Below are 55,931 nucleotides of genomic sequence, written 5' to 3' on the forward strand. Positions count from 1 at the left end.
GGGATTTGGTGGATTTTGTGCGGTAAACATCTTTGCACTGCGCGAGACCGATCCCAAAAAGATGCGCACGAACGATGCGCCCCAAGGGCCCGAAAATGATGATGCCGTTACCGCAGCCTGTCTTTGGGCCGACACCATCATCGCCGGATGGGGCGCCCATGGTGAGCACCTCGGCCAAGGACGCGCCACGCAAGATGTGTTGCTGGCGACAGAGCGTGACATTCACTGCCTTGGGCTGACCAAGGCCGGTCACCCACGACATCCGTTGTATATTGCCTACACTCAAGAACCCGCACTTTGGCTGCCAGGAAAAACTGGCACACGTTAACCTCTGGTTAACCAAATTCTGTAATGAGCGTTTACTGACGCCGTATGTTCGGCAAAAATCCCCAAGGGGTTTTGAGTAGGTTTTGGGCCGATGTTTCTTTTTGTAGGTCTTCTAGGGCTAATGGCTGCCGGTACGGCGGCAATGGTGACCTTTGACACAGGTATCGAAACCGAAACAGAAGATATCCCCAAAGACGAGATCGAAACGGATCCAGAGACAGACCCACCGGCAGACCTGATTGAGGGCCCCGACCCAACGAATCCAGGGGCTGATGGGGCGCCAGAGGATCAAATCATTTCCGGGTCCGAAGCATCGGAGACGCTGACTGGAAGTGCTGGAAACGATCAAATCAACGGATACGAGGGCGATGATACCCTTTTGGGGGATGCCGGGTCAGATCACCTTTATGGCAGCGATGGCGACGACAGTCTTTCTGGAGGGGAGGACAACGACCTTCTGCACGGAGAGGCGGGCGACGATAGCCTGTCTGGAGATGCCGGGTATGACACGTTGTTTGGGCATATGGGGACGGATGTTCTGGATGGTGGCGCTGGTAACGACTCTCTGGTTGGCGGTTTCGGCGAAGACTATCTCAGTGGTGGCGACGGTGACAACGCGCTGCATGGTGGAGCGGACAACGACATTCTGATCGCAGGCTTGGGCGCCGACACTCTCTTTGGTGGCGACGGAAATGATCTCATTTCCGGGGCCGAAGCCGATAGCGAAAACGGGTCTGACTTTCTCAACGGCGGTGATGGCAATGACACGATCTTTGCTGACCAAGGCGACTGGGTCTCGGGTGGCGAAGGGTCGGATCAAATTGTCCTAAATGATTGGCAGCTTGAAACCGGCGTCGTCACAATCACGGACTTTAGCGGCAGCGAGGACAGCCTTGTGCTCTTGTATGATGAGTCCGCGGGCAACGAGCCCGACATCGAACTTCGCGCTTCTTCCTTGGCGGGTGCGCCCACCGAAATTGTAGTGGATGGACAGGTCGTCGCGACCATTCAGGCGGGTAGCGGTGTGGAAATTGCTGATATTATCTTGTTGGCGCAAAGCAATGCTGCGACCAACGGCATAGCCCTACCCTGAAGCAGGAACAGCACGGGAAGCTATCCCCCCTTTTCATTGACCCAGAATTGCCCTATACGCGCCCATCCCTTCTGAATTAGAGGGGATTCTCTTTGTGGACCTTGCTGGACGACATCCCGGCTTGCGCCCCTAACCTTCAACGATAGGAGACCCCGATGTCGATTACTGCAGAAGAAAAAGCCCGCGTTATGTCGGAATTCGCAACCAAAGAAGGCGACACTGGTTCGCCCGAAGTTCAGGTTGCAATCCTGTCCTCGCGCATCGCGACACTGACCGAGCACTTCAAAACCCATAAAAAGGACAACCACGGTCGCCGTGGCCTTTTGAAAATGGTTGCCCTGCGCCGTAAGTTGCTGGACTACCTGAAGGGTGTTGACGAGGCGCGCTATGCGGACCTCATCAAACGTCTCGGCCTGCGCCGCTAAGATTTCGATCCTTCTGGATCACGAGAAACGCCCGCTCTTCGGAGAGGGCGTTTTTTTGTGAAATGTACGTCAAATTTCACTGCGCCTTAGCCTATGGACCGGCGCAACTCCCCCAACTTCCCCTGCTCGAGACTTTGCCTTTAGGAAAGTCGTTAACAGAGTTGCACCGACGCAATGCGCGCGTTCTTAATGAACGCGCAACAGGATGAGGCTCGATATGTCTGAAATGACAGCGGATGTTTTGGTGATCGGCGGAGGCACCGCTGGATTTGGCGCCGCTGTCGCCGCGGGACGGCAAGACCTGGATGTTGTGTTGCTCGAGGCAGGCAGCAAGGTCGGCGGCGTGATGGCCTTTTGCCCCGGCATGCCATGGGGCGCAGCCTATCCCGATGACACATCTATCGGTGGTCTCATGGAGGAATTGGCACTTCGCCTATACGACATGACTCCACTCATGGCCGAAAAACGCCCCAGCACTCTCGAGAATTTTGGCGCGGAAATCATCTATGACCATGACGTCGCCATCACCACAATGTTCGACATGCTGCAAGAGGCCGGTGTCAGGGTGCATCTTGGCGGCATCGCGCACGAGCCGATCATGATTGGCAACACGATTGGCAAGGTTCAATTCCACGACCGGCATGGCCCTCATGAGATCACAGCCAAGATCGTCATTGATTGTTCTGGCGACGGAGATATCTCGGCCAAGGCCGGCGTTCCCATTGAGCTTGGCGATGCCAAAGGCAGCATGATGGGCGTGACGCTGTCTTTCATGATGGAAAACGCAGATTGGGATCAGGTCTTTGCAGGCGATGACCCCTATTTCACCCAGTACGCTGCCAAAGGCATTGCCCAAAGGCGCCTGCACGAAGATCTGGCCAAACTCTATTTGATGAAGGGGTTTCACAAGGACACTGTGTTTTGCAACTCGGTGGTAATCCGCAACGTCGATGGCACGGATCCGCAAGCCGTGAGCAGAGCGACGCAAGAGGGCCGCCGGCGCGCCGTCCAGATGGCGACGTTCCTTCGCTCGGACATTCCCGGCTTTGCCAAGGCCCATATGACCCACCTTGGCCCCACTGTCGGCGTCCGCGAAACCCGCAAGCTACAAGTAGAAAAGATCACCCAGAAGACTGGCGTGAGGTTTACCTCGACATCGCCGCTAAAAGGAAAGCGGAAATTGTCGAGCAATTTTGGCAAGAAATTAAAAGTATCTACAATGAATTTGCCCTACAATTCAGAAGATTGCACCGAAGCGCGTGGCAGATATTGGTTGCGGACAGGCCTTTGTTGACTTGTTGATACATCGCGACACTAACGCTGACCTTCTTTAGATTGACATCGAGGAAAGCGACTCCATCCATTTTGGTTTCAAGGACAATGGTGCGGGTTACGCAAGCCTCGGCAAAGCGCGCGAATTTCTCGAAGTAAATGGTGTCAGTGCAGAAAAAATTATCACGCTGAACCCCAAGACCAAAGACCTGTCGGCGGCTGGAAAAGTGGATCTTGCGCTAAGCCTCATATCCTGCGGGTTTCATTACCCAGTTGAAACCTATGACCAATTTTTCGACACGCAGGTTCGCAAGGCTATCCTTCTGGATGTCCGAAATGGGCGCGGTGGTGAGGACGCACTTAGCCGATACGGCTCGATAACAGAGGTTTACAAAGGCAAACACCATGTGAGCCTTTTAGCAAGCAAATAGCGGTGGCATTTATCTACGGCTCAAATGACCCTAGTGCCAGCGCTACGGCTGCTCTTTGAAACAACCAATAGAATTCGGGTCGGAGTCCCGCCTCTAGTCGTGCTTGCGAATTGTCTGAGCCACCCGTTTGCCAATCTCGCGGCTGGCTTTCACCGACGGGTGGATCATGTCGATGCCGTGATAACTGCGGTCGCCGTGTGGGACGAGGTCGGCGATTGAGACAAAGAACAGACCTTTGTCGAGCTTCGACATGGCGTTGATACGGGCCTCGAATTCATCTCCGGCTTCGCGACAATCATCTATGGGTGAGCCCACACCCGGACTGCGCAGATAGCCGACATAGACGACACGTGCTCCAGTTTTGCGAAGCTTTCGGATCAGGTCAGGAACTGCGCCCTTGCGGCCGTCTTCTGAGACCATCCGCTCAATGCGTTTGTCACACGCGGTGCATCCGCATCCGAACCAAAGATCATTGCCGCCGCCATTGATGACAATCCAATCCCAATCGCCTTTGGCGTATTGATTGGCGATCTTCATACCCAAGGCCCCGCTGAGCGGCAGGGCATAAATAATCCGCGCGCCGCCAATGGATTTGTTCAAAACAGGCTCTTCCAGCTCATTCGAGATCGCGTGGCTGATAGAACGCCCCGATATACCATGCCACGCCATCATGCTGTCACCCATCGCCAGAATGCGCGGCTTGGCGGGTTCCGCCGACAACGCGGTCGCGAACATGCTGAAAACAACAAAGATCAGTATCGCTGGGTTCTTCATCAGGGTTAGGCCTAAGTTTGTCAGAGAGTCGTTTTGATAATAACGCGGTCTACAATTTCAGTAAGAGCAACAATCGGTTGGAACTATGGATTTTTCATGACCACCCTAAGCGGCGCCCCTCGCAATTTCCAGTTTCCAAATGGCTTGTTTTCCTATATGGCCGCTCCATCTGAGACGTGGTGCCCTGATCCCGGCACCCGAAACTAGGATGAAAAGGGATCGGCGGCAGGGGCCGCCATTGAAACGGAGGACCCGGGAACGCCCGGGAGCGCCTCCAACTAGGAAACGATATATGTTTGACGTAACGACGAAATCTATGCAGTGGGGTGAAGAAACCCTCACTCTGGAAACGGGCAAGGTTGCCCGTCAGGCCGACGGCTGTGTGATCGCCACTTTGGGCGAAACCTCGGTTATGGCCGCAGTGACCTTTGCGAAGGCACCAAAACCCGGTCAGGACTTTTTCCCGCTGACCGTTCACTACCAAGAAAAATACTATGCCGCCGGTAAAGTACCGGGTGGCTTCTTCAAGCGTGAGGCCCGCCCCACCGAGAAGGAAACTCTGACCGCGCGTCTGATCGACCGTCCGATCCGCCCGCTGTTTGTTCCAGGCTTCAAAAACGAAGTTCTGGTGATGTGCACCGTGCTGAGCCACGACCTTGTCAACGACCCCGATATGGTAGCGATGATCGCCGCCTCGGCTGCGCTGACACTTTCGGGTGCTCCGTTCATGGGCCCAATCGCGGCAGCCCGCGTTGGCTTTGAAGATGGTGACTATGTTCTGAACCCAACGGTTGATGACATGCACATGCTGCGCAACAACCCTGATCAACGCCTTGATCTGGTTGTCGCAGGCACCAAAGACGCCGTGATGATGGTGGAATCGGAAGCTTACGAACTGACCGAAGCAGAAATGCTGGGTGCAGTGAAGTTTGCTCACGACGCGATCCAACCTGTGATCGACCTGATCATCTCGCTGGCCGAAGATGCTGCCAAAGAGCCGTTTGACTTCCAAGCGCCAGACTATGCTGATCTGTTTGAGGCAGTCAAAGCGGCTGGCGAAGAGCAGATGCGCGCGGCGTTCGCAATCACCGACAAGCAAGAGCGTACCACGGCTGTTTCTGCGGCCCGTGATGCAATCAAGGCTGCCCTGACCGAAGAGCAACTGGACGATGCCAACCTTGGCTCGGCCATGAAAAAGCTCGAAGCCAGCATCCTGCGCGGCGACGTTGTGAAAACCGGCAAGCGTATTGACGGACGTAGCACCACAGAGATTCGTGACATCGTAAGCCAAACCGGCCTCTTGCCACGAACTCACGGGTCGGCCCTGTTCACACGCGGCGAAACCCAAGGCCTGGTTGTGACTACGCTGGGCACCGGCGACGACGAGCAAATGATCGACGCGCTGAACGGCACCTATCGTTCGAACTTCCTCTTGCACTATAACTTCCCCCCCTACTCGGTTGGTGAAGTTGGACGTGTGATGGGCCCAGGCCGTCGTGAAATTGGTCACGGCAAACTGGCATGGCGGGCACTTCAGGCTGTTCTGCCTGCGGCAACCGACTTCCCCTACACAATTCGTGTTGTGTCGGAAATCACTGAGTCCAACGGGTCGTCTTCGATGGCGTCGGTCTGTGGTGGCTCGCTGTCTATGATGGACGCAGGCGTTCCGCTGACATCGGCCGTCGCTGGCGTTGCCATGGGCCTGATCCTGGAAGAAGACGGATCTTACGCGATCCTGTCGGACATCCTGGGTGACGAAGACCACCTTGGCGACATGGACTTCAAAGTGGCAGGGACCGAAAACGGCATCACCTCGCTGCAGATGGACATCAAGGTTGCAGGCATCACACCTGAGATCATGGAAAAAGCCCTGGCCCAAGCCAAGGACGGTCGTTTGCACATCCTGGGCGAGATGGCGAAATCCATCACCGGTGCACAGGAATTCTCGGTTCACGCACCGCGCATCGAGACCATGCAGGTTCCAACCGACAAGATCCGTGAAGTGATCGGTTCGGGTGGTAAAGTGATCCGCGAGATCGTCGAAGTATCGGGCGCCAAGGTCGACATCAACGACGATGGCATCATCAAGATTGCTTCGCCGAACGGGGAAGCCATCCAAAAAGCCTATGACATGATCCACGCGATCGTGGCTGAGCCTGAAGTGGGCGAGATCTACAACGGTAAAGTTGTGAAGATCGTCGACTTTGGGGCCTTCGTGAACTTCTTTGGCAAGCGCGATGGTCTGGTACACGTGTCCCAGATCGAAAACCGCCGCCTGAACCATCCGTCGGATGTTCTGAAAGAAGGTCAGGACGTCAAAGTCAAACTTCTGGGCTTTGACGACCGTGGCAAGGTTCGCCTGTCGATGAAAATCGTCGATCAGGAAACCGGCGAAGAGATCGCACCTCAGCCGCGTGAAAAGAAAGACGACTGATCCAGCCGTCAAAGAAATTCGCTGCGGGCCATGATTTGGCCCGCAGCACATTCGATGCGACAGTTCTCATGGTGTTGGTATGACGCTAAGTGAGCAAGTGACGATTTGCATTACGATGGGTTTGCGTCCCAAAAACCTGCGCCGCACGCTGCAAAGTCTTGGCCCCGAGCTTCTCGATCTTCCGATAATCAGTATCAATGACTTTGGCGACGCGCCGACAAACGCCGTTTTCGACAGTCTATGCTCGGATGGGGTTCGGATCGATCTTGGCCAACAAGTGGGTCATCATCGCGCCGTTGACGCAATGTATCAACACGTGACCACACCTTATGTGCTACACTTGGAAGACGATTGGGTCTTCTCACGCTCTGATTTCCTGCCAGACGCGATCAAACTGCTTCGGGCAAACGCATCTATTGGGACAGTTTGTGTGCTTAAGCTTTCAGATTTTGATCTGACCAAAGAAAAACTTGCAAAAATCCCCTTCGACCAGAGCGACAGCATCCGCTTTGCGCGGCTCGATACGCCGGATGACAAATGTCATGAATTCACATTCAACCCGCACATTGCCCCCCTGACGCTATGGCAGGACCTGGGAGGATACGGGAACTTCAAACGAGAAAGTTATCTTTCTCGAAAGCTTCTATCCGAAGGACGGTTTGCTGCCTATCTGGATCCAGGCGCCTGCCACCATATTGGCCGTAGAAGCGTCTCATATCCGAAACAGGCAAAGGCCTTTCAAAGGGCCCTTGGTTGGTTTCGGCGCGGCCCAAAATAGGGCAGTGGTCGCCCGCGAGCGACCACCACAGACTTATCCAGGAAGTTTTGTCGTCCGCAAATACGGGAAATGCGTGGTGAAATCGCCGTACTTGGCCGTGGCGTCCTCATCGCTGACTGCGACCGGAATCACGACGTCTCCGCCAGGTGTCCAGTTGGCCGGAGTCGCCACGTTCTCGGCTGCAGTGGTTTGCAGGCCATCCAAGGCACGCAGGACCTCGGCAAAGTTGCGGCCCACGTTCATCGGGTAGGTCATCGACAGCTTCAATTGCTTGTCCGGGCCAACGATAAAGACAGACCGCACTGTCGCACTGTCCGCAGGCGTCCGCCCGTCAGGCATATAAGCATCGGCCGGCAACATGTCGAAAGCCTTGGACACAGCCAGCCCTTCGTCCGCGATGATTGGGAAACCAGCGGCAGTCCCTGCATAGCTTTCGATATGCTCTTTCCAGCCCTTGTGATCCTCGACCGTGTCGACCGATACACCGATCACCTTGCATCCCCGGGCAGCCCATTCATCTGCAAGTTGCGCAACCGCGCCAAACTCGGTCGTGCAGACCGGCGTGTAATCCTTGGGATGTGAAAACAGGATCGCCCAGCTGTCGCCGATCCAATCGTGAAACGTGATGGTTCCCTGATCTGTTTCAGCTGTGAAATTCGGCACCGTGTCGTTTATCCGCAAACCCATATTGATTCTCCCTGATAGGTTGAGACGAAGTAGATACGATGCACAGCAGCTTTGTATAGGGGCTTCTGGCAGCCATTTGCTTCAGGCAAGTGAGCGAATCCTTGCAAACTTCAAAAATTTGATCAAATTTTTCGTGACGCTACGGCAAATGCACTTGCGAGGGTTCATGGCCCCTGACAGAGTGCCTGCAAATTCTTGGAGGATTACCATGATTGAGAAACGTCAGTTCTACATCAACGGCGCTTGGGTTGACCCGGTGTCCCCCCGCGACATGGATGTCATCGACCCGGCCACCGAAGAAGTCTGCGCCGTGATTTCCATCGGCGACCGAGCGGATACAGACGCCGCTGTCGCCGCGGCCAAGGCGGCATTCCCAAGCTGGGCGGCCACGCCGCTAGAAGAGCGCATCGCGCTAATCCGCAAGCTGGGTGAAGTTTACAAGGCAGGCCGTGACGACATGGCCGAAGCCATGCGCGCCGAAATGGGTGCGCCGATCGATCTGGCTCGCACCAGCCAGTGGGGCACTGGCACGTGGCATATCGACGGGTTTCTCGACGCGCTGGAAGGGTTCGAGTTCGAAAGAGCCTATAAAGACGTCGACCGTATCCGGCTTGAGCCAATCGGCGTTTGCGGCATGATTACACCTTGGAACTGGCCAATGAACCAAGTGTTCCTCAAGGCCGTCCCGGCGATGGCCGTGGGCTGCACGATGGTCCTGAAGCCATCCGAGATCGCGCCCCTGTCTTCTATTCTGTTTGCCGAAATGGTCGACAAAGCCGGCTTCCCGGCAGGCGTGTTTAACATGGTGAATGGCGATGGTGTGGGCGTCGGTTCGCAACTGTCGGCGCATCCAGACGTTGACATGATCTCGTTCACCGGGTCGACCCGTGCGGGAACAGCAATCACCAAAGCTGCCGCAGATTCCCTGAAACGCGTCAGCCTAGAGCTGGGCGGCAAAGGCGCCAATGTGGTGTTTGCTGATGCGGACGAAAAGGCTGTCAAACGCGGCGTGATACACTGCATGAACAACACGGGCCAGTCATGTAACGCGCCAACCCGGATGCTGGTCGAACGCTCGCGTTACGACGAGGCCGTGGAACAAGCCAAAGCCGCGGCTGAGGCGACCACAGTCGGGCCAACCACGGAAAGTGGCCGTCATATCGGTCCCGTGGTCAGCGAGCTGCAATACAACAAAATCCAAGGGCTAATTGAAACTGGTATCAAAGAGGGCGCAACCCTCCTGGCAGGTGGCCTGGGCCGCCCCGAAGGCGTGAACAAAGGTTATTATGTGCGCCCAACGGTTTTTGCCGACGTAACCCCCGAAATGACCATCTATCGCGAAGAGATTTTTGGCCCGGTTCTGGCAATGACCCCGTTTGACAGCGAAGAGCAGGCGGTTGAGATGGCCAATGACACGGTTTACGGCCTGACGAACTACATCCAGACCGAAGATCCGGCAAAACGTCTGCGCATGGCGCGCGCCGTACGCTCAGGTATGGTGGAAACCAATGGCGTCGGCCGCCAGTTGGGCTCACCTTTTGGCGGCTACGGCCAATCGGGCAACGGCCGTGAGGGCGGTGTCTGGGGTATCGAAGAGTTCTGCGAAGTTAAAGCGATCTCGGGCTGCCCCTGGAAATAGGCTGACACGAGGAAACATCAAAGACGCCGGGGTAGTATCCCCGGCGTTTCTGTTTTTATCGATGCTTCGCATGGCCACAAATACACCGATTTGAATTGGCTCAGAACGGGGCTTTGGCGCGAAAACTCATGCCGCGACCGCCATCAGGGTGCTTCAGACGCAACTCTTCTGAATGCAACATGAGTCGATCATAGTCTTCACGTGCTGCGCCTTCGGCATAAAGCGGATCACCCAGAATGGGATGGCCCAACGCCAGCATATGCACACGCAACTGATGGCTGCGACCTGTCTTGGGCATCAGGCGCACGCGGGTTTCGGTATCCGTCTGTCTTAGCACGCGCCAATCTGTAGACGCTGCCTTGCCATTTTCATGATCCACCATCTGCCGGGGGCGATTAGGCCAATCCACGATCAACGGCAAGTCCGCGGTGCCGGTCTTGGGCTCCAGCTTTCCAGCCAGTCGTGCAACGTAGGTTTTCTTGGTATAGCGTTTTTCGAACTGCAGTCCCAAGTGCCGTTGGGCGTGCGGCGTCAGGCCAAACACCATGACACCCGACGTGTCCCGATCCAGGCGATGCACCAAAAGCGCGGTCGGAAAGACCAATTGCACACGGGACAACAGACAATCGGACAAATGCTCGCCCTTACCCGGTACTGACAACAAGCCCGCTGGTTTGTTCACCACTAGAATTTCGTGATCTTCATGCAGGACGTCCAGGGGGTCTTGCGGGGGGGTGTATTCAGATGAAACGGCCATGCGCCCGCTTTAGAGTGTGGCGCGACGCGGGGCAACCCAACGTCAGCCTTGATAGAGCGATGAATTTCGGCAGGCTTGGTTCAACCACGGAGGACGTTCCATGCACCCAACCATTCAACGCATGACCGATGTCATCGCCTCAGGCGACAACGCCAAGATCATCGAATTTCTTGCTGAGGATGTACAATTCCTCCCACCAACCTATTGGAAAACCTGGACAGGGCGCGAACCCTGTGCGGCGATCCTTGGTCATGTGGGGCAGATTTTTTCCGACTTTAGGTATCGCCGCTTCATGGGGGACGGCAATGACTGGGCCTTGGAGTTTCAATGCAAGATCGGCGATCTCGACGCAGTGGGGGTTGATCTCATTACGCTGAATGACGAGGGGCTGGTTTCAAAATTTGAAGTCGTAATGCGGCCTTACAAATCTGTGGGCGTTCTGCGGGACGAGATGATGGCCCGGGTAACGACAGACCCGCGGCTCCTGAAGTTTCAGGATGCTTTGAGCTAACTGTGATTGCGTCAGACCAAATCTTACGACTTCTGCTGGCATCTCTTTTGCTGGCGCAGGGGCTTTGGGTGCGGTGGCGCTCCCTTCAATTGCCAGAACCTCCAGGACCGCGCGCTGGTGGCACGGGCGAAGGGCTACGGCTCCTGATCCTTGGCGACAGTTCCGCTGCCGGGGTCGGGGCCACATCTCAGGCCACTGCCCTCAGTGGACAGCTAAGCGAGGCCCTAGGCACGAATGGCCCACTGACCTGGCATTTGGAAGCCGAAACCGGCGCAACCACCAAAACCTCTTTGTCGAAACTCGGGCAATTGCCTCAAATCCCTTTTGACATCGCTTTGCTGGTACACGGGGTGAATGACACCACCCGATTTCGGTCGAAAAAAAGGTTCCTAGCCCAACAAACCAAGCTGATTGAGCAGCTGAAGTCGACCCACGGGATCAGGCATTTCATTCTGTCCGGCCTGCCGCCCATGCATCACTTTCCGCTGTTGCCTCAGCCATTGCGCTGGGTGTTAGGGTGCCATGCCGCGCGGTTAGACAGGGTGTTGGTTGGATTGGCAGCTATGAGACCCGACTGCGATCACCTCGCACTGAACTTGCCTTATGAGCCGCGTTTCGTAGCCGAGGATGGCTATCACCCTTCGGAGGCGGCCTATGCCGAATGGGCTGCGATGTTGGTTCAGACAATGGACAAAAACAACCTGGACCCTCGCCTTGAAGTGGCTCGATTAGCGAGTTCGGAGTCATTCGCCGCCAATTGACCCAATCGGCAAAAAATCTATGTCCTCTCCTATCTGGAATTTGAGGAGTTTGGCTGATGAGATTTTTGTTGATCGTTGCGGGGCTGTTGTTAGGCTCACCCGCACTCGCAGATATGTCGCCGGCGGTTGATGGCTGTATCGACCAGCTACGCAAGGTTGGGGGGCCAGACGCCCGTAATGGCGGTGAAGTCTTGAGCCAGCAGTATTCCCAGGCAGGAACACTGGTGAAGTTGCGCGATGCCGGTGGAACGGTGTGGGAGTGCATTGGATACGAGGACGGTGCGGTCGGCGATCTACGCGTCGTTGAGGCGGCCGATGACGGACAGGGTGCAATGGCCGGATCAGCGGCGGGCATGAGCAACCAAACCGGAGACGTGCAGGTCAAATTTGCCAAGGGAACCAGCGGGGCAACGCTATCCAATGCACTGGGGTCATCGGACGCCGTACGTTATGTTCTGGGCGCCCGCTCTGAGCAGTTCCTGAACGTGGAGTTGCGTGGTAACAGCGACTTCTTGAACTACATTATCTATGTCCCAAGCGGCGACATCCTGTTTGAATCCAGCCAGGGCGGGTACAAGTATCGAGGCCAGCTTTATGAGAGCGGCGATCACGTGGTCGAAGTGTTCTACAACGGCGATCCCGGCACCGAAGGCGCGTTTGATATACTCTTTCAGATCGACTGACCCACAAAAAAACGCGGCTCCCATAGGCGCCGCGTTTTTTGGTTTCGTGATTAGGTCACTCAGACCTTTACGCGTTCCGATGTGGGATCATACATCGGCTTGAGCGACGCTTCGGCACGCACCTTGGTGCCCATAACGTCAATCTCATAGGTCGAGGCCAGAACGTCCGCTGCTTTTTCGCCAGCACATGGCACATAGCCCAGACCCATCGCGCCACCCAGATGGTGGCCATAGGACCCAGACGACAGGTAACCCACGTACTCACCGTCACGGATGATCGGCTCGTTGTGGTAGAGCAGCGGTTCCGGATCCGTCAGCTTGAACTGCAGCATTCGGTTCTGCGGGCCGGTTTCCTTGCGTTTCAACACGGCCTCGCGGCCGATAAAGTCCGGCTTGGTCGCCTTGACTGCAAAGCCAAGGCCGGCGTCAACAACGTGATCTTCGCTGGTGATGTCGTGACCGAAGTGACGGAAACCTTTTTCGATGCGGCAAGTGTCCATCATGTGCATGCCGCACAGCTTCAGACCCATGTCCTGACCCGCCTCGTAGAGGGTCTCAAACACATGGCCGGCCATGTCCGAGGAGATATAGACCTCCCATCCCAGCTCACCCACATAAGTCACACGGTGCACACGGGCCAGGCCCATGCCGATCTCAATTTCCTGTGCGGTGCCAAAGGGATTCACGTCATTGGTGAAAGTGTTCGGCGACACCGCTTCAAGCAGCGCGCGTGACCGTGGCCCCATGACCGCCAGCGTGGCCTCGGCCGCAGTGATGTCGGTGATCGAGACGTTGAAATCGCCCTTGTTCCGCTCCATCCAGACCTGATCGTGATAGCGCGTCGCGGCCGGGGTCACGACCAGATAGGTGTTGGTCGAAATCCGGGTGATGGTGACGTCTGCCTCGATACCGCCGGAGTGGTTGAGGAACTGCGAATAGACAATCTTGCCATGTGGCACGTCGTATTCGCCGCCCGCGATATAGTTCAGGTAGCGGGTGGCATCTGGTCCTTCGACGCGCAGTTTGCCAAAGGACGACATGTCATACATGCCGACGTTCTGGCGGATCGCCATGTGCTCTTCGCGCACGTTGTCGAAAAAGTTCTGACGCTTCCAAGTGTACTGGTATTCCGCCTCTTGATTGTCGCGGGCGAACCAGTTGGCACGTTCCCAACCGGCCAGTTCACCAAACACCGCGCCACGCTCTTTCAGGTGATAGTGGAATGGCGTGCGACGAATGCCTCGCGCGGTCTCTTTCTGACGGAAGGGATAGTGATCGGCATAAAGCAGACCCAGCGTTTCCTTGGAGCGTTCGTAAAGGTACTTCTTGTTGCCTTGGAAAGGTTGCATGCGGCTGATGTCCACATCACCCAGATCAAACGGCTTTTCGCCTGTGTCCATCCACTGCGCCAGCGCCATGCCTGCGCCACCAGCCGACTGAATGCCGACCGAGTTAAAGCCCGCGGCGACCCAGAAGTTGTTCAGTTCCGGCGCAAGGCCAAGGTGATAGGCGTCATCCGGCGTGAAGCTTTCGGGACCGTTAAAGAAGGTGTGAATACCGGCCTCGGCCAGCAGCGGCACGCGCTCGACTGCCATCTCGAGGATCGGCTCAAAGTGGTCGAAATCTTCGGGCAGCTGATCGAATTCAAAGTCCTTGGGGATGCCGTCATTGGCCCATGGCTTGGACTCGGGCTCAAACGCGCCCAAAAGGATCTTGCCTGCGTCTTCCTTGTAATAGGCATATTCATCGGGCACGCGCAGCACTGGTAGCTGCTTCATGCCGTCGATGTTTTCGGTCACGATGTAGAAGTGTTCGCAAGCCTGAAGCGGCACGCTGACGTCGGCCATCTTGCCGACCTCATGGCCCCACATACCACCACAGTTCACCACCATATCGCATTCGATGTGGCCCGAGGCTGTTCCGTCGTCGGATTCCCAATCGACGCCACGCACAAAGCGGCCTTCTTTGGCGATCCCAGTGACCTTGGTGCGTTCCTTGACGATGGCACCGCCAAGACGGGCACCTTTGGCCAGCGCCAACGCGATATTGGCCGGGTCGCCCTGACCGTCGAGCGGCAGATAGACAGCGCCTTTGACGCCATCAAGATTGATGTGCGGATAAAGCTCTTGCACACGCTCGTTGGAAATCTCTTCGACTTCGACGCCAAAGGCGCGGGCCATAGCGGCCTGGCGATAGATTTCTTCCTTGCGCTCTTCCGTCAGAGCCACCGTGATCGATCCACAGCGTTTAAATCCAGTGGCGACACCGGTTTCTGCTTCGAGGTTGCCGTAAAGCTCTTGCGAGTACTTGGCGAGTTTGGTCATGTTCGCTGTTGCCCGCAACTGAGCGATCAGGCCAGCGGCATGCCATGTGGTGCCAGAGGTCAGCTGCTTGCGCTCGAGCAGTACAACGTCCTTCCAGCCGAGTTTTGTCAGGTGGTACGCCACCGAGCAGCCAATAACACCGCCACCGATAATGACCACACGGGCCTTGTTAGGAAGATCAGCCATCAGGTTCTCCAACGATCTTGAGTCGGGCAAACAATGCCATTTTCACGCGACAGAAAATGTGCCGAATGCGTCACGGGATAATGGGGAAACACCGCGCTCATATACGCGCCTGTCTACGTTGCTTGCGCATGGCCAGCGGGGTGATTCCGAAAAAGGTTTTGTAGAGCCCGCTGAAACCGCTTCCAAAGCCGCAGGCCAGGCCAATTTCCCGCACGCTCATCGTTGTGTTCATCAACAGATTGTTGGCCTTGGCCAACCGCAATTCGCGGTAGTAGGTATTGGGCGTCGTGTCCAAATACATGCGGAATTTGCGCTCAAGAGAGCGATTTGAAATCTCAAGAACCCGCACGATTTCATTGATCGGAAGGGGCTCTTCGATGTTGGCGCTCATGAGTTCGATGCACTCGTCCAGCTCACTGTCGCCGGTCTGTGTCCCTCGCGTGCCGCTAAACGGTTGCTGGGTGGAAAAGTCCCGAATGCGCTCGTGCAGCAGGATGTCTGCCACTGTGTTGCGAATGGCTGCAGAGACGTGGCGACCGATCAAGGCCAATAGAATGTCCACAGTGGCTTCCATTCCGGCGCAGGTTGCAATCTGGCCGTCCTGCGCGGCCAGTGTGGCGCCTGATCTAAACGCGACATGCCGTTCGCGCTGCAACGTGGTGTTTTCCCAGTGCGTCGTCAGGGCTGCGTGTTTGTCACCATGTTCCGAGATATAACGGCTGGCGGCCTCGGACAGGAGGAACACCTGAGCGTCGCGGTGCGTGTATCTCGACAGTTTCGACCCCACGGCCAACGCCGGGTTGTCCGGGTTGGAATTGCCCAAAACAAATAGGTAATCCGCATCCGGACGGTCTGGCAAAGGCTTGGTCTCGACCAATGCACCGGTTCTGCTACGGACAAACCCACCAGTCAGCGAACGATAGGTCCACTCAAACAACGGACGAACGCTGACACGATTGGCGATCATCAGTACATCGACGACACCGGCCAGCTCTGTCAGCACAAAATCGTCAGCCACAAGAACGTCAAAATGCCAACGTTTCGTCGAGGCGAGGAATTGGCTTTGTCGGTTTTCAAAAGTCATAGTTTAAACCACCTCATGTCCGTACGCGCGCAAGCGCTTGGACAATTCCGAGATATGGTCGGGACCAACCTCGCAACAGCCGCCGACGATCGTGGCGCCCTGGTCGACCCAACCCATTACGAACTCGGCATAGGCGGCAGGATCCAAATCGCTGCGCTGCTCAAGCGCGTCTACAGTTGGCGCATCCTCAAGAAACCCTGCGGAGATTCGGGTGAACCCGTTCGCATAGGCACCAAAGGGCTTGCCAAAATCCTTGATGATCTCGAGCGCAGCCTGCACCGCCTCTGGGCGTGAACAGTTCACCAGAACGGCGGCGGGATTGTATTTGGCCACAAGTGGCCCAAGATCGCCCACGGGCTCACCTGACCGCAGGCGCGTGCCATCATCATCATCGACCGACACGGCGAGCCAGACAGGTTTGTCGGATTTCACCGCCGCCCGCAGCGCACCTTCGGATTGGTCAACTGAGGACATTGTCTCAATCAGCAAGATATCGACATGCGGTGACAAGAGACGCACAGGCTCTTCATACCTCTGCTCGGCTTCGGCGGGAGGAGGGCAAATATCAGGGCGATAGCTGGCCATCAGAGGCCCGAGCGACCCGGCGACACGGCCCGACCCGTGGGACTGTCGCGCGCTTTTGGCGGCGGTCGCGGCGGTGTCGGTCAGCTCTTCGATTTTGTCGGCAATGTCAGCGAGACGGCTCAGTCGGTCGCGCAACACTGCATAGGTATTGGTTGTTGCAACGGTTGCGCCCGCCTTGAAATAGGCGTCGTGGACCTCGCGCACCAGATCAGGGTGGTCGATCATCACGGAAGTTGACCACAACGGAGTCGCCCGGTCACCTGAGCGTTTGACCAGTTCCTGGCCGATGGAGCCATCCAAAAGCGTTATCTTGGTCATATCAGCATCTCCCGTGTACCACCGGGGCCGAATTGGCCCCGGTGAGGTTTTTTTTGAATCTCCCGCGATCAGGCGCGGATACGTTCGTTCTCCGGATCCCAGAGCGGCTGGTCAGGCTGCACGACGGCTTTGCAACGTGTGCCGTAGATTTCGACTTCGAGCTCAGTGCCAGGTGCGGCCAGATCGGCGCGGACCATGCCCAGAGCGACCGACTTGTTGATCCGGTAGCCAAAGTTCCCTGAAGTGGTTTCACCCACAACTTTGTCGTCATACCAGATGGTCGACATATAGGGGGCGTCGGCATTTCCAGCGTCAACGATCAGGGTGACAAAGCCCTTCTTCGCACCAGCCTGTTTTTCGGCCTGAAGTGCTGCTTTGCCGGGGAAGTCCTGTTCCTTGCCCAGACGCACGAAGCGTTCCAGACCACCTTCGAGCAGGGTGTAGTCGCTCGATAGATCGCCTTTCCAGGTCCGATAGCCTTTCTCGATCCGCATCGAGTCCAGCGCATACATGCCAAAGGGCGAGGCCCCGGCGGCACGCACGGCCTCATAGACCGCAGCGCTGTCTTCAAAGCTGGTGTGAACTTCCCAGCCCAGTTCGCCGCCAAAGAAGATGCGCATCAACTTGGCAGGCTTGCCAGCAAAGGTTGCGTCTTGATGGGTCAGCCAGCCTGTGGTGAGGTCGGCGTCGGTAAGGCCCGACAACAATTCACGCGATTTTGGCCCAGCAACCAGCATCGTGCTCCATTCGCGGGTCACGTCCACCAATTCGAGAGAACCATCGGCAGGCAGCGCCTTTTTGAGGAACTCAAAATCGTGCCATTGCGCCACGGCGGCGGTCATCAGCATGAATTCGTCTTCGTCAAAGCGTATGATCGTCACCTCGGTGATGATCCGGCCACGGCTGTCAGCAAAGTAGCCGAGGTTCATGCGGCCTGCTTTAGGAAGGGCGCCAGCAATCTGAGTGCGCAGCCATTCGGCAGCCCCCGCCCCTTTGAGCGTGTAGCGCGAGAAACCGGGCATATCGAGCACTGCCACGTTGTCACGGACGGCCTCAACCTCTTCCTTGACGCGGATGGCCCACGGACCTTCACGATCCCATGTGTGGGTGCCCTCTTCCGAGGTGTCATCGCCGTCCTTGGCAAACCAGTTGGCGCGTTCCCAACCGTTATAGGCACCCATCTGGCCACCATCGGCGATCAGGCGATCATGGTTGGCCGACAGTTTCTTGTCGCGACCGGCAGGCCATTCGTGATGCGGGAAGTGCATCGCATATTCGTGGCCATAGGTCTCAAGCGCCTTGGACAGGCAATAGTCATGATCCGCGTAATCAGTGTAACGACGTGGATCGACGGCCCACATGTCCAACTCGGTTTCGCCGTGCATGATCCACTCCGACAAAGTCTTACCTGCGCCGCCACCCTGAGCGATACCAAAGGTGAAGGAGTGCGCCTCGAACGCGTTCTTCACACCGGGCATCGGGCCGATCATTGGCAAGCCGTCGGGTGCATAGGGTATTGGGCCATTGATGTTGCGGCCAACACCAGCGGTGCCCAAGAGCGGCAGGCGCTCCATAGCGTCTTCAATGTACCATTCCAGACGTTCAAGATCGTCCGGGTAGAGCTGGAACGAGAAGTCATGCGGCATCGGATCTTCGGGTGTGACCCAGTGCGCCTTACAGTTCCGCTCGTAGGGCCCGAGGTTCAGACCGTTCTTGTCCTGACGCAGATAATAGGACGTGTCCACGTCGCGGATCATCGGCATCTTGTGGCCCTGTTCCTTGGTCCATGCGGCCAGCTCGGGGATTTCTTCGGTAAGGAAGTATTGGTGGCTCATGACGACCATTGGCACGGTCCGGCCGCCGAACGGCTTGAACATCTCACCGACGCGCTGCGCGTAATAGCCCGCACAGTTGGCGACATATTCACAACGGATATCACCTTTTTCAGTCTTCACGATCCATTCGTCGCCGTCACGCTCGATACCAGAGACCGGGCAGAAGCGTTCGATACGGCCACCGGCGTCACGGGCGCCCTTGGCCAGCGCCTGAGTGAGCTGCGCAGGGTCAATGTCGCCATCCAGCGGATCCCAGAGACCACCAGCCAGATCGTGTGTTTCGATAAAGGGGTTGTGCTCTTTCAGCTCATCCGGCGTGCAGATATCCATCTGCAGGCCCTGATAGCGACCCATGCCCGCCACCCGTTCGAACTCCTGCATCCGCTCTTTGGTATGCGCCAGACGGATCGCGCCGGTGACGTGGTAGTTCATCGGATAATCGACGTCTTCAGCCAGCGTGCGATACATGGCCGCCGAATAGCGCTGCATGTTCATCACGGCCCAGCTGCCTGCAAAGTTCGGCACGTTGCCTGCCGCGTGCCAGGTTGAACCCGCGGTCAGCTCGTTCTTTTCCAACAGCACACAATCAGTCCAGCCAGCCTTGGCCAGATGGTAAAGCGTTGAGGTGCCGACGACGCCGCCGCCAATAATGACCACACGTGCCTGGGTTGGGAAATCGGACATGGTTTCTCCTTATCAGTCCTTCTGCGGCACACCGTCCGCGATGTCGTAGTAATCACCCTTGTCAGAGACAAAGATGTGTTTCTCGAGTTTCATCCCCGTGGGGCCATCAATGGCACCAAGGGCAAAGCTGATCGTGTCTTCTGCGTGGGCCTTCCAGAACAAAAATGCCCCACACCGCGTGCACGAGCCGCGCTTGGCAACGTCGCTGGCTTCGAACCAGATCACATCGCCGGAAATCGTCAGATCGGTTTCGGGGACAAAGGCTGAAGACCATACGCCACCGGATTGCTTGCGGCACTGCCCACAATGGCAGAACGAGGGGCCTTGAGGGGCGCCCTGAACGGAAAATTTCACGTCGCCGCAAAGGCAGGATCCATTCAACATGCGCGCGCCCTCAGTAAACCGGTGGTGCGATCACCCAGATCGCAACAGCTGCTTCGTCGTAAGGGTTGGCCCAGCGATAGACCTCGCCCCGCAGGCGGAAACTGTCACCGGGTCCAACAGTGAAACTGCGGTCTCCGATGGTCAGGTCCAGACGACCCGAGATGATGTACCCCACCTCTTGCGTGGGTCGCTGAGCTGGGACCTGCATTTCTGAATGGGCCTGAAAGGTGGAATGCACCATTTCAAAATCATCCGTCAGGTCCGGCGACAAAAGCTCTTCGATCAGGCCTTCAGTATGCGAACCCATCGGGCGGCGCGAGCCCACACGCACGACGTAACCTTGTTCTTCAGCCGGAGCGTTGAAGTGGCCAAACAGCATCGACATAGGAACGCCCAGTACTTCGGCAATCTGGCGCAGGTCGGAGATCGAAGGCTCGGACTTGTCACGCTCAACCTGACTAACCCATCCGATAGAGCGGCCAAGCTGTTCGGCCATGTCAGACAGCGTCAGTCCGCGCGACTTGCGCAGCGCCCGCATGTCGGCGCCAAGCGTTCCCAGATCGTCCGGCATTTGATGCAACATAGCGCGATTCGCCCATGAAAAAAGTTCGTAGATTTTCACGATGCTTCATTTCCGTGAAATTTCCAAGACTTTTTTCATGACGCAGCGCAGCAATTCCCATTGCATTCGACGGGCCAATTGACCCGCCGTTCGTGCAAAATCATGAATCGAAGAAAGGCCTATTCAGGCGAGAGGAACAGTCCGAAACACCTTTGCGAGGATTTCCGACATGTTCTCAGCGTCTTCTTCGCGAAACGCATCAACCTGATTGCTGTCGATATCGAAGACGCCCAATAGCTGGCCGTCTCCGTTCATCACGGGCAGAACCAGTTCTGAACGCGTACTTGTGGAACAGGCAATATGGTCCGCAAAGGCCTCGACGTCGGGGACCAGCTGCACCTCTTGCGTTCGCGCTGCCGCTCCACAAACCCCGCGCGAAAAGGGAATAACCAGACAGCCGTGCCCTCCTTGATACGGCCCCACTTTGAGCAAATCCGGAGCGACGACACGGTAGAACCCGGTCCAATCAAACCGGTCATCGGCGTGATGAACTTCGCAGGCCACGGTTGCCATGAGGGACACAGCGTCTGTTTCGCCCTCGGTCAGAGCGTCCATGGTGCGGCGTAAGTCGTCATAATCTACGCGCATAGGTCAGACACGTTCGATCGCGATGGCCGTGCCTTCGCCACCGCCGATGCAGATGGCTGCAACGCCGCGTTTCAGGCCGCGTTTCTCAAGTGCGTTTAGCAGTGTGACCATGATCCTCGCGCCCGAGGCCCCGATCGGGTGGCCTAGCGCACAAGCGCCGCCATTCACGTTCACAATGTCGCGCGACAGACCCATTTCATGCATGAAGGCCATGGGCACAACGGCAAAGGCTTCGTTCACCTCCCAAAGGTCGACGTCATCTTTGGACCAGCCGATTTTCTTCAAGAGTTTCTGCGCCGCGGGAACCGGTGCCGTGGTGAACAAGCCCGGTGCCTGGGCGTGACTTGCATGACCGATAACGCGTGCGCGAATGTTTAGACCCTGTGCGGCAGCGACGTCTTCGGACGCCATCACCAAAGCCGCCGCCCCATCCGAAATCGACGACGAATTGGCCGCCGTGACGGTGCCTTCTTTACGAAAGGCCGGTTTCAGTTGTGGGATCTTTTCAGGCCGGGCATTACCGGGCTGTTCATCTTCACCAACAACTACATCGCCTTTGCGAGTGGCGAGAGTGACGGGAGCAATCTCACCCTCAAACGCGCCGGAACTCTGCGCTTCCAAGGCGTTGGACAACGATTTCAGGGCGTATTCGTCCTGTGCTTCGCGGGTGAATTGGAACGACTCAGCGCAATCCTCGGCAAAGGTGCCCATCAGGCGGCCCTTGTCATAGGCGTCTTCCAGCCCGTCGAGGAACATATGATCCTGAACCTGTTGGTGGCCGATCCGAGCCCCGCCGCGCATTTTGGGCAGGACATACGGCGCGTTGGTCATGCTCTCCATACCACCCGCAATCATCACGTCACGGTCGCCAAGCGCAATGGCGTCAAAGCCCATCATCGCGGCCTTCATGCCAGAACCACACATCTTGTTGAGCGTGGTGGCCGGCACGTCTTCGCCCAAGCCGCCAGCAAATCCGGCCTGCCGTGCGGGTGCCTGACCTTGACCCGCAGGCAGAACGCAGCCCATCAGCACCTCGTCCACGGTATCGGTCTTGGCATCTGCCAGCGCCGCTTTAATCGCAGCCCCACCCAGCGCAGCGGCCTCAACACCATCAAAGGCGCCTTGAAAGCCACCCATCGGAGTCCGGGCGGCCCCGGCAATCACAACAGTTTTCATTTCGGATCTCCTATAACGACCTGCGTCTTTGGCCCGTTCCTGAAGCCAAATCATTGCGAGGATGTTTCAGGCCATTTTGGCCACATCTGTGACCAAGGTCCATTCCGCAAAAATACGGGAGGCACACACCGATTGGTAAGATTTGGCCCCTAGGGTGAGCGCAACACTATTCAGGAAAGGGTTGGCAATGAACCTGTCGAGTAAGGCCGAAAACGGGGCGTTGGTGGTTACTGTGAATGAAACCCGCATTGATGCGGCCGTCGCCATCCAGTTCAAGGACAAGATGCGCGAAGAAACCGAAGATGCATCAAACCGGGTCGTGTTGAACCTTGCCCAGGTGGATTTCATCGATTCGAGCGGACTGGGAGCCATCGTAGCTGCCATGAAGCAACTGGGCAGTGACCGTCGGCTGGATCTGGCGGGATTAAATGAAAACGTGGAGAGGGTCTTTCGACTGACACGCATGGATACCGTTTTCAAAATCCATTCCTCGCTCGGGGAAGCACTTGCGGGGTAAACTGCTGCCAGCACGCTGTCGGCCCTCATCTCAACCGGGACCAGTGGTCATGCCTCAGGAAAAGAAATGCTTTTCAGTTCGCTTTCCTGGCTCTCCCAGAGGGGTGCGCAGGGCGCTCTTGATCATTCGCGCCGAAATCAAATCTGCCGAGGTGGACAATGACTTGTTGGGACGCGCGGAAACCGTTTTAGCCGAAGTGCTGAACAACGTGGTTGAACACGCCCTGGACGACAAACACCCCGGTCTGGTCGAAGCCAAAGGGGAAGCGGTCAAGACCGGTTGGCAGTTCAGTGTCATCGATAATGGATGCCCACTGCCCGACGGTAAGATACCCGGCAAAGCCCTGCCAAGGATCAACACCCCGCTTCAGGATCTTCCCGAAGGAGGATTCGGATGGGCAATGGTGCACATGCTGGCCCGCGACCTGACCTATCAGCGCAGATCAGGCCGCAATAGCCTGAGCTTTCTTATCCCATTTCACTGACTTGGGAATTGGCAATTTGAAACCCCGGCCCTACTGTCACTTTTACCACGCGAGGGGACAGTACATGCGAGACTTTCAATTACCGGGTCGGTCCGGAGTGTTTGCAGAAAACGGGATATGTGCCACATCCCATCCGTTGGCCGCGCAATCCGCTCTTGATATTCTAAAGCAGGGCGGAAATGCGATGGATGCCGCCATCGCGGGCGCAGTTTTGCTGGGTATCTGCGAACCTCAAAGCACGGGCATTGGCGGAGACTGCTTTGCCCTGGTGTCGCCGGCTGGCAATGAAGATGTTTTGGCCTTCAATGGCTCGGGGCGCGCACCTGCGGCAGCCTCGGCAGCGGATTTGCGTGCCAAAGGAATGAAAGCAATCCCGTTGTTCAGTGCTGAAGCTGTCTCATTGCCGGGCGCCATCGACGGATTCTGCCAGCTCAGCCAGACCTTTGGCAAGCTTGGCATTGATCGTATTCTGCAACCTGCCATCCACTACGCCGATGCAGGTGTTCCAATCTCGCCCCGGGTCGCATTTGATTATGAGCAAGGTGCCAGTATCCTCAAAGGCGCAGCCCGCGACCATTACCTGATCGACGGAGAAGCGCCCCGCATTGGCCAGATGTTCCGCTCGCCGGGTCAAGCCGAAGTCTTGCGCCGCATCGCCGCCAAAGGGCGTGACGCATTTTACGAGGGCGAAATTGCCGAGGACATGGTCGCGGCCCTGCGCGCGGCCGGTGGCGTCCACGACATGGCGGACTTTGCTGCTACTCGGGGCAATGCCACTGATCCCGTGAGTGGCCTTTACAAGGATATGGAGTTGATTGAGCACCCACCAAACGGACAAGGCGCGACGGCGATCCTCTTGCTCAACATCCTCAAGCATTTCGACATCGCCAGCATGGATCCGTTCGGAGCGGAGCGCGCCCATATCGAAGCCGAAGCTTCAAAGCTGGCATATGATGCACGAAACCGGTTCATCACAGACCCCGATCATACAACGCGGCTGGATCACATGTTGGCTGCCGAAACGGCGGCGAAACTGGCCGCATTGATCGATCCCAAACGCGCTATGAAAGCGGCTAAACCGCTGAGCGAGACGGTTCACAAAGACACTGTCTACATTACAGTCGTGGATCGCGACCGGATGGCCGTGTCACTGATCTATTCGATCTTTTATGGCTTCGGCTCGGGCATTGCGTCGGAGAAATTCGGCATTCTGATGCAGAACCGTGGTGCGGGCTTTACCCTTGAGGAAGGGCATCCAAATGAGTTGGCGGGCGGCAAGCGCCCCATGCACACCATCATTCCCGGAATGCTTCGCCAAGACGGACAGGTCGTGATGCCATTTGGCGTGATGGGCGGCGCGTACCAACCGAATGGCCACGCCCGGTTCCTGTCAAATATGGTTGATTTCGGCATGGACCCACAGGGCGCTATCGACGCGCCGCGATGCTTCTCGGAAAATGGCGAGATGAAAGTTGAACGCGGATACTCTGACCACGTGCGCCAAGAGCTTGCAGATATGGGACACAACGTGTCGATACCCCCGGGCCCTATTGGCGGTGCTCAGGCGATCCGACTTCACGAAAATGGCGTCTTGGAAGGCGCATCAGACCCCCGCAAAGACGGCTGTGCAATAGGATACTGAACAATGGCGATCACCCCTGTAAAATCACTCGTTGCCAAGGCAAAAGAAGAGATTGAAACCCTGTCGCAAGAAGATGCCCAAGCACTCGTGGCCGCAGGCAAGGCGCGGTTTGTCGACATCCGAGACATCCGCGAACTGAAGCGCGAAGGCCGTATCACGGATGCAATGCATGCGCCGCGCGGCATGCTTGAGTTTTGGATGGATCCGGCCAGCCCCTACCACAAGGTCGAGTTTGCAACGGACAAAAAGCTTATTCTGTTTTGTGCAAGCGCCTGGCGATCCGCGTTGGCTGTGAAGACCCTGCAAGACATGGGCGCCGAAAATGTGGCCGAGATGGAAGGCGGTTTCAGCGCGTGGAAATCACGCGGTGCCCCGATCGACACTGCGTAACGCTGCCCTGGAAATCTGGATTAGTTCAGCTGGAAGTGCAGCGGATAAGCGCCGTCTTCAAACGGGCCAAAAAGGTCACCGATATCCGGATGGCTGACAGGCTCGCCGGAATAGTCGGCGATCAGGTTCTGCTCGGACACATAGGCGACATAGTAGGTCTGATCATTTTCCGCCAAAAGGTGATAAAACGGCTGATCCTTGACCGGACGTACGTCCTCGGGGATCGCGTCATACCATTCATCGGTATTGGAAAACTCTGGGTCTACATCAAACACGACCCCCCGAAAGGGATACTTTCGGTGACGGACAATCTGCCCGAGATGATATCTTGCACGTGTCTTCAACATTACTTGCAGCCCCTACCCCTCAAAGGTAGACCTTTCAAGGGCCATTTGTCCAACGCTCGGAGCCTTTTTTAGGGAAACAGTCTGTGAACCTTGCCTTAACAGTCCTCGAGATCGTTTCGCCGGTATTCCTGTTGGCGGGCATTGGCTTTGCATGGGTCAAAGCCGGGTTTGAATATAGAATTCAGTTTGTTACGCGCTTGGCGATGACGCTAGCTGTGCCCGCTCTGATTTTTGTCGCCCTGATGAAAACCAAGGTGGATTTGGCCGCTTTGGGCCAGCTGACGCTTGCTTCGGTCGTGGCCTATGGGCTGGTTGGCGCCGCTGGGGGCCTGATTTTGGCGATTTTACGCCTAAATCAACGCACCTATCTGGCGCCCTTTATCTTTGGCAACACCGGAAATCTTGGGTTGCCGTTGGCATTGTTTGCATTTGGACAGCCAGGACTAGAGCGCGCGGTCGTTCTGCTCGCGGTCAGTGCCGTGCTGTCATTTACAATCGGGATCTGGCTTGTGGCAGGGCGCGGGTCGTTTCTGAAGATCCTGAAAGAGCCCATGATTGGCGCCACCTTGTTGGGGGCCGTGTTCCTGTGGCAGGGCTGGGAAACGCCTCGTTTCCTTACAAATACACTTGAACTGGTTGGCCAGATGGCCATTCCGATGATGCTGATCACATTGGGCGTCGCGGTGGCGAGGCTTACACCAGGCCGCGTTGGAATTGCGATTGGATTGTCCCTTGTCAAGCTGGTGCTTTGCGCTGCGATTGCCTGGGGTGTTGGGTTGGCCTTTCAGCTTGATGAAATTTCTTTTGGGGTGCTGGTGCTGCAACTGGCGACGCCTGTCGCGGTCACCGCATATCTTTTGGCCGAGAAGTATGGTGCGGACAGCGAGGCCGTGGCCGGTTTTGTCGTTGTCTCGACCCTAACGTCCGTTGCCGGTCTGCCTCTTTTGATCGCACTTCTGGTCTAAACGCGGCTTTGTGATTTCCCCATCCGCAGCAATCGGGTAGACTGCAAAAAAATACAAAAACATAGCGAGAGGCAGATGAGCAGATTCTTTCGCGCGCTGATGATCTTTGTGCTGGTCGCATCCTGTGGCGGAGGAGGGTATGATACTCCGCCGCGTAATCTGGATGATGCCTGTTCAATCCTGAAACAGCGCCCGCAATTCATCAAGGCGTTCAAGGCCACCCAGCGCAAGTGGGGGGTCCCGGTCAACGTGCAAATGGCCATCATCTATCAAGAGAGCAAGTTCGACGCTGATGCGCGAACGCCCTATAAATACGTGTTGGGCGTGCTACCGATGGGCCGCCAGAGCAGCGCCTTTGGCTATTCGCAAGCGCTGGACGCAACTTGGGATCAGTACCGCCGCGAAACCGGCAGCCGGTCTGCCCGTCGCGACAACATCCGCGATGCGACAGATTTCATGGGCTGGTACATGAACGAAACCAAAGAGCGTAACGGCATATCTCTGAGCGACGCGCGCAATCAGTATCTGGCCTATCACGACGGCCATACCGGCTTTGCCCGCGGGACGTACAAAAACAAGTCCTGGCTGATGCGCATTGCGCAAGAGGTCCAGGATCGGGCCGTGATGTACCAGTTCCAGCTAGAGAAATGCGCGCGTATTCGCTGACGCAAACATGGGTCGCGCGATTTACTGCGTGCGGCCCATATGAAGCTCAATGTTGAAGAGCGTGTTCTTCAGGTTAAGCCCAACATCCATGTCACCCAGAATGACAGTGGTTTTGCCACCAGACCCGTCATTGATGATCCACTGACGCAATTGCACCGGGTCGGCGGTAAACATTAGCTGAATGTTGCCATATTCCGGATGCTCCGGATCTTGCGCCGTAACCACCGTGGCTGTGCCGTCAAACGAATGGCCGACCACCATGTTGGCTTTGTCCAGATCTACCTTGCGCGCAAGGATCACCGACAGCGGCGTACGTTTCAGCGGATAGGTTTCCGGGGGTTGGTTCGATCGCCCGTCAAAAATCGCGACTGTGTTGGCACTGGCCAAGACCATTGCCTCGGCAGGGGGATCATACTCAAATCGCACGCGGCCAGGTCGTTTTAAGTAAAACTGGCCGGTCGAAATTGATCCGTCATCGTTGACCTGCGTAAAGGCAGTCTTGGCCGTTTTGAGATCGTTGAGATAGTCCGAAATATCCTGCAGCGGTAGGATTTCGGCCATCGTGGGCAATGCCATTGCCAGAAACGCGGCGGGCGCGGTGAGGATACGCAACATCTTCATGCCTCATAGGTAGTCATTGGATCGTGCCAGATACACCCCGGCACGATCACATTTGCGCGTTTCCGCCGATTACTGCTCGGGCACCAGAATTTCGCGCTTTCCGACATGGTTGGCAGCGCTGACCAAATTCTGATCTTCCATCTGTTCGACCAATCGGGCCGCTTTGTTGTAGCCAATCGCCAATTTGCGCTGGATGTACGAGGTCGAGCACTTGCGATCCTTGATAACAATCGCCACGGCCTGATCGTAGAGCGCATCTTCGCCATCCGTGTTGCCACCCAGCCCAAGAACTGCATCAATATTGTCAGCGGCACCTTCTTCAGGCCCCTCGACAACACCGCCAACATACTCTGGCTCTCCAAAGCTCTTGAGATGGTTTACTATCTCTTCGACCTCTTCATCACTGACAAAGGGGCCATGGCAGCGCGTGATCTTGGCGCCACCCGCCATGTAGAGCATGTCGCCCATTCCCAACAGTTGTTCGGCACCCATTTCACCCAGAATGGTGCGGCTATCGATTTTCGAGGTCACCTGGAAAGAAATTCGGGTGGGGAAGTTCGCCTTGATCGTACCGGTGATCACGTCGACCGAGGGGCGCTGAGTTGCCATGATGATGTGAATACCTGAGGCTCGCGCCATCTGCGCCAGACGCTGGATACAGGCTTCGATCTCTTTACCCGCGACCATCATCAGGTCAGCCATCTCGTCGACGATAACCACGATGTATGGCATCTTTTCTGGCATCAACTCTTCAGTCTCGAACACTGGTTCGCCGGTATCGTCGTCAAAACCCGTCTGGACCGTACGGCTGAACATCTCGCCCTTGCCTAGCGCATCCGCGACACGGCCGTTGTATCCGTCGATATTGCGAACGCCCATTTTGGACATCTTGCGATAACGCTCTTCCATCTCGCCGACGACCCATTTCAGGGCAACAACCGCCTTTTTGGGGTCCGTCACAACGGGGCTGAGCAAGTGGGGAATGCCATCATAGACGCTGAGTTCCAGCATCTTGGGATCGATCATGATCATGCGACACTCTTCCGGGGTCAGGCGATAGAGCAGTGACAGGATCATTGTGTTGATCGCCACGGATTTACCCGAGCCGGTTGTCCCTGCGATCAGCAGGTGAGGCATCTTGGCAAGGTTTGCGACAACCGAGTCGCCGCCGATATCCTTACCCAGAGCCAGTGGTAGTTTCATGTTGGTGTCATCGAAATCACGGCTAGACAGAATCTCGCGCAGGACCACTTTTTCGCGGTTTTCATTTGGCAGTTCGATACCAATCACGCTGCGGCCCGGCACCGTGGACACACGGGCAGAGAGGGCCGACATGGAACGTGCAATGTCATCGGACAGGCCAATTACGCGCGACGCTTTAAGACCCGGCGCGGGCTCAAGCTCGTACATCGTGACCACGGGGCCCGGACGCACACTGACAATCTCGCCTTTGACGCCGTAGTCGTCCAGAACCGCCTCAAGCATCCGAGCGTTTTCTTCCAAGGCCTCATCGCTCAGGTGATGCCGTTGAATGTCCATAGGGTTGGCCAACAGGTTGAGCGGAGGCAATTCAAACTCGGCCTTATTGTCCTCGAACGCGAGCGAGGGCTGCGCTTCGGCTTTGGCACGCGTCGACGGTTGCACCGCCTTGTTTTGACGTGGCTGTACGACCTTGCGAGGTTCTGCCGTAGGAATGACAGGCGCCTGTGGCGTCGCGACCGGCTCGTGTTGCAAGGGCAATACGTCCATTGATGACTCGGCATCCATTGCGGCCGGGGATGCTGTCAGCGGAGGCTCAGGAGGCAAACCGTTATGCGGTGCTGCGTTTAGTATCAAGGGATCCGGACCACGTCCCTGGGTTAGGGGCGCTACTTCCTCGACTGGCGGTTCCTGCGGATACTCCGACTGTTCCTTGCGCGTGCGGATCACGTCGGCGATCTTGGCGCGGATACGGTCTTCTCCGGGTGCATCGTCGAAATCATCGGCAAAGACGTTTTCGACCAACTCGGGTTCGGGCATGGGGTCTGTGCGCTTGATCAGCGCGGGCATGCGAGCCAACAGACCAACCTTGGCAGGCGCTTCAGGCTCAACCGGAGCTCTCAGCTTTGGCTCGGCTTCGAGAACCACGTCATCCCAACCGGTCTGGGCCGCGGCTTGCATTTCTGCTTCGGCGTCCGCTTTGCGTTCTGCCCGGCGTTGCTTGGCGTTTTGTGCTGCTAGCGCCGCACCGCCCATTCCTTTGCCCAAAAGGGTCATGATCTGTGCATAGCTCAGGATCACGCCAACAATCAGAAAACGTACAATCTGTTTCAGTTCGGGGCGCGTGAAGCCAAGGACAAAGGCTGCCAAGGTTACAAAGGCGAGGCCGACGACCAAAGACATCACTTTGAGCCCGGTCGCAGCACCAATTGGAAGGATTGTCAGGACAGCGCCCAGAACGGTGTCGCCAAACAGGCCGCCCAGACCAAAACTATGTGTCCAGCTTGATCCGGGAACGAGAGTAGAGGCATAGACAGACGCCAAGGCGATCATAATGGGTGCAAAAATAACGCGGCTGAGGGCCCGGTCTTCTCCGACATGCAGGACGAACCGAAGACCCCAGGCTCCAAACAACATGGGCAAACCCCAGCTGCCCCAGCCGACAATCATGAACAAGGGTGCGGCGATCGAGGCGCCCAAACCACCCATCCAGTTTTTGACAGGGGCATCCGTTGCAGAGATCCAGCTGGGATCATTGGGGTCATATGACGTGATCATGGCCGCGGCCATACATCCCAGGACGATCAGCGCAATGCCAACCAGTTCCTTGCCGCGTTTCTCAATAGCGGCTTGTGTCGTGCTATCCAAAAGTGGATCTCGGCCCCTTGCCTGATATGCCATACTCGTTCCCTCGTTCTTATCCGTAGAGACAGTCGCGCAATGTCGTCAGCGCGCGCTGTACCTCGGTTTTTGGAGCCACCAAGGCGACTCGAATAAATTTTTCGCCGGGGTTTCCGGCTTCTGTATCGCGGCTGAGATAGGCTCCGGGCAAAACCCGGATGCCAGTCTCAGTCCATGCTTTCATCGCAGCAGCTTCGCCCTTGTCGACAGGTAACCACAGGAAAAACCCTGCTGGCGGGCTGACATAGCCGGGAACCCCCGACAGGATATCATCCGCAGCCTCAAACTTCTCGGCATAGAGCGCGCGGTTTTCGACAACATGCGCCTCGTCGGCCCAAACCTTTGCCGCCGCCATCTGCAACGGCAAAGGCAACGGCGCCCCGGAATAGGCCCGCAGCTGACGAATACGGCGAATGCTCTCTGGCCCGCCTGCAACGAACCCCGAGCGCAATCCTGGAAGGTTCGAGCGTTTGGACAGCGAGTGAAACACCACCACGCGCTCTGGATCGGCGCCCAGTTCGGCCGCCATCTCCAGAGCGCCCACAGGCGGTGTGGTCCGGTAAATCTCGGAGTAGCATTCGTCAGCAAAAATCTTGAAATCGTGTTTTTCGGCCAGCGCAAACAACGTTGACCAATACGCTCGATCCGCCACCGCCCCCTGCGGGTTGGAGGGTGTACAGATATAGGCGATTGCGGTGCGATCCAGGGCATCGGCCGGCAGGCCTGCGTAATCTGGCAGAAACCCGGTCTCGGCGGTGGTGTTGACGAACACCGGTTCGGCCCCGACGGAAATCGCGGCAACGGCATAGACTTGGTAAAACGGGTTTGGCGTCAAAACGACAGGGCGGTGGCCGTTCTTGGTTTCGGGACACAGCGCCATTGCCGCGTTGTAAAGCCCTTCGCGTGTGCCGTTCAAAGCCATGATCTGGCTCTCCGGCACAGAAACATCATACCTCTGCATGATCCAATCAGAGATCGCGTCCAGCAATTCGGGCGCGCCCTCGTTCGGGGGATAGCGGTTAAATCCTTCGGCGTGTTCGGCGATGACATCCGTAACCCAAGCCGGAAACTTATGTTTCGGCTCTCCGATGGTCATATGCACAACGTCGCCGCCGGGCTGATGGTGATCCAACAGCGCGCGCAAACGCGGGAACGCATAAGCCGGTAGGTTCGAGAACCGCTCGGGAAACATCTTCAACTGCCTCAAGGTTCGGGGTCATTGCGCCCCGTTTGACCCCAAATTACCCAAGCAAGCCCTCTACGTCCAGAAAAATGCCTGCGTTTCCGACAGTTGTGTCTTTTGAGTCAGCCGCACTTTGGCGCTTAGGTGCGGATCACCGGTTCTACGGCTGCAGCCACACGCAACAGGCGCTCTTCTTCCATCGGCGCACCCAGCATCATCAACCCACAACTAGGCGCGTTGGTTGGCAGGGAAACCCCACATAGCCCCATCAGATTGCCGATCCGGGTGTTTCGCAGCGCCAGAAGGTTCTCGACCACGTAATACTCGTGATCATTCATAAGACGATCTGCGTCCGGTGGCAGAATAGGGGCTGTTGGCAAGAGAACTGCATCATAGCTGGCGACGCGTTGGTCCCATTCGAGCCGCAAAGCCTCAAGAGATTTCCATGCGGCGACATAGGTTGGACCATCAAAGCCGGCTCCAGCCCGGAAACGTTCCAAAACCTGATCAAACATCAAGTCCGGTGAGGCTTCGATCACGTCCCGCCACAATCCATAGGCTTCTGCAGTGAACAGTGGTGCACTGAGCTGAAGGGCATTGGCCACTTCTGGGGCATCGATCTCTTCAATTTCGGCGCCCATATCACCCAAGCGCGCAACGGCGTCTTGAAAGGCCGCCAAAGGCGCCTCGCGAACGTCGTCAAAGGCCGCAGTCTGAAGAACCGCAAACCGCTTACCCTGAAGGCTTGCGCCGCGAAGATCAGCCACTTGCCCCCCTTCGAGCATAGCCAGCATCATGGCCGCGTCTTCAACCGTGCGGCACAGGGGCCCGACCGTATCAAACCGCTCGCACAACGGAACAACACCGTCTGCCGACACCCGACCTTCGGTCGTTTTCAGACCGACGAGATCGTTCCAAGCCGACGGGATGCGAACCGACCCGCCGGTGTCTGACCCGACACCAACCGCCGCCAACCCAAAAGCCACTGACGCTGCGGCCCCAGAAGATGACCCGCCGGGAACCGCCCGTGGATCGTTGATGCAAGGTGGCGTCGCCGTCATCGGGTTCAATCCAAGACCAGAGAACGCCAATTCGGACATATGTGTTTTCCCAAGGCAGACCAAACCCATTGCGGTCGCATTGATGAGTACCTGCGCGTCTTGCTCAGGCACCCGCCCCTTCAAAAGGCGCGATCCGGCTTCGGTTGCTACGCCCGCACTGTCAAACAGGTCTTTCCAACTGATCGGGACGCCATCCAGCAGAGATAGACGTTGACCGGCGCGGGCGCGTTCTGCCGCCGCCTCAGCCTCGGCCAGAGCCCGATCATAGGTCACGACTGAGTATATCCTGTCACGGGCATCATGACTGTCGATGGCCCCAAGAAAGGCCTGTGTCAGTGCCACAGGGTCAATTGACCCATCTCCAATTCCACGCCCCAGATCGGCCGCGCTCATCTCTAACCAATCAAACATTGCAATTCCCTCGCCTTATCCCCGTGAATATGACGGTAGCGGCCTTGGGTAGCATGGACAATCCCACAGACTCGCGCATATTGATGTCCATGAGCTATGACACCGATATTCTGATCTCTGGCGGTGGCCTTAATGGCCCGGCCTTGGCGCTGGGGCTGGCACGGGCCGGGTTCAACGTGACCGTTGTGGACGCCCGCCCGGAAACCGCGCGTGCAGGCGACAATTTCGATGGGCGCGGCTATGCCTTGGCCTTGGCCTCAAAACGACTGCTGAGCGCCATTGGCGTCTGGCAACGTGTCGCTGAAAGCGCCCAGCCCATGAACGAAATCAAGGTGTCCGATGGCCGCTCGGGTGAGGGCCCATCGCCGTTCTTCCTGCATTTCGACCACACAGAAATCGAAGAAGGCCCAATGGGCTTTATGCTCGAAGACCGCTTTCTGTACCGTGCTTTTCTGGATGCTATGCAGGAACAAGAGCGCATTACCAAGATCACCGAAGACAGCGTTGTCGGGCAAGAGATCGACACGACGGGTGTGACGGTCACTTTGGCCACTGGCAAAACGCTGCGTGCACGTCTTTTGGTTGGATGCGACGGGCGTCAAAGCGGTGTGGCAAAACGGGCTGGCATCAAACGCACGGGCTGGGGTTACGGCCAAACGGCCTTGGTTTGCGCCATTGCACACGAAAAGCCGCACAACGGGATTGCCCATCAGTTCTTTATGCCTCCCGGACCACTCGCGATCCTGCCACTCCCCGGTAACATGTCCTCAATTGTCTGGAGCGAAACCGACGAGAATGCCCGCCGTATTCACGCTCTTTCAGACGAAGATTATATGGCCATGCTACGCCCTCGTTTCGGAGATTTCCTTGGTGAGATTGAGCTGGCCGGGGCACGGTTCACTTATCCGCTGAATTTGACTGTTGCGAACGAATTCGTGGCAGAGCGTGTCGCCCTGGTTGGGGATGCCGCCCACGGTATGCACCCCATCGCCGGGCAAGGCCTGAACGCCGGTCTGCGCGATGTCGGGGCGTTGGTGCAAATCCTGGACGAGGCGAAAAAACGCGGCGAAGATTTTTCCAGTATTGACGTTCTTGAGCGTTTTCAGGAATGGCGTCGCTTTGACACGCATGCTCTAGTGGCGGCGACAGACCTTACCAACAAATTGTTTTCAAACGACAATCCGTTGCTACGACTGGGGCGCGACATTGGCATGGGTTTGGTCAATGCCTCCCCTGCCCTGCGCCGTACCTTTATGAGAGAAGCAGCTGGACTAACCGGAGAACTGCCGAACTTGATGCGCTGACCGGCGTTAGTCGATCTTTCGCGCCTCATCCACCAGCATGACCGGGATACCGTTGCGGATAGGAAAAGCCAACTTGGCGGTTTCCGAAATCAGTTCCTGAGCTTCCGCATCGTATTTCAGTGTGTTGCGGGTCTCGGGACAGATCAACGCCTCTAACATACGTCGGTCCAAGCCGGTTTTCGCGTCGCTCATTGCATCAAATCCTCTCCGGCGCCGCCCAGCAGCGCAAATTCGATCAGAGTGATAAGCGTTTCCCGTCGGGTTGCCAAGCTAGGGGCCTCTAACAAGGCCTGCTTATCCTCTGGCGCGAGGTCCAGCAGCATCGACAGAGAGTTTATCAGCAACTCGTCATTTGCATCTTTGAGCGTATCCCAGTCCGTCGACAGATCCATGGCGCCAAAGTATTTTTCCAAGAGCGCCATAAAATCGGCGCGTGCAAACACCTCGTCTTTTTCCGAAGGGCCAAGATCACGTTCGAAGCCCTCCCAACTGACATCGCAACGGCGATAGGGCTGAAACCCTTCGACCTCTCGAAGCACCCGAAAACGTGATACGCCCGACAGCGTGATCAAGTACCGATGATCCTCGGTTTCAGAGAACTGAGTGATACGTCCAGCACAGCCGATCATGTGCAGCCCAGCACCATCGCGACCCGGCACATCATTGGGCTGAACCATGCCAATAAGCCGCTCCGGAGTTTTCAACGCATCATCAAGCATGGTCAGGTAGCGCGGTTCAAAGATGTGCAACGGCAAGCGTGAACGGGGCAATAGAAGCGCCCCGGGCAACGGAAAAATGGCCAGTGTATCCGGCAGATCAGCGACTTTGAACATAGTCCAAATGGTAGCGCATTCGCGCTCTCAGGCAAATATGATTGAACTCAGCTTGCGACGACCGTTCAACACCACAGGATCATTTGGCTTGAGCGAATCGAAGATTGTGAACAGCTGCGCCTTGGCCGCGCCATCGTTCCATTCTCGGTCGCGGCGGAACAAATCCAACAGTTCGTCAACAGCCGCTTCGGTTTCCCCGGCGGCGTGAAGCGCCTGTGCCAGATCAAGGCGCAATTGATGATTGCCCGGATCGGCCTCCACAGCCGCACGCAACTCAGCAACGGGACCCGCATTCTCGGCCTGACGCGCGAGTTCCAACTGCGCATGGGCCGCTTCGATCTCGGGAGCTTCCGCCATTTCGGCAGGCGCGCCATTCAGCACGGCCTCGGCCTGATCCAAAGCGCCCATCGCGATGTTCGCCCGCGCCAAGCCACCAAAAGCAGCGACGTTCGACTGATCCTGTTCAAGGATTGCAGCAAAGGTTTCACCAGCGGACTGTGCATCGCCTGCGGCGAGCATCTCTTCTGCGGCTTCAACGGCTTCTTCCAGCCCGCCATCCGCAGCACCCCCAGAGGCCTCTATGACCCGGTCTACAAACGCGGTGATCTCGCTTGGCGGCAACGCTCCCTGAAACCCATCAATGGGCTGCCCCTGCCAAAAGGCAAAAACAGTCGGAATCGACTGAACCCGCAATTGCCCTGCGATCATCTGGTTTTCGTCAACATTGACTTTAGCCATCTTGACCGCCCCACCAGCAGCAGTCACCGCCGCCTCGAGCGCCGGACCCAAGGTCTTACATGGGCCACACCAGGGTGCCCAGAAATCCACGATGACGGGAACAGTTTGGGATGCTTCGACAACATCTGCCATAAAGTCCGCTTCTGTAACGTCCTTGATCAAATCTGCCGCAGGTGCTGCGCCTTGTCCAAGTTCCAGCATGGTTCGTGTCCTCGAATTATCAGTTGGCCTCTATATGACGATGTTCACTGACGTTTCAAAGGGCCAACGCCAATTAATCAGTCAGGATTTTCATCCCAAGCATCAAGAAAAGGCAACCCAAAGGGTTCGCCGTTGAACGTATGCGTGCAACAGGAACAAAATGGGCGCAGGTTGGCTGCGTTCAACGCGGGATCGACCTTAACCAGATAGCCATCGTCATCAACGTATAAACCATTGTAATAAGACGACTCTCCGCCACGAACCAACGCCTGTTGATCCAATTCAGAGCGCGCAACGATGTCCCAGATGGGCTCTTCGCTGTCCAATCGAGAGGTCGCCTCGGAATAAACTTCGGCCCAAGGTTTCCCAACCTTTGACAGAAGGTATTTGTACAGCGGCGTGTAATCCAACCCGTGGCGAAGACCTTTGCGCATGCCTTTCTTGGTGTCAGGGTCAGCACTTTCTTTCAATCGACCACAACCGTGACGCACGCCATGCGTGCGAGTGTTCACTTTTCGATACAGCGGCTTTTTGCGATCTCGCCGCATTACAGATCAAAGCTGGCAAACACCGGCGCGTGGTCGCTGGGCTTTTCCCAGCCACGTGCATCACGCAAAACGCGACTGCCATGCCCTGCGTTTGAGATATCGGGTGTGGCCCAGATGTGATCAAGGCGACGGCCTTTGTCCGCAGCATCCCAATCGCGGGCGCGGTATGACCACCAACTGTAAAGGCGTCCGTCGGGAATATCCTGACGGGTGATGTCTACCCAATTGCCTGAGTCTTGCGTCTCGGCCAGATGTTCAACTTCGATCGGCGTGTGACTGACGATTTTCAAAAGTTTCTTGTGATCCCAAACGTCATCTTCGCGCGGCGCAATATTCAAATCCCCAACAAGAATGGACTTTTCCGGCTTGTTGCCGTGAAACCAGTCGCGCATCTCGGTCAGGTAATCCAGTTTCTGGCCAAACTTTTCGTTCACCTCGCGGTCAGGCTTGTCGCCCCCCGCTGGAACATAGAAATTGTGAACCGTGACGCCGTTTTCCAGCTTGCCCGCGATGTGGCGTGCATGGTTCAGCGATGCAAAATCCTCGGCGCCCGCCTCAACCATTGGAATCTTCGACAGGATCGCAACGCCGTTGTAGCCTTTCTGTCCCCGTGCCACCATGTGGGTATAGCCTAGCGCTGCAAAGCCTTCGGTCGGAATCTTCTCAACTGGGCTCTTGCACTCCTGAAGGCACAACACATCCGGCGCCTCTTCTTCAAGCAATTTCAGCACGATAGGCTCGCGCAGGCGCACAGAGTTGATGTTCCAGGTGGCAAGAGTAAAGGACATGGGCGCGCTCCAACTTAATCAAATCGCGCCCACCCTACTTAGTCTGAACTCCAGTTGCTACTGACAAAAACGGGGCATCGTGTTGCCAGAAACACACGCGCCGGACGCGTCGGTTGGATGCCGGATTAGCCGATCAAACCTTCCTGACGGAACAGCGCCTTAACGTCTTGTTCTGGCCGTGCTCCATAATGGCTGATGACTTCGGTCGCGGCGATACATCCCATCCGACCAGACACTTCAAGTGATTGCCCAGTGGCATATCCATATAGGAACCCAGCCGCGAACTGATCGCCTGCACCTGTGGCATCAACGGGAACAATCTCGTTGACCGGAACCACGGCTTCTTCTTCGCCGCGCACCAGCACCACGTCATGCCCAGAGCGCGTGCAGACAACCATGCCTGCGTCCTGCGCCGCCTGTTCCAGCGCAGTGGACAGGTCAGTATGATACAGCGAAGACCACTCGTGTTCGTTTCCGATCACATAGTCGAGTTCTTTCACAAGCCGACGAAAGTCATCACGGTGACGCTCAACACAGAACGGATCAGACAGAGCAATACCTGCCTTACCACCAGCGTTGTGACAGTGTTTTACAGCAGCTTCAAAGGCCTCTTTGCCTTTGGGCTTGTCATAGAGGTAGCCCTCGAGGAACAGAATTTGCGCCTGACCCGCCACATCGTCCGAGACGTCCTCGGGGCCCAATTCTGCGGATATCCCCAGATAGGTGTTCATCGATCGCTCACCGTCGGGAGAAACAAAGATCATCGACCGCGAGGTCGGCAACTCACCACCCGGCACAGGCGGGTTCACGAAATCGGTGCCATCGGCCTGCATTTCTGCGGCATAGAACTTGCCCAGCGCATCGTCATGAACCCGGCCAATAAACCCTGTCGATAGACCCAGTGATCCAAGGCCCGCAATGGTGTTCGCCACCGAGCCACCCGGCGCCTGTGTGCGGTTGGTCATGCCTGCATAAAGCATCTCGCCACGCTCACGTTCGACGAGTTGCATGATGCCTTTCTGGATGCCCATCAGGTCCAGAAACGAGTCATCCGACTGCGAGATCACGTCCACGATGGCGTTGCCGATACCGACAACCTGATAATTCTTGCTCATAGGTTTTTGTCCTCAAACATACAAAGGTCCCGGATCAGGCAGTTGCCGCATATGGGCTTGCGCGCTTTACAGACATAGCGTCCGTGCAGGATCATCCAGTGATGGGCGTGGTGTTGAAAATCCACGGGAATATTGTCTTCGATGGCGCGCTCTACCGCGACAACATCTTTGCCGGGGCAAACACCCGAGCGGTTACCAAAGCGATAGATATGGGTGTCCACGGCCTGCGCCGGATAAGACCACCACATGTTCAATACGACATTGGCGGTCTTACGGCCTACGCCGGGCAGCCCTTCCAAAGCGGCGCGGGAATTGGGCACCTCGCCGCCATAGTCATCCACCAGAATGCGGCTGAGTTTCATGACGTTCTTGGCCTTGTTGCGATAAAGGCCAATGGTCTTGATGTGCTCGATCAGTTTCTCTTCGCCGAGGTCCAGCATCTTCTGAGGGGTGTCAGCGATCTTGAACAGTTCTTTGGTGGCCCGGTTCACACCCACATCCGTCGCCTGGGCGGACAGCGCCACGGCGACAACCAGCGTATAGGCATTCACATGATCCAGCTCGCCCTTAGGCTCGGCTTCTGACGCCTGAAAGCGGGTGAAAATCTCGCGGATGGTGTGATAGTCGAGTTGCTTGGCCATAGCCCCCTAATGCCGCGAAGCCGTGCGGGGGTAAAGCCCTTGGCACACAGAGCCTAGTCCAGTTGCAGGATGAACACGTCCTCGGCCCAGCCATCCACATTATCGCGCGCGCGAATATGCAGGATTTTGGCATCTGCTGGGATCGCGACGCCTGAGAGCGACCGGGTAAAGGGTTGCTCGTTCACATGCGGGTGCAGAAGTTCGCGAAAACCCAGAACCTTGCCGGAAGGCAATTCGACTTGCCAACCATCGGCGTAATGATCCCAACCCGTATCAGGGTGGGACAGGGTCACATCAAAACGCCATGAGTTGCCAGACTGGCTGGCGCGGACGTCTTCGACAACAGGAGCATCTGCCAGGGCCGGAGCGGCGGCGATCAGCAAGGGGATCAGGAATCTCATGCGTAAACCCTAGGCCACGGATTGTCCGGGGCCTAGGGTCAATTCACTCACGTTTGCTCACAAGTCAGGGTTTCCAACCGGGACCTTCGAAGAGATAGCCCCAAAACTCACGCCCGGATTTGGCCTTTCTCAGGTCCTTGACCAGCGCAGGAATCTCCGAGAACCAAACCTTGATTGGGTTCTGGCTGTCAAAATCCGTCGTCAAACCATAGCGCGGGCGTTCTTCTTCTTTCTGGAACGTGCCGAACATCCGGTCCCAGATGATCAGGATGCCGGCATAGTTGCGGTCCAGGTATTTATCATCGCTGCCGTGGTGCACCCGATGATGCGAAGGCGTGTTCAGCACCCACTCCAACGGCCCCAGCTTGCCGATCAACTCGGTGTGCAACCAAGTCTGGTAACCCAGCACCACAAGCGCGCAACCAAACACCACCTCAGGGCTGAAACCGATCAGGACCATCGGGATGTGGATGATAAAGGCCCAGATTCCTTCAAAGGGCCCAAAGCGAACCGCAGTCACGATGTTATAGTCCCGAGATGAATGGTGCACCGCGTGCTGGGTCCACAGTAGCCGAACTTGATGGGCGATCCGATGCTCCCAGTAGTAGGTGAAATCCGCCAGTATGAGGGCAAGTACGATTGTCCACGCCGTTGTCGGGATTTCCCAGCTGATCAACTCGTAGCCGATGACATAAAGACCGCTGTAGGCGGCGGTCATGATGAACACCTCAACCGCAATCGATGGGATCTGGGTCGACGCGCTCGCGATCATCTCAAGAATGGTCTTTCCGCGCGCGGTTCCCTTGAACAGCACCTCAGCGATTTCGATCAAAAGGATCGCAGCACCAATCAGAAAGAAAACTTCATCAATCTGTTCGGCGAGCGCAAAAAAGGCTTCGGGCAGCATCAGGTGTCACCGGCCAGACCGCTTGACAGCGTCTGCCACGCGAGGGCCGAAGCCTGTTTGGGCGTCGCCTCACCGTCCTTGACCATGGACCATGCAGTATAGGTCATTGCTTCGTAGGTTTTAACCGCCCATGCGGTGGGGATGTTGGCGGCGATGCTGCCTTCTTTGCGAACTTCTTCCATGGCTGCTGTCAGCTCTTCGCGCTGCCGCTCATATTCCTTCGCGACTTCCGGTACGTGCTCCAGCGGCTCAGTTTCCAGAAAAGTCTGACGGTCGGCCAGCGCCACCATCGCATCCAGTCCCAGACGCATCGCGTCGGTATAGCTCTCTGCGTCGCGGGTTGCTTTATCAAAGGCCGTGTCGATGTCTTTGATAGCTTTCAGGGCAAGGGCAGTCATGAGATCCTCTCTTCCTTTGAAATGCCGGTGCAGGGTCGCCCGGCCGATGCCTGCCGCCGTGGCCACTTCGGCGAGCGTTGCTGTGGGTTTCGCCGCAAAAGTGGCAAATGCGGCGTTCAGAATGGCGGTTTCAGTTTTATCAGTCATGATACATTAATGTCTCATTTGAGACATTAATATCAATAGAAGGTACAATAAGGGCCGCGCTTGGCGGCCTTAACTATTTGATTTCTAATCTTACTTTTTGTCGGAATTGAGCGTCTGCTCACGCAACGCTGCTTCAATATCGGTCAGCCGATTGAGCACTTCATCGCGATATGTGTCGGTTCTCTCGTCCGCTTCCTGATGGTGCGCATCCTGCATCGAATTCACCACCAAACCGACAACAAGGTTGAGAATGATGAATGTCGTGAGCAGGATGAACGGGACAAAGAACATCCACGCATAGGGCGCCTGTTCCATCACCGGGCGCACGATGCCCATAGACCAGCTTTCGAGCGTCATGATCTGGAACAGCGAATACATCGACGCGCCAAGTGTGCCGAACCAATCCGGGAACATCGCACCAAAAAGCTTGGTCGCCATCACGGCGCCGATATAAAACACCAGCCCCATCAGCAGGAAAACCGACCCCATACCGGGCAACGCATTGATCAGACCTTCGATCACGCGGCGCAGGCTGGGCGCGACTGAGACGACCCGCAGCAATCGCAGGATACGGAGGGCACGCAGCACAGACAAACCTTGCGCGGAAGGTACCAAGGAAATGGCAACGATGACAAAGTCAAAAATGTTCCAACCATCCCGCCAAAACTGGGCACGTTGCACAAACAGCTTGGCGACGATCTCGACGACAAAGATTGCCAGACACAGCCCGTCTAGCAACAGGATCAGAGGCCCCGCTGCTTCCATAACCGTAGGTGAGGTTTCCAACCCCAGAATAATGGCGTTGAACAGGATCACACCCAAAATGGTGTTGCGGACAACCGGGCGATCCAAGATCGCAGCAAGCCGGTCGCGAAATGAAAATGGAGCAGGTGCGGATGTTTGTGTCATGCAGCGCTATATGGGGCGATGGGACGTCATCAGCAACCGACTAAAGCCTCACGATGGTTTCCTTCGTGAAATTTACGTAACCCTCTTGTTCATGTAGCAAATGGGACTGCATTTCCTCGTGTAGGTCTGCCAGTCGAAAAAACGGCACCGCCGGATAAACGTGATGTTCTGTATGATAGGGCATATTCCACGCCAAGAACCGAACAATTGCCGTGGTGTAAGTGGTGCGCGAATTGTCAAACATGTTTGCCACTTGGGGACAGCGCCCATGTTCTGCCAGCAAATACAATCGCAAGAAGGGCTGTCCCACCAAAACAGGCAGTATCCATACCCAGAATAGCAAGGAAGATGCGAAAAGGCTGAGCAAAGCGAGCAGGTAAATCAACACCATCCAGCGCGCCTCAGTTTTCAATCGGGGCCGCACCCTCTCGGGCAAATAGTCGGCCTCAACCCGTCCAGTCGCGTTCACCCAGACTTGCCGCGCCATGGACACCCAAAAGGGCAATCCGGTGACATGCCATAGAAACGGCCCCCAACCTTCATAGTGCTTTTGCCCGGCGGCCAGCTCAGGATCTTTGCCGGGGATATTGGTGTAGCGATGGTGGGCAAAGTGAAAATACCGAAACCACTCAAACGGCAAGACCAGCAGCAGGCCACACGCTCGGCCAACCCATTCGTTAAGCGCTTCATTGGCGAAGGGCGTTTTGTGCGTAGCCTCGTGCTCTAGCGTAAAGAGAAAGACAATGGCGATGCCCTGAATGGGCACCACGACCCACCAAAGCGGGAGGCCAAAAGCAATCCACCCGCCGCACACCAGTATGAGGGCAACGTGCCCCAGAAGATGTTTTATCCCGGCCGCATCGCTGCGCTGCGTCAGCCGGGTTTGCGTGTCCGTTGGCAAGGATTTCAAAAACGCTTTGTGATCCATAACCGGCAGTAGGACCAAAATCTCATCTTCGTCAAAGTCTTTGCGACGTGCAGGTTACCGTCAAAGGCCGTCCTTGACGCTATTTCGCAACAAAAGTCTTTCAGGTTTTGGAAGTGCATTGGCTGAAGCGCCCAACAATGGCACTGTTGCAGCGTGGTTTTGTATCGAGTCCCGATCGGTAAAACTCGCTTTTCGGCACATAGACGGCGTGGAGGCTGACATGACCTTTCCTAAATTCCTTCTTGGCCTGTCTTGTGCGGCGGGCTTCGGCCTGTCACCCGCTTTGGCAGAGGAAGACAATCCTCTGAGTTTCAATCTGGGCAGCGGCAACAGCCTGACGTTCTACGGATACATCAAGGCAAGTTTCATCAAGGACTTTGACTATGACCTTGGCGATACCACCAGCGGGCTGAGTTCAATTGGCCTGCCAGGAGGCCCCGTGGCAGGGGACTCAGCACGCGCGCACCTCAAGGAAACGCGCTTGGGGGCTGATCTTTATCTCGGAGATGTTCTGGTCAAATACGAAGGTGACTTTTTCGGCACCAACAGCATCGATTTCCGCACACGTCACGCCATGATTTCCTGGAACGGTCTGATGGTTGGTCAATACTGGACCAACTTCATGTCGCTCGAGAACCTAGGAAAGACTGTCGACTTTCAGGGACCCGCCGGTGTCCCGTTCGCGCGCCTACCGCAAATCCGTTACACGTATAAACCTAATGACCAATGGACTCTGTCTGGTTCAATCGAAGAAGATAAATCAAACGAAGATGACGTTCAATTCACCTTTGCCGCGCGACGTGGCTATGAAAATGCGATGCTGCGCGTCGCTGGAATTTACCGCGACACTGTGATCAGCGGGACAGAAGTTCAGGGCTGGGGTGTCAGCATCGGCGGTTGGATAGATGCGTGGGAGGGCGGTCGCTTGACGGGCATTTTCACCACCGGTGAAGCCATTTCCGACATCCTGACCTTTGGTCTAGATGGCAATGCGCTGACGGTTGGTGGCAATGAAGTTGGCGTCAATGCACTCTCGCTGGGTGTTCACCAGAAAATTGGCGACAAACTCACGCTGGCGGCCACAACGGGTCTGACCGACCTTGAAGTGGCTTTCGGGACGGATACCCAACGTTTGACCACGCTGCACCTGTCGGCCTTTTACGATGTGTCGGATAGTGTTCAGCTTTCCGCTGAATTCTATACCGGTACGCGCAAACAAGGCGATGGCGTAGAATTTGACGCCGACCGCGTGATGATGGCCGCAACCTTCCGGTTTTAAACCACGATAAAGCACAAGAATCGGGTCGCATGACCCTCTCTCGTCTCTTATCCTTTGGGTAACGAAACGGGAGAGATATCCATGAGTGACATGGAACAAGGATACCATTTCAAAGTGATGCGGCGCGCGATCGACTTGATCGATCAAAGCGACGAGAACCTTGCGCTGGAAGATCTTGCACGGGCCATGGACATGAGTCCTGCGCATTTTCAGCGGCTGTTTACAAAATGGGCCGGGGTATCGCCGAAAAAGTACCAGCAATATCTGACATTGGGTCACGCCAAGGCCTTGCTGCACGATCATTTCACCACGCTTGAGACATCAAACGCTGTCGGCCTGTCGGGGTCGGGGCGGTTGCATGACTTGTTTCTGCGTTGGGAGGCCATGAGCCCCGGTGATTTCGCGCAAAAAGGCGCTGGGCTCACGATCTATTGGGGATGGTTCGACAGCCCGTTTGGTTTGAGTCTTGTGATGGGGACGGACAAAGGGATTTGTGGCATCGGATTCGCCTCGGAAACCGGAGAAGAAGACGCGATGCTTGACCTGGTCTCGCGGTGGCCCAAAGCGACATTTGTCGAAGACCCGATGTTTCTGCGGCCTTGGGTGTTGTCTGCCTTTAATGAAACGACGGGCGAGCTGGGAAAGACACCTGTCTACATGATCGGCTCACCTTTGCAGATCAAAGTTTGGGAGGCGCTGATGCGTATCCCCTCGGGGCAGGTCTCGACCTATTCTGAAATCGCCCAATCCATTGGGATGCCGCGAGCGGTCCGCGCCGTTGGAACGGCCGTCGGGCGCAACCCGGTCAGCTGGCTGATCCCGTGTCATCGCGCATTGCGGAAGTCGGGCGCATTGGGGGGATATCACTGGGGATTGCCAGTCAAACGGGCCCTTTTGGCATGGGAAGCCGCCCGTGCTGAGGCCGATGACACCCCAAAATCGCGGGAAATTGCCTAAAACTGGGTTTCACCCCTTTGGAATGGCGGTTGTTCTACCTTATATGTAAGGCAGGAACAGAGCCGGAAAACCGGCCAAACGATCCAGAGGCAGCAGTTATGACCAGATTTACACTCCCAGTACTCGTGCTTTCCGTTGTCGCGCTTGGCGCTTGTACGGACCCCGCCTATGTGACGGGCGATGCGGAAACGCGCGATGAATACAAAAACACCAAAACTGGCGCCGTCGTTGGCGGTTTGCTGGGTGCAGGCATAGGCAAAGCCACAGGCGGCAGTGCTTTGGCCGGGGCTGCCGTGGGTGCGGGTGTCGGCGCAATTATCGGCAATGATCTGGACAAACAGGCTGCTGAGTTGCGAGACGACATCGACAACGAAGATGTCACCATCGAAAACACTGGCGACAAGCTGATCGTGACCTTGCCCCAAGACATCACATTTGCCTCGGACAGCTACGCGGTCCGTCCCGGATTGGTTGATGATTTGGGGGCTGTGGCAAACAGCCTGAAGAAATATCCGAATTCTGTTGTGCAGGTGATCGGCCACACAGACAGCTCTGGGTCGGCTGAGCATAACCAAACTCTCTCGGAAGATCGCGCCAACGCTGTTGCAGACAAACTGATGGATGCGGGCGTCGCGTTTGAGCGGATTGAGACCGTCGGCAGGGGCGAAGACCAACCTGTCGCGTCAAATCTGACCGAAGAGGGGAAAGCACAGAACCGCCGCGTGGAAATTGTCATCCTGCCAAACGGCTGACCCGCGACCCCTTTTGAGTCAAACCCGCAACGCCGCGCAGCCCCTGTGCGGCGCTTGTCATTGTAACGAGCTCTAAAGCCCATAGCTTGGACTCGAGACAAAGGAGTATGCCATGACATCATTCACTCTTCTCGGTTTGTCCGGGTCACTCCGGCAAGGGTCAGCAAATCGCAAATTGTTGCTAGAGGCGGCGCGGCTTTCGTGTGCGACCTATACCGAGGCTGACCTGCACCTGCCGCTATACGACAACGATGTTGAAAATGCGCAGGGCTTGCCAGATGCGGTTGAACGGCTGGTTCGACAGATTGATGAGGCCGATGCGGTCGCAATCTCGACCCCAGAGTACAATTCAGGCATTTCCGGCGTTCTCAAGAATGCGCTCGACTGGATCAGCCGATCCTCAGAAAAACCCTGGGCCGGCAAACCGGTGATCCTCACATCGGCTGCCGCGGGTCGTGCAGGCGGGGTGCGGGCACTGACCATGTTGCGGTCGTGCATGGTGCCTTTTCGTGCCAAGGTTATCGCAGGGCCGGAACTCGCCGTGGCCGACTGCAACAACCAGTTCAGCGAAGATGGCCGCCTGGCACCGCGCTACGAGACGTCGCTGAAAGATCTAGTGACAGCCCTGAAGCAAGAGGCCGGTTCTTAAACCCGGTTGCTAATCTCCAACAGGTTTCCATCCGGATCACGCAGGTAAATCGACAGGATGGGACCTGTTGCGCCAGTGCGGTGAACCGGCCCTTCCTCGACCGCAACACCCTTGGCGGCAAGATGATTTTGCCAGTCTTCTATCGGGGCATCGCTGAGAAAACACAAATCAGCCGAGCCTGGCATCACGCTGCCGGCCTTGGGCTCAAATTCAGCCCCTGACGCATGCAGGTTGATCTTTTGTCCACCAAAGTTCAACGCCCAGCGCGTACTGCCATCTGCGGGCGTAAATCGATCGGCCGTCATGCCGAGTATGCCAACATAAAACCCGATGGAAACCTCAACATCAGCCACAGTCAGAACGAGATGGTCCAGCGATGTCACATGGGGTGTCATGGGGCTTGCTCCTGTCAGGACGTGGGAATAGCGTCACCACATGCAGAATGACCTGTCTCAAGCTCACAGTCAAAGCGACGTCATGGACCCGGCGCGCGCCGCGGCCTGTCTCACGACGCTGGACTTGCCCGCCGACATCGCTCCGGGTGACGCACTTCCGCCGTTCTTTCACTATCTCTATTTCTGGGATGCGCAGCCACCGGGACAACTCGGCCGCGACGGACATCCCAAGGTCGGCGGGCTGATCCCTGATATGGGCTTGCCCCGGCGCATGTGGGCGGGTGGTCAACTTGAGTTTCACGCCCCCTTGCGCGCCGGGATCATGGCAACAAGGACGACAACCGTCGCTTCAGCTCAGCAAAAGGAAGGGCGCACGGGGCCATTGGGCTTTGTAAAACTGCACCACGACATCTCGCAAAATGGCGTAACTTGCGTGACCGAATTTCAGGATCTAGTGTACCGCGAGGATCCCGCCCCGGATGCCCCAAAACCGATGCCCCCAGTGGCCCGCACAGACGAGATACACAGCGAGACCGCGCATTTCGACACGACCAAGCTGTTCCGTTACTCGGCGCTCACTTTCAACGGGCATCGCATTCACTATGATCTCGATTACTCAAAATCCGTTGAGGGGTATGATGGTCTGGTTTTGCATGGACCACTGCTGGCGCAGTTGTTGATGTTGATGGCCGAACAACAGTTAGGAGGGTTAAAGCGGTTTTCTTTTCGTGCCACGGCACCGCTCATGCATTTTGAAGAGGCGGTCCTGTGTTGGGGAGGTGACGGCACTTGCTGGGTGCGTGGTCCGGATGGTCGGCAAAACATGATAGCCGAAGCTGGTTAACCCCAGTTTTCGTATTGCCAAAAATACTCCCGCCGGAGGCATCCCACCTTACAGGCTCTGATACGGCCTGAACCTCTCGGGAATGTTGTCCTGCCCTTCAAGCACCAAATCCGCCAACACCTCTCCAGCCTTTGGCGCCATGCCAAACCCGATTTTGAATCCACCGTTGGCAACATAGTCCCCTTCGCGGGTTGGATGCAGGCCAAGCATCGGCGCACGGCTCTTTGCGCGGGGACGCAGCCCGGCCCAACGTTCAACGATGGGCGCAGCGGCCAGCATCGGAAACACGGAACAGGCGCGCTGGATCAGATCTTCGAGCTGCTCATCCGTCCGGTCGGGCGAGGCATACTCGCGTTCGGAGGTGGACCCAACTGCGACGGTGCCATCGGCATGTGGCACAACCAGAACATCACCGGCGGACGTGATCGGCGCACCCCGCGCATCCAGCCCCAGAATTGCGGCCTGTCCTTTGACACCGTTGCCGACTTGTTTGCCAAGGGCCTTGCTGATCTCTTGCAGGTCCGAGACTCCGGTGGCCCAGACGGTCTTGCCTTCCCGCTGTGAGGCTTCCCCAATCAAGATCTCGCCCCCCTTGGCCCGGATCGCACTGGCTAATGCGTTACAGGCCTGACGGGGATGAATTCGGGCGCTGAGTGTCTCATGAATCACCAAGCCTGTTGCCGTTGCAGGACACCAGTCTCCAGCCTCGACTGCATTGATGACCTGCCAATCAGCCTGTCCGCGCCAATGCACTGTGGCAGTGTCTGCGCGGTCACGCGCGAGACCCAACGCACGATCGGTATCGATAGGCTGCAGACGACCAACCCTGTCATAGCCGCTGCCAAAACCCGACACGCTCTCAATCTCTCGCCAAAAGGCTTCTGCGCCAATCAGGCTTTGGAATTGAAACTCTTTGATGTCGTTCCAACGTTCTGGCGCGTGGGGGGCGAGCATACCGACAACACCACCGCTGCAGCCCGCCGCAACGCCGGTACGGTCGATAACCCGGACGGTTGCACCGCGTTTGGTGCAGGCCCAGGCCGTTGCAAGGCCAAAGATCCCGGCCCCGATAACCGTCACATCGACCATTGCCAAATCACCTGCCTTGCCTCAAAGCTCGTTCCGTTCAGTTCTAAGGCATCCAACCATGAGCGACCAGCAGGCAAATCTGGAGTGGCGCGACGGCGCGGTCCCGGTCTCAACCCGGTTTGATGACCCGTATTTCAGCCTCGAAAACGGGTTGGCCGAGACACGTCATGTCTTTTTGCAAGGCAATGACTTGCCAGCAAGGTTTGTCCCGGGTTTTCACATTGGCGAACTTGGCTTTGGCACCGGGCTCAACCTGTTGACCACATGGGCGGCATGGGACACCGCAGGCATGACGACTCCGCTGCAGTTCACCAGTTTTGAAGCCTTTCCGATGACCGCACCTGACATGGCTCGCGCACTGGAGGTCTTTCCCGAACTGGCAGGCTACGCCGAACGACTGGTTGCTGCGTGGGCAGAGGACACATCACTCAGCACGCTGGAGGGCGTGACAGCGCGGGTCGTCACCGGGGATGCGCGACAGACACTTGCTGGGGAAAAGTTCATTGTCGACGCTTGGTTTTTGGATGGATTTTCTCCTGCCAAAAATCCCGAGTTGTGGGGCGCCGATCTTATGACGCAAGTCGGTGCACATACGAAAGCGGGCGGTACGGCGGCGACTTACACGGCTGCGGGATTTGTGCGCCGCAATCTCACAGACGCCGGTTTTGAAGTCACACGCGTTCCCGGGTTTGGCCGCAAACGCCACATGACAATCGCCAGGAAATTGGCATGAGCGGCAGCAACAATCGCCTTGGCATCCTGTTGATGATCGCGACGACGTTTGTGTTCGCGATGCAGGACGGTATCTCGCGCCACCTGGCGTCAGAGTACAACGTCTATCTGGTCGTGATGATCCGGTATTGGTTCTTTGCCGCCTTTGTCATTGCCCTCTCGGCGCGGCGAACCGGCGGATTGCGCAAGGCCATCAACACCAAGCATCCTGTCCTACAGTGTATTCGCGGTGCTCTTTTGGCGCTCGAGATTGTTGTCACGGTCGTTGCGTTCACCATCCTTGGTCTGACCGAGACCCATGCGATCTTTATCTGCTACCCCTTGATCATCGCGGCCCTGTCTGGCCCTGTTCTGGGCGAGGCTGTGGGCTGGCGGCGTTGGAGTGCGATTGGGATCGGCATGATCGGCGTGCTGATTATTCTTCAGCCCGGATATGGCGTATTTTCGCCCGCCGCCATCATTCCTCTGGTCGGGGCTTTGATGTTCGCGGTCTACGGCTTGCTCACACGCTATGTGGCTCGTGCCGACGGATCAGCCGTCAGCTTTTTCTATACAGGCACCGTCGGCATGGTTGTCATGACGGCAATCGGCATTTGGTATTGGGAGCCGATCAGCGGGCAGAACTGGATCTGGATGATCACGCTCTGTTTTACAGGGGTTCTGGGGCATTGGTTACTGATCAAGACCTATGAGTTTGCCGAAGCCAGCGCTGTGCAACCTTTTGCTTATTTGCAACTGCCGTTCGCGGCCTCGCTGGGTATTTTGGCCTTTGGCGAAACCTTGAGGGTGAATGTGGCAATTGGCGCCCTGATAGTCGTCGGGGCAGGGTTGTTCACCCTTTGGCGCGAGCGTGCCACAAAGGGTTAAGAGGGCGCCGCGCGTCCGGCCTTTCTCAGGATCATGCCCAAGAGATAGATCGAGAGAATTGCCGCAAAGAAACACCAGACAGAAATGAACGCATAGGCAAAAAACGCGAACGTCAGGCCCAAGGACACCGCGATCAACAGAGCGAACACTCGGACAGCGTTTCGCGTCGATGAAAACAAGGCGCCCAAAACGATCGCCGCATAGACAACTCGGGTCATCAACCGTGTTATGGGATAATCGTAGAGTTCAGGCGTTTTATAGACCAAAGACCGCTCGGCAATTTCGACAATGGTCCATCCCGGGATCAGGACTGACGGCAGATAGATCAACAGACCATAAAGCACGCCAATCACACTCAGCCATCCCAACCATCGCTTGCGCTTTTGATCAGGCTCGCAGGCCCAAACGGAAATTGGCGCAAGGGCGGGCCAAAAGAAATGCGAGTAGAACAGGAAGCCGCGCGATGAACAGAACAACATGTCCGGATCGCTGTTTTGCATGGCAATCCAGACGAACCCCTCGCAGATTTGCTGCAATCCAAACGCCAACGGGTATAGCGCAAATGGCAGCCACTGCCATCCCGATTGGCGCGCCTTCACCAGCGCCACCACTCCGATTGGAACCAAAACCCCGCCCAGTGCGAAACTTGCTGTCGCTGAAAAGCACATCACGGCCCTCTTTGAGATGTGTATCTGACCTCAGTTAAACACTGTGCTGATCACCGTTCACAAGGCTTTGCGATGTATCCCCTTAGTTGGTGGCCTTGACTGTACTGCCAACGAGTTCCTTGCTGAACGGCACCGGATGCGGATTGCGCCCCATGCGAGCGCGATAAACCGGCAGGCTCTCGGACACACGCATCACGTAGTTGCGGGTCTCGTTGAATGGAATGTGTTCGATCCAGTCGATGATATCCATGCCACCTCGGCGGGGATCACCCCGATCCCGCATCCAACGCTCGGGACGTCCGGGACCAGCATTGTAGCCCGCAGACATCATGATGACATTGCCATTAAACTGATCGGCCAGACCCTCCAGATAGGCGGTTCCAAGCTTGATGTTATAGTCGGGTTTGGATGTCAGCCATTCGTGGCTGTAAACCTCGCCGATGGCGCCAGCCACTTGCCGCGCCGTTCCCGGCATCACCTGCATCAGTCCCCGCGCGCCAGCGCCAGAAACCACCACCGGATCAAATTCGCTTTCACGGCGAGCAATGGCCAGAGCCATTTCTGTTGGTACAGGGTGACGTGATTTCGCCATTGGATGCAGCGGGTAGTACGGCCCAGGCAACACGATGCCACGACGCACCATTTTCTTGCCCAGCATCACCGCGACATGCGGCGCTCCGAGGTCCTGAACCATTGTGCCCATTTGACCCAGCGTTGTGCGATCTTGGGTTTCAGACAGATGCACCCAGAACCGCTCAGCCAGCGATAACTCCCCGGCGTCCAGCAGTAACCTGGCCGCCTGATGTACCGAAGACTGAGTAAACGCTGCGTTACGCCAATCGGGGAAGGCTTCATCGCCGCTCAGAGAGGGATCTGGCGCCATGCCAGCCTTTTCAGCGGCCAAAAGGCCATAAAAACTGGTCTGATGCGCGCCACCTGCAAGATAAGAGTTCTGCGCTTTCGTGCTATCACCCATAGCTTCATAGGCGCGGCCCCGCCAATAGCCCGCACGCCCCAGAGAGATCGGAGTCTCTACAGAGCGTTCAAACCGCAGGAAGTGCTGCGCGGCAACACCGGGCTTGTTCAAAAAGCGCATCGCGATGTAACCCGCAAGCCATTCGCAATCCGAATAAGCATAGCCATCTTCCTGTGACATGCCGTGTTCTGCGGCGATGCGATAGGCGGTTCCATAGTTTCCGGCCCGCATCTGGCTACGCGCCAAAGACCTGCGCCGTTGAGACCAGTTCTTGGCTTGGCCCAAGGTTTGCGCCTCACTGCGTTCCAACAACAATTCTATGGCCGAAGCATCCCGATCCTTGCGCGCGCGCCAGACAAACCTTTCATAAGCAAGCCCAGGATCCGACTGAAGGCTGGCGGGCACGGCCTCGATCAAGGCATCAACACCGTTGACGCGTTGGCGCAACCCGGCCCGAGCCTTGGTCAGCTTTTGCCAGTCGCCGCTTACCAGTGGCATCATGCGGGCGGTGTTACTCTCCCAACCGTTCCATAGAACCATGTCCATGCGCGCGGTGTGGTGCTTTTTCAGCAGCTTGCCATGCACATCCAAAAATTTTTGATGCGTTCGCGGTCCGATCGCCATGGTTTTCCAGGCATTGATCACCAACGCCTCACCAGCGTCCTTGTTACCGCCTTTGATTTTCACATAGGCCTGATCCAATACCCCTTGAGGTGTTTGCGCGTCCCCGAATTCGTAGAACTCAATAACTCTGCCTGCGGGCAGTCCGGAAAACGCATCCTCTGACTGCTTTCGCAGATAGGCCAATCCGGGCCAGTCCGGTCGCCGTTTTAGAAAGGCCAGAACCTCGTCTGCCGAGCCTTCGCCAGCACGCAAGCGATGCCATTCGACAATGTCGCGCGCCACGGGCCCCGATGAGCGGACTTCGGCCGCCGCCTGTCCCCAATTCTTGGCGCGCACATCGTCCATCGCACGCCCAACGGCGGTATCGGACTGCGCTACAGCAACGCATGTCCACAAAAACACTAAAAGAAACCCAATTAAGCCGCGCAACATGTCTTGCATTTTCCAATATGAAACAGGATAGACCCATCCATAAAGGCGCAAAGGCCTGCCGACAATTCACAAACTTGGCAAGCCGCCCTGCAATCGCTAGGGTCCGCGCGACAAAACCAACCGGGCGTCCTGCCCAGCACCGCATAGAAAAGGAGCGTGTCATGTTTAAAGGGTCTATTCCCGCACTCGTCACGCCGTTCACGAACGGCGAGCTGGATTTGGAAACGCTCAAGAAGCTGGTTGAGTGGCATACCGGCGAAGGATCAAACGGGTTTGTGCCCGTTGGCACCACCGGCGAAAGCCCAACGCTGACGCACGAAGAGCATGATGCCGTTGTCGATACGGTTGTGCGCGCCGCTGCAGGCCGCGTTCCCGTGATCGCGGGCGCTGGCTCTAACAACACATTGGAATCCATGCGTCTGGCACAGGCTGCTGAGAAATCTGGCGCCGACGCCGCGCTTGTGGTCACGCCGTACTATAACAAGCCCACTCAGAGGGGCCTTGTGGCGCATTTCACCGCGATCCATGATTGCTGCAACCTACCCATAATCATCTACAATATCCCCGGTCGGTCGATCGTGGACATGAGCCCTCAAACGATGGGCGAACTGGCCAAACTTCCGCGTATCACGGGCGTAAAAGACGCCACCGGTGATCTGAGCCGTGTGCCGCAGCAACGCATCACTTGCGGGACCGACTTTGTTCAGCTTTCGGGCGAAGACGCGACGGCACTGGGGTTCAACGCTCATGGCGGTGTTGGCTGTATCTCGGTCACAGCGAACGTCGCCCCCAAACTGTGTGCCGAATTCCAGGCGGCGACTCTGGCCGGAGACTACGCATTGGCTCTGGAGTATCAGGACAAGCTGATGCCGTTGCATATGGCGATCTTTGCCGAGCCGGGTCTTGTGGGCGCGAAATACGCCATGTCGAAGCTTGGCCTGTGCAACGAAGAGGTCCGCCTGCCGCTGGTTGGCCTGAGCGACGGCGTCAAAGCCCAGGTCGATGCTGCCATGTCACATGCCAGTCTGGTCTGAGAGCAGACTTAAAAGATGAATTGAAAGGCTCGCACTACGCGGGCCTTTTTCTTTTGCCTGAATGTAGATTTGACCCTAGATGTATCAGGCACGCCAACCCGAGGACCTTATGCAGCCGAAACCCTTTCACATCATGGCCAAGCCCATGGGACCACGCTGCAACATTGCCTGCGAATACTGCTATTACCTTGAAAAGGAAAAGCAATTCCCTCAGGAAAAAAAGTTCAAAATGGCCGACGACGTGCTGGAAACCTACATCCGGCAGCTGATCGAGGCCTCGCTTGAGGGCGGCATGGCCGAGGTTCCCTTTGCCTGGCAGGGTGGTGAGCCGACCATGCTCGGTGTCGACCATTTTCGCAAGATCGTGGCCCTTCAAGAAAAACACACGCCCAAGGGCGTGAAGGTCACCAATGCCTTTCAGACCAACGGCATTTTGCTGGATGATGACTGGGGCACGTTCCTGAAAGAGAACAACTTTCTGGTCGGGATCAGCATTGATGGGCCTAAAAAGGTGCACGATCGCTATCGTGTGGACCGGCAACAGCGACCCACGTTTGACTCCGTGATGCGCGGGCTTGACGTGCTGCAACGTCACGAGGTTGAGCACAATGCTTTGACTGTGGTGAACCGGGGCAATGGTGGCAAAGGCAAAGAAGTCTACAAGTTTATTAAAAGCTTAGGGATCGACTTTATCCAATTCATCCCGATTGCCGAGCGCAACGCTGCGTCGGGTGACGGGCTGGCTGCCGCGCCGCAGGTCGATATGGACCCCGGCAACACAGTGACCAAATGGAGCGTCAGCCCACGCGCCTATGGCAAGTTTCTCTGCGACGTCTTTGACACCTGGTGGAACAACGATATCGGCAAGATTTACGTTCAATACTTTGATGTCCAGCTGGGCCTGTGGATGGGCATGCCCAGCACGCTATGCGTCTATGCAGAAACCTGTGGCAATGGGCTGGCGGTGGAGCATGACGGTAGTTTATTTGCCTGCGATCACTTCGTGTACCCCGAGTATCGCCTTGGAAATATTACAGAAAAACCAGTGCGCGAGATGGTCTGGACAGATCGGATGGACGAGTTTGGTCAGGCCAAAAAGACCGATCTCACCAAGCAATGTCAGTCCTGTTCGTTCCGGTTTGCCTGTAATGGTGGCTGCCCTAAACAACGTTTTGCCACCTCAAAGGATGGCGAGGCAGGACACAATTACTTCTGCGAAAGCTATACGATGTTTTTTCGCCATGCCGGCG

At 56.7% G+C, this 55,931-nt stretch carries 58 protein-coding genes (2 of these 58 running past the window's edge); 26 read left to right on the plus strand and 32 right to left on the minus strand.

Annotated features, from left to right (window positions below; all coding sequences use genetic code 11):
- The 4 genes from Q0932_RS00865 to Q0932_RS00880 form a co-directional block, all read left to right on the plus strand.
- On the plus strand, positions 1-328 hold the 3' portion of the coding sequence (locus Q0932_RS00865) for a DUF1643 domain-containing protein (protein WP_299348602.1). The gene continues 200 nt to the left of window position 1, outside the view; the window shows 328 of its 528 coding nt (coding positions 201-528); its start codon lies off the left edge, out of view; the stop codon is at positions 326-328.
- A gap of 90 nt (positions 329-418) precedes the next feature.
- Positions 419-1,420, plus strand: a complete 1,002-nt coding sequence (locus Q0932_RS00870; protein WP_299348605.1) for a calcium-binding protein — start codon at positions 419-421, stop codon at positions 1,418-1,420.
- 155 nt (positions 1,421-1,575) lie between these two features.
- Positions 1,576-1,845, plus strand: coding sequence for a 30S ribosomal protein S15 (gene rpsO / locus Q0932_RS00875; protein ID WP_299348608.1), 270 nt, complete (start codon positions 1,576-1,578; stop codon positions 1,843-1,845).
- Between the two features lie 217 nt (positions 1,846-2,062).
- Positions 2,063-3,139, plus strand: a complete 1,077-nt coding sequence (locus Q0932_RS00880) for an FAD-dependent oxidoreductase (protein WP_299348611.1) — start codon at positions 2,063-2,065, stop codon at positions 3,137-3,139.
- 502 nt (positions 3,140-3,641) lie between these two features.
- Here Q0932_RS00880 and Q0932_RS00885 read toward each other — a convergent pair.
- Positions 3,642-4,322, minus strand: a complete 681-nt coding sequence (locus Q0932_RS00885; protein WP_299348613.1) for an SGNH/GDSL hydrolase family protein — start codon at positions 4,320-4,322, stop codon at positions 3,642-3,644.
- Between the two features lie 292 nt (positions 4,323-4,614).
- On the opposite strand from Q0932_RS00885, the gene pnp reads away from it, so the two are divergent.
- Positions 4,615-6,756, plus strand: coding sequence for a polyribonucleotide nucleotidyltransferase (pnp, locus tag Q0932_RS00890; RefSeq protein ID WP_299348616.1), 2,142 nt, complete (start codon positions 4,615-4,617; stop codon positions 6,754-6,756).
- A gap of 79 nt (positions 6,757-6,835) precedes the next feature.
- Positions 6,836-7,534: a glycosyltransferase gene (locus tag Q0932_RS00895; protein WP_299348619.1), complete on the plus strand. Its 699-nt coding sequence runs from the start codon at positions 6,836-6,838 to the stop codon at positions 7,532-7,534.
- Between the two features lie 33 nt (positions 7,535-7,567).
- Here the strand turns inward: Q0932_RS00895 and Q0932_RS00900 are convergent, their stop codons facing one another.
- Positions 7,568-8,221 (minus strand): peroxiredoxin, encoded by a 654-nt coding sequence (locus tag Q0932_RS00900; protein ID WP_299348623.1) that lies wholly within the window; start codon positions 8,219-8,221, stop codon positions 7,568-7,570.
- Between the two features lie 208 nt (positions 8,222-8,429).
- Between Q0932_RS00900 and Q0932_RS00905 the strand changes: the two genes are divergently transcribed.
- Complete coding sequence (locus Q0932_RS00905; RefSeq protein WP_299348625.1) at positions 8,430-9,860, plus strand: aldehyde dehydrogenase family protein; 1,431 nt, start codon at positions 8,430-8,432, stop codon at positions 9,858-9,860.
- Between the two features lie 100 nt (positions 9,861-9,960).
- Here Q0932_RS00905 and Q0932_RS00910 read toward each other — a convergent pair whose 3' ends face one another.
- Complete coding sequence (locus Q0932_RS00910; protein WP_299348627.1) at positions 9,961-10,617, minus strand: RluA family pseudouridine synthase; 657 nt, start codon at positions 10,615-10,617, stop codon at positions 9,961-9,963.
- 100 nt (positions 10,618-10,717) lie between these two features.
- Between Q0932_RS00910 and Q0932_RS00915 the strand changes: the two genes are divergently transcribed.
- The 3 genes from Q0932_RS00915 to Q0932_RS00925 all read left to right on the plus strand — a co-directional run bounded on the left by Q0932_RS00915 (position 10,718) and on the right by Q0932_RS00925 (position 12,572).
- Positions 10,718-11,128 carry a nuclear transport factor 2 family protein gene (locus Q0932_RS00915; protein WP_299348629.1) on the plus strand — a complete coding sequence of 137 codons (411 nt, stop codon included), beginning with the start codon at positions 10,718-10,720 and terminating at the stop codon, positions 11,126-11,128.
- Positions 11,129-11,196: 68 nt separating this feature from the next.
- Positions 11,197-11,889, plus strand: a complete 693-nt coding sequence (locus Q0932_RS00920; protein WP_299348631.1) for an SGNH/GDSL hydrolase family protein — start codon at positions 11,197-11,199, stop codon at positions 11,887-11,889.
- 56 nt (positions 11,890-11,945) lie between these two features.
- Positions 11,946-12,572 carry a hypothetical protein gene (locus Q0932_RS00925; RefSeq protein ID WP_299348633.1) on the plus strand — a complete coding sequence of 209 codons (627 nt, stop codon included), beginning with the start codon at positions 11,946-11,948 and terminating at the stop codon, positions 12,570-12,572.
- A gap of 59 nt (positions 12,573-12,631) precedes the next feature.
- Here Q0932_RS00925 and Q0932_RS00930 read toward each other — a convergent pair whose 3' ends face one another.
- From Q0932_RS00930 to Q0932_RS00965, 8 genes are all read right to left on the minus strand, one after another.
- A complete protein-coding gene (locus Q0932_RS00930; RefSeq protein WP_299348635.1) occupies positions 12,632-15,082 on the minus strand; it encodes an FAD-dependent oxidoreductase in 2,451 nt (816 codons plus the stop codon).
- 97 nt (positions 15,083-15,179) lie between these two features.
- Complete coding sequence (locus Q0932_RS00935; protein ID WP_299348637.1) at positions 15,180-16,166, minus strand: helix-turn-helix domain-containing protein; 987 nt, start codon at positions 16,164-16,166, stop codon at positions 15,180-15,182.
- A gap of 3 nt (positions 16,167-16,169) precedes the next feature.
- The gene (locus tag Q0932_RS00940) at positions 16,170-17,069 is read right to left on the minus strand and encodes a homocysteine S-methyltransferase family protein (protein ID WP_299348639.1); all 900 of its coding nucleotides are present in this window, start codon (positions 17,067-17,069) and stop codon (positions 16,170-16,172) included.
- 68 nt (positions 17,070-17,137) lie between these two features.
- Positions 17,138-19,588 (minus strand): FAD-dependent oxidoreductase, encoded by a 2,451-nt coding sequence (locus tag Q0932_RS00945; RefSeq protein WP_299348641.1) that lies wholly within the window; start codon positions 19,586-19,588, stop codon positions 17,138-17,140.
- 12 nt (positions 19,589-19,600) lie between these two features.
- On the minus strand, positions 19,601-19,972 hold the full coding sequence (locus Q0932_RS00950) for a GFA family protein (RefSeq protein ID WP_299348643.1): 372 nt from the start codon (positions 19,970-19,972) through the stop codon (positions 19,601-19,603).
- A 10-nt stretch (positions 19,973-19,982) separates the two neighbouring features.
- Positions 19,983-20,555 carry an XRE family transcriptional regulator gene (locus tag Q0932_RS00955; protein WP_299348644.1) on the minus strand — a complete coding sequence of 191 codons (573 nt, stop codon included), beginning with the start codon at positions 20,553-20,555 and terminating at the stop codon, positions 19,983-19,985.
- 162 nt (positions 20,556-20,717) lie between these two features.
- On the minus strand, positions 20,718-21,182 hold the full coding sequence (locus Q0932_RS00960) for a GAF domain-containing protein (RefSeq protein WP_299348645.1): 465 nt from the start codon (positions 21,180-21,182) through the stop codon (positions 20,718-20,720).
- A 3-nt stretch (positions 21,183-21,185) separates the two neighbouring features.
- Positions 21,186-22,358: an acetyl-CoA C-acyltransferase gene (locus tag Q0932_RS00965; RefSeq protein ID WP_299348647.1), complete on the minus strand. Its 1,173-nt coding sequence runs from the start codon at positions 22,356-22,358 to the stop codon at positions 21,186-21,188.
- Between the two features lie 187 nt (positions 22,359-22,545).
- On the opposite strand from Q0932_RS00965, the gene Q0932_RS00970 reads away from it, so the two are divergent.
- From Q0932_RS00970 to Q0932_RS00985, 4 genes are all read left to right on the plus strand, one after another.
- A complete protein-coding gene (locus Q0932_RS00970) occupies positions 22,546-22,875 on the plus strand; it encodes an STAS domain-containing protein (protein WP_299348649.1) in 330 nt (109 codons plus the stop codon).
- A gap of 49 nt (positions 22,876-22,924) precedes the next feature.
- Positions 22,925-23,359 carry an ATP-binding protein gene (locus Q0932_RS00975; RefSeq protein ID WP_299348651.1) on the plus strand — a complete coding sequence of 145 codons (435 nt, stop codon included), beginning with the start codon at positions 22,925-22,927 and terminating at the stop codon, positions 23,357-23,359.
- A gap of 64 nt (positions 23,360-23,423) precedes the next feature.
- Complete coding sequence (locus Q0932_RS00980) at positions 23,424-25,001, plus strand: gamma-glutamyltransferase family protein (protein WP_299348653.1); 1,578 nt, start codon at positions 23,424-23,426, stop codon at positions 24,999-25,001.
- A 3-nt stretch (positions 25,002-25,004) separates the two neighbouring features.
- A complete protein-coding gene (locus Q0932_RS00985) occupies positions 25,005-25,391 on the plus strand; it encodes a rhodanese-like domain-containing protein (protein ID WP_299348655.1) in 387 nt (128 codons plus the stop codon).
- A gap of 20 nt (positions 25,392-25,411) precedes the next feature.
- Here Q0932_RS00985 and hspQ read toward each other — a convergent pair whose 3' ends face one another.
- The gene (gene hspQ, locus Q0932_RS00990) at positions 25,412-25,738 is read right to left on the minus strand and encodes a heat shock protein HspQ (protein WP_299348657.1); all 327 of its coding nucleotides are present in this window, start codon (positions 25,736-25,738) and stop codon (positions 25,412-25,414) included.
- 83 nt (positions 25,739-25,821) lie between these two features.
- On the opposite strand from hspQ, the gene Q0932_RS00995 reads away from it, so the two are divergent.
- The gene (locus Q0932_RS00995; RefSeq protein ID WP_299348660.1) at positions 25,822-26,703 is read left to right on the plus strand and encodes an AEC family transporter; all 882 of its coding nucleotides are present in this window, start codon (positions 25,822-25,824) and stop codon (positions 26,701-26,703) included.
- A gap of 75 nt (positions 26,704-26,778) precedes the next feature.
- Complete coding sequence (locus Q0932_RS01000; protein WP_299348662.1) at positions 26,779-27,369, plus strand: transglycosylase SLT domain-containing protein; 591 nt, start codon at positions 26,779-26,781, stop codon at positions 27,367-27,369.
- A gap of 21 nt (positions 27,370-27,390) precedes the next feature.
- Here Q0932_RS01000 and Q0932_RS01005 read toward each other — a convergent pair whose 3' ends face one another.
- The 4 genes from Q0932_RS01005 to Q0932_RS01020 all read right to left on the minus strand — a co-directional run bounded on the left by Q0932_RS01005 (position 27,391) and on the right by Q0932_RS01020 (position 33,525).
- Positions 27,391-27,984, minus strand: coding sequence for an outer membrane lipoprotein carrier protein LolA (locus Q0932_RS01005; RefSeq protein ID WP_299348665.1), 594 nt, complete (start codon positions 27,982-27,984; stop codon positions 27,391-27,393).
- A gap of 75 nt (positions 27,985-28,059) precedes the next feature.
- Complete coding sequence (locus Q0932_RS01010) at positions 28,060-30,870, minus strand: DNA translocase FtsK (protein ID WP_299348668.1); 2,811 nt, start codon at positions 30,868-30,870, stop codon at positions 28,060-28,062.
- Between the two features lie 16 nt (positions 30,871-30,886).
- The gene (locus Q0932_RS01015) at positions 30,887-32,062 is read right to left on the minus strand and encodes an aminotransferase class I/II-fold pyridoxal phosphate-dependent enzyme (RefSeq protein ID WP_299348671.1); all 1,176 of its coding nucleotides are present in this window, start codon (positions 32,060-32,062) and stop codon (positions 30,887-30,889) included.
- Positions 32,063-32,193: 131 nt separating this feature from the next.
- On the minus strand, positions 32,194-33,525 hold the full coding sequence (locus Q0932_RS01020) for an amidase family protein (protein WP_299348673.1): 1,332 nt from the start codon (positions 33,523-33,525) through the stop codon (positions 32,194-32,196).
- A gap of 53 nt (positions 33,526-33,578) precedes the next feature.
- On the opposite strand from Q0932_RS01020, the gene Q0932_RS01025 reads away from it, so the two are divergent.
- Complete coding sequence (locus Q0932_RS01025) at positions 33,579-34,829, plus strand: UbiH/UbiF/VisC/COQ6 family ubiquinone biosynthesis hydroxylase (protein WP_299348676.1); 1,251 nt, start codon at positions 33,579-33,581, stop codon at positions 34,827-34,829.
- Positions 34,830-34,835: 6 nt separating this feature from the next.
- Here the strand turns inward: Q0932_RS01025 and Q0932_RS01030 are convergent, their stop codons facing one another.
- From Q0932_RS01030 to Q0932_RS01085, 12 genes are all read right to left on the minus strand, one after another.
- Positions 34,836-35,021 (minus strand): Trm112 family protein, encoded by a 186-nt coding sequence (locus Q0932_RS01030; RefSeq protein WP_299348679.1) that lies wholly within the window; start codon positions 35,019-35,021, stop codon positions 34,836-34,838.
- On the minus strand, positions 35,018-35,662 hold the full coding sequence (locus Q0932_RS01035; protein WP_299348683.1) for an LON peptidase substrate-binding domain-containing protein: 645 nt from the start codon (positions 35,660-35,662) through the stop codon (positions 35,018-35,020). The genes Q0932_RS01030 and Q0932_RS01035 overlap by 4 nt, the downstream gene beginning before the upstream one ends.
- 27 nt (positions 35,663-35,689) lie before the next feature.
- Positions 35,690-36,601, minus strand: coding sequence for a co-chaperone YbbN (locus Q0932_RS01040; RefSeq protein ID WP_299348686.1), 912 nt, complete (start codon positions 36,599-36,601; stop codon positions 35,690-35,692).
- Positions 36,602-36,678: 77 nt separating this feature from the next.
- Positions 36,679-37,149 (minus strand): hypothetical protein, encoded by a 471-nt coding sequence (locus Q0932_RS01045; RefSeq protein ID WP_299348689.1) that lies wholly within the window; start codon positions 37,147-37,149, stop codon positions 36,679-36,681.
- Positions 37,149-37,937, minus strand: a complete 789-nt coding sequence (locus tag Q0932_RS01050) for an exodeoxyribonuclease III (protein ID WP_299348691.1) — start codon at positions 37,935-37,937, stop codon at positions 37,149-37,151. The genes Q0932_RS01045 and Q0932_RS01050 overlap by 1 nt, the downstream gene beginning before the upstream one ends.
- A 125-nt stretch (positions 37,938-38,062) precedes the next feature.
- Positions 38,063-39,052 (minus strand): adenosine kinase, encoded by a 990-nt coding sequence (locus Q0932_RS01055; protein ID WP_299348694.1) that lies wholly within the window; start codon positions 39,050-39,052, stop codon positions 38,063-38,065.
- Complete coding sequence (nth, locus tag Q0932_RS01060; protein ID WP_299348697.1) at positions 39,049-39,693, minus strand: endonuclease III; 645 nt, start codon at positions 39,691-39,693, stop codon at positions 39,049-39,051. Before nth ends, Q0932_RS01055 begins: the two co-directional genes overlap by 4 nt.
- Before the next feature lie 53 nt (positions 39,694-39,746).
- Positions 39,747-40,094, minus strand: coding sequence for a hypothetical protein (locus tag Q0932_RS01065; protein ID WP_299348700.1), 348 nt, complete (start codon positions 40,092-40,094; stop codon positions 39,747-39,749).
- A gap of 64 nt (positions 40,095-40,158) precedes the next feature.
- Positions 40,159-41,001, minus strand: coding sequence for a sterol desaturase family protein (locus Q0932_RS01070; RefSeq protein WP_299348703.1), 843 nt, complete (start codon positions 40,999-41,001; stop codon positions 40,159-40,161).
- Complete coding sequence (locus tag Q0932_RS01075) at positions 41,001-41,546, minus strand: helix-turn-helix domain-containing protein (protein ID WP_299348706.1); 546 nt, start codon at positions 41,544-41,546, stop codon at positions 41,001-41,003. The genes Q0932_RS01070 and Q0932_RS01075 overlap by 1 nt, the downstream gene beginning before the upstream one ends.
- A gap of 90 nt (positions 41,547-41,636) precedes the next feature.
- On the minus strand, positions 41,637-42,455 hold the full coding sequence (locus Q0932_RS01080; protein WP_299348709.1) for an ion transporter: 819 nt from the start codon (positions 42,453-42,455) through the stop codon (positions 41,637-41,639).
- Positions 42,456-42,495: 40 nt separating this feature from the next.
- The gene (locus Q0932_RS01085; RefSeq protein ID WP_299348712.1) at positions 42,496-43,401 is read right to left on the minus strand and encodes a fatty acid desaturase; all 906 of its coding nucleotides are present in this window, start codon (positions 43,399-43,401) and stop codon (positions 42,496-42,498) included.
- Between the two features lie 202 nt (positions 43,402-43,603).
- On the opposite strand from Q0932_RS01085, the gene Q0932_RS01090 reads away from it, so the two are divergent.
- The 4 genes from Q0932_RS01090 to Q0932_RS01105 all read left to right on the plus strand — a co-directional run bounded on the left by Q0932_RS01090 (position 43,604) and on the right by Q0932_RS01105 (position 47,020).
- Positions 43,604-44,662 carry a DcaP family trimeric outer membrane transporter gene (locus Q0932_RS01090; protein ID WP_299348715.1) on the plus strand — a complete coding sequence of 353 codons (1,059 nt, stop codon included), beginning with the start codon at positions 43,604-43,606 and terminating at the stop codon, positions 44,660-44,662.
- Between the two features lie 81 nt (positions 44,663-44,743).
- Positions 44,744-45,619 (plus strand): bifunctional helix-turn-helix domain-containing protein/methylated-DNA--[protein]-cysteine S-methyltransferase, encoded by an 876-nt coding sequence (locus Q0932_RS01095; protein ID WP_299348718.1) that lies wholly within the window; start codon positions 44,744-44,746, stop codon positions 45,617-45,619.
- 98 nt (positions 45,620-45,717) lie between these two features.
- Positions 45,718-46,371, plus strand: coding sequence for an OmpA family protein (locus Q0932_RS01100; protein ID WP_299348721.1), 654 nt, complete (start codon positions 45,718-45,720; stop codon positions 46,369-46,371).
- Positions 46,372-46,483: 112 nt separating this feature from the next.
- A complete protein-coding gene (locus Q0932_RS01105) occupies positions 46,484-47,020 on the plus strand; it encodes an NADPH-dependent FMN reductase (RefSeq protein ID WP_299348723.1) in 537 nt (178 codons plus the stop codon).
- Here Q0932_RS01105 and Q0932_RS01110 read toward each other — a convergent pair.
- The gene (locus tag Q0932_RS01110) at positions 47,017-47,415 is read right to left on the minus strand and encodes a VOC family protein (RefSeq protein ID WP_299348726.1); all 399 of its coding nucleotides are present in this window, start codon (positions 47,413-47,415) and stop codon (positions 47,017-47,019) included. The two genes, Q0932_RS01105 and Q0932_RS01110, sit on opposite strands and share 4 nt — an antisense overlap.
- 40 nt (positions 47,416-47,455) lie before the next feature.
- On the opposite strand from Q0932_RS01110, the gene Q0932_RS01115 reads away from it, so the two are divergent.
- On the plus strand, positions 47,456-48,259 hold the full coding sequence (locus Q0932_RS01115; protein ID WP_299348729.1) for a MaoC family dehydratase N-terminal domain-containing protein: 804 nt from the start codon (positions 47,456-47,458) through the stop codon (positions 48,257-48,259).
- Positions 48,260-48,307: 48 nt separating this feature from the next.
- On the opposite strand, the gene Q0932_RS01120 is transcribed toward Q0932_RS01115, so the two are convergent.
- Positions 48,308-49,348 (minus strand): FAD-binding oxidoreductase, encoded by a 1,041-nt coding sequence (locus tag Q0932_RS01120; RefSeq protein WP_299348732.1) that lies wholly within the window; start codon positions 49,346-49,348, stop codon positions 48,308-48,310.
- A gap of 58 nt (positions 49,349-49,406) precedes the next feature.
- On the opposite strand from Q0932_RS01120, the gene mnmD reads away from it, so the two are divergent.
- Together mnmD and Q0932_RS01130 are read left to right on the plus strand one after the other, a co-directional pair.
- Positions 49,407-50,081, plus strand: coding sequence for a tRNA (5-methylaminomethyl-2-thiouridine)(34)-methyltransferase MnmD (gene mnmD / locus Q0932_RS01125; RefSeq protein ID WP_299348735.1), 675 nt, complete (start codon positions 49,407-49,409; stop codon positions 50,079-50,081).
- Complete coding sequence (locus tag Q0932_RS01130; RefSeq protein WP_299348736.1) at positions 50,078-50,947, plus strand: DMT family transporter; 870 nt, start codon at positions 50,078-50,080, stop codon at positions 50,945-50,947. The genes mnmD and Q0932_RS01130 overlap by 4 nt, the downstream gene beginning before the upstream one ends.
- Here the strand turns inward: Q0932_RS01130 and Q0932_RS01135 are convergent.
- Positions 50,944-51,615 (minus strand): DUF6629 family protein, encoded by a 672-nt coding sequence (locus Q0932_RS01135; RefSeq protein WP_299348739.1) that lies wholly within the window; start codon positions 51,613-51,615, stop codon positions 50,944-50,946. The two genes, Q0932_RS01130 and Q0932_RS01135, sit on opposite strands and share 4 nt — an antisense overlap.
- A gap of 82 nt (positions 51,616-51,697) precedes the next feature.
- Positions 51,698-53,647, minus strand: coding sequence for a lytic transglycosylase domain-containing protein (locus tag Q0932_RS01140; RefSeq protein ID WP_299348741.1), 1,950 nt, complete (start codon positions 53,645-53,647; stop codon positions 51,698-51,700).
- A 161-nt stretch (positions 53,648-53,808) separates the two neighbouring features.
- On the opposite strand from Q0932_RS01140, the gene dapA reads away from it, so the two are divergent.
- Positions 53,809-54,681: a 4-hydroxy-tetrahydrodipicolinate synthase gene (gene dapA / locus Q0932_RS01145; protein WP_299348742.1), complete on the plus strand. Its 873-nt coding sequence runs from the start codon at positions 53,809-53,811 to the stop codon at positions 54,679-54,681.
- Between the two features lie 109 nt (positions 54,682-54,790).
- Positions 54,791-55,931 carry the 5' portion of an anaerobic sulfatase maturase gene (locus tag Q0932_RS01150; protein ID WP_299348745.1) on the plus strand. It continues 65 nt past the right edge of the window, so the window shows 1,141 of its 1,206 coding nt (coding positions 1-1,141); it begins with the start codon at positions 54,791-54,793; its stop codon lies off the right edge, out of view.

The sequence above is a fragment of the uncultured Shimia sp. genome (genome assembly GCF_947498095.1).
Taxonomy (GTDB): domain Bacteria; phylum Pseudomonadota; class Alphaproteobacteria; order Rhodobacterales; family Rhodobacteraceae; genus Shimia.

Coding starts and splice junctions, on each gene's coding strand:
- Q0932_RS01025 (WP_299348676.1), top strand. CDS start 33,579: ATGGACAATCCCACAGACTCGCGCATATTGATGTCCATGAGCTATGAC.
- Q0932_RS01090 (WP_299348715.1), top strand. CDS start 43,604: ATGACCTTTCCTAAATTCCTTCTTGGCCTGTCTTGTGCGGCGGGCTTC.
- Q0932_RS00930 (WP_299348635.1), bottom strand. CDS start 15,082: ATGGCTGATCTTCCTAACAAGGCCCGTGTGGTCATTATCGGTGGCGGT.
- Q0932_RS00910 (WP_299348627.1), bottom strand. CDS start 10,617: ATGGCCGTTTCATCTGAATACACCCCCCCGCAAGACCCCCTGGACGTC.
- Q0932_RS00895 (WP_299348619.1), top strand. CDS start 6,836: ATGACGCTAAGTGAGCAAGTGACGATTTGCATTACGATGGGTTTGCGT.
- rpsO (WP_299348608.1), top strand. CDS start 1,576: ATGTCGATTACTGCAGAAGAAAAAGCCCGCGTTATGTCGGAATTCGCA.
- Q0932_RS00900 (WP_299348623.1), bottom strand. CDS start 8,221: ATGGGTTTGCGGATAAACGACACGGTGCCGAATTTCACAGCTGAAACA.
- Q0932_RS00950 (WP_299348643.1), bottom strand. CDS start 19,972: ATGTTGAATGGATCCTGCCTTTGCGGCGACGTGAAATTTTCCGTTCAG.
- Q0932_RS01035 (WP_299348683.1), bottom strand. CDS start 35,662: ATGTTCAAAGTCGCTGATCTGCCGGATACACTGGCCATTTTTCCGTTG.
- Q0932_RS00885 (WP_299348613.1), bottom strand. CDS start 4,322: ATGAAGAACCCAGCGATACTGATCTTTGTTGTTTTCAGCATGTTCGCG.
- mnmD (WP_299348735.1), top strand. CDS start 49,407: ATGAGCGACCAGCAGGCAAATCTGGAGTGGCGCGACGGCGCGGTCCCG.
- Q0932_RS01000 (WP_299348662.1), top strand. CDS start 26,779: ATGAGCAGATTCTTTCGCGCGCTGATGATCTTTGTGCTGGTCGCATCC.
- Q0932_RS00915 (WP_299348629.1), top strand. CDS start 10,718: ATGCACCCAACCATTCAACGCATGACCGATGTCATCGCCTCAGGCGAC.
- Q0932_RS00925 (WP_299348633.1), top strand. CDS start 11,946: ATGAGATTTTTGTTGATCGTTGCGGGGCTGTTGTTAGGCTCACCCGCA.
- Q0932_RS00965 (WP_299348647.1), bottom strand. CDS start 22,358: ATGAAAACTGTTGTGATTGCCGGGGCCGCCCGGACTCCGATGGGTGGC.
- Q0932_RS01005 (WP_299348665.1), bottom strand. CDS start 27,984: ATGTTGCGTATCCTCACCGCGCCCGCCGCGTTTCTGGCAATGGCATTG.
- Q0932_RS01100 (WP_299348721.1), top strand. CDS start 45,718: ATGACCAGATTTACACTCCCAGTACTCGTGCTTTCCGTTGTCGCGCTT.
- Q0932_RS01095 (WP_299348718.1), top strand. CDS start 44,744: ATGAGTGACATGGAACAAGGATACCATTTCAAAGTGATGCGGCGCGCG.
- nth (WP_299348697.1), bottom strand. CDS start 39,693: ATGGCCAAGCAACTCGACTATCACACCATCCGCGAGATTTTCACCCGC.
- Q0932_RS00870 (WP_299348605.1), top strand. CDS start 419: ATGTTTCTTTTTGTAGGTCTTCTAGGGCTAATGGCTGCCGGTACGGCG.
- Q0932_RS01110 (WP_299348726.1), bottom strand. CDS start 47,415: ATGACACCCCATGTGACATCGCTGGACCATCTCGTTCTGACTGTGGCT.
- Q0932_RS00945 (WP_299348641.1), bottom strand. CDS start 19,588: ATGTCCGATTTCCCAACCCAGGCACGTGTGGTCATTATTGGCGGCGGC.
- Q0932_RS00980 (WP_299348653.1), top strand. CDS start 23,424: ATGCGAGACTTTCAATTACCGGGTCGGTCCGGAGTGTTTGCAGAAAAC.
- Q0932_RS01030 (WP_299348679.1), bottom strand. CDS start 35,021: ATGAGCGACGCGAAAACCGGCTTGGACCGACGTATGTTAGAGGCGTTG.
- Q0932_RS01045 (WP_299348689.1), bottom strand. CDS start 37,149: ATGCGGCGAGATCGCAAAAAGCCGCTGTATCGAAAAGTGAACACTCGC.
- Q0932_RS01040 (WP_299348686.1), bottom strand. CDS start 36,601: ATGCTGGAACTTGGACAAGGCGCAGCACCTGCGGCAGATTTGATCAAG.
- Q0932_RS01020 (WP_299348673.1), bottom strand. CDS start 33,525: ATGTTTGATTGGTTAGAGATGAGCGCGGCCGATCTGGGGCGTGGAATT.
- Q0932_RS01105 (WP_299348723.1), top strand. CDS start 46,484: ATGACATCATTCACTCTTCTCGGTTTGTCCGGGTCACTCCGGCAAGGG.
- Q0932_RS00955 (WP_299348644.1), bottom strand. CDS start 20,555: ATGTTGCATCAAATGCCGGACGATCTGGGAACGCTTGGCGCCGACATG.
- Q0932_RS00975 (WP_299348651.1), top strand. CDS start 22,925: ATGCCTCAGGAAAAGAAATGCTTTTCAGTTCGCTTTCCTGGCTCTCCC.
- Q0932_RS01080 (WP_299348709.1), bottom strand. CDS start 42,455: ATGACACAAACATCCGCACCTGCTCCATTTTCATTTCGCGACCGGCTT.
- Q0932_RS01055 (WP_299348694.1), bottom strand. CDS start 39,052: ATGAGCAAGAATTATCAGGTTGTCGGTATCGGCAACGCCATCGTGGAC.
- Q0932_RS00985 (WP_299348655.1), top strand. CDS start 25,005: ATGGCGATCACCCCTGTAAAATCACTCGTTGCCAAGGCAAAAGAAGAG.
- pnp (WP_299348616.1), top strand. CDS start 4,615: ATGTTTGACGTAACGACGAAATCTATGCAGTGGGGTGAAGAAACCCTC.
- hspQ (WP_299348657.1), bottom strand. CDS start 25,738: ATGTTGAAGACACGTGCAAGATATCATCTCGGGCAGATTGTCCGTCAC.
- Q0932_RS01075 (WP_299348706.1), bottom strand. CDS start 41,546: ATGACTGATAAAACTGAAACCGCCATTCTGAACGCCGCATTTGCCACT.
- Q0932_RS01065 (WP_299348700.1), bottom strand. CDS start 40,094: ATGAGATTCCTGATCCCCTTGCTGATCGCCGCCGCTCCGGCCCTGGCA.
- Q0932_RS01140 (WP_299348741.1), bottom strand. CDS start 53,647: ATGTTGCGCGGCTTAATTGGGTTTCTTTTAGTGTTTTTGTGGACATGC.
- Q0932_RS00880 (WP_299348611.1), top strand. CDS start 2,063: ATGTCTGAAATGACAGCGGATGTTTTGGTGATCGGCGGAGGCACCGCT.
- Q0932_RS01120 (WP_299348732.1), bottom strand. CDS start 49,348: ATGGTCGATGTGACGGTTATCGGGGCCGGGATCTTTGGCCTTGCAACG.
- Q0932_RS01015 (WP_299348671.1), bottom strand. CDS start 32,062: ATGTTTCCCGAGCGGTTCTCGAACCTACCGGCTTATGCGTTCCCGCGT.
- dapA (WP_299348742.1), top strand. CDS start 53,809: ATGTTTAAAGGGTCTATTCCCGCACTCGTCACGCCGTTCACGAACGGC.
- Q0932_RS00970 (WP_299348649.1), top strand. CDS start 22,546: ATGAACCTGTCGAGTAAGGCCGAAAACGGGGCGTTGGTGGTTACTGTG.
- Q0932_RS00905 (WP_299348625.1), top strand. CDS start 8,430: ATGATTGAGAAACGTCAGTTCTACATCAACGGCGCTTGGGTTGACCCG.
- Q0932_RS01050 (WP_299348691.1), bottom strand. CDS start 37,937: ATGTCCTTTACTCTTGCCACCTGGAACATCAACTCTGTGCGCCTGCGC.
- Q0932_RS01010 (WP_299348668.1), bottom strand. CDS start 30,870: ATGGCATATCAGGCAAGGGGCCGAGATCCACTTTTGGATAGCACGACA.
- Q0932_RS00935 (WP_299348637.1), bottom strand. CDS start 16,166: ATGACTTTTGAAAACCGACAAAGCCAATTCCTCGCCTCGACGAAACGT.
- Q0932_RS01115 (WP_299348729.1), top strand. CDS start 47,456: ATGCAGAATGACCTGTCTCAAGCTCACAGTCAAAGCGACGTCATGGAC.
- Q0932_RS01070 (WP_299348703.1), bottom strand. CDS start 41,001: ATGCTGCCCGAAGCCTTTTTTGCGCTCGCCGAACAGATTGATGAAGTT.
- Q0932_RS01130 (WP_299348736.1), top strand. CDS start 50,078: ATGAGCGGCAGCAACAATCGCCTTGGCATCCTGTTGATGATCGCGACG.
- Q0932_RS00940 (WP_299348639.1), bottom strand. CDS start 17,069: ATGACCAAGATAACGCTTTTGGATGGCTCCATCGGCCAGGAACTGGTC.
- Q0932_RS00960 (WP_299348645.1), bottom strand. CDS start 21,182: ATGCGCGTAGATTATGACGACTTACGCCGCACCATGGACGCTCTGACC.
- Q0932_RS01135 (WP_299348739.1), bottom strand. CDS start 51,615: ATGTGCTTTTCAGCGACAGCAAGTTTCGCACTGGGCGGGGTTTTGGTT.